A 55758-nucleotide genomic window follows, 5' to 3' on the forward strand; every position below is an offset into this window, starting at 1 on the left:
AACATGTGGGTCGCCGGCCGTTCGATCGGGAACGTCGAGAACGGGATGGCGATCGGCGCCAACTGGATGTCGGCGGCGTCATATCTCGGGATGGCGGCGTTGATCGCGCTGTCGGGCTTCTACGGCCTCGCGTTCGTCGTCGGCTGGACGACGGGCTACTTCATCCTGCTCATCTTCATGGCCGCCCAGCTCCGCCGGTTCGGCAAGTACACCGCACCGGACTTCGTCGGCGACCGATTCAACTCCGACGGCGCGCGGGCCATCGCGGCGATCACGACGTTCCTGATCGGGTTCGTCTACGCCATCGGTCAAGCCCGCGGCATGGGTCTGGTCGGCCTGTACATCTTCGGCGACATCGGCCTCCCCGGCCTCTCGGGGTACCAGTCGATGGTCGTGTTGATGATGGCGATCACAGTCGGGTACTTGACGATTTCGGGGATGCTGGGCGCGACCAAGAACATGGCCGTCCAGTACGTCATCCTCATCGTCGCGTTCCTCGCCGGCCTGTTCGTCACGGGCTTCACGCAGGGGTACTCGACGCTGCTGCCCCAACTCGAGTACGGGATGCTGATCAGCGAACTCGGGAACGAGTTCAGCGAGCCGTTCGTCAACGAGCCGTACTACCTCTGGATCGCGACGTGTTTCTCGCTGGTCGTCGGGACCTGCGGGCTGCCACACGTCCTCGTGCGATTCTACACGGTCGAGAGCGAGCGCACTGCCCGCTGGTCGACGGTGTGGGGGCTGTTCTTCATCTGCCTGCTGTACTGGAGCGCCCCGGCGTTCGCGGCGTTCGGTACCGACCTCTACGGCGAACAGGTTGGTGCCGTGTACGCCACTGAGGGCGGCATGACCAGCGCGGCCGGTGACGTGATCGTCGTGTTGGCGGCCCAGCTCGCCAACCTTCCGCAGTGGTTCGTCGGCCTCATCGCGGCCGGCGGAATCGCCGCGGCGATTGCGACGACCGCCGGACTCTTCATCGCCGGCTCTTCGGCGATTTCCCACGACATCTATACGAACATTATCAACCCCGAGGCCACCCAGCGCCAGCAAGTGCTGGTCGGTCGCCTGAGCATCATCGCGCTCGGCGTCATCACGACGCTGGCCGCGCTCGACCCCGCGGCGCCGATCGCCGCGCTGGTGTCGTACGCGTTCTCGCTGGCCGGCGCCGTGCTGTTCCCGATGTTCTTCCTCGGCATGTGGTGGGAGAACACGAACCGTGCCGGCGCGCTCGCCGGGATGACGACCGGCCTGACGATCTGGACGATTCCGATGATCAACGAGGTGCTGCCGAACTACCTCGGCGGCGTCGAGGGGCCGTTCTCGGCGGCGCTCGCCCAGTGGGTGCCCGCGATCGGCTCCGCGCTGATCGCCGTTCCGATCGTGTTCGTCGTCACCATCGCCGTCTCGATGGCGACCGAAGAGCCCGACATGGAGACAAAGCGCGTCGTCCGGCAGTGTCACAGCCCCGAACCGATGAGCCAGCACCGAACCGCCGAAGACGTCGTGGCTACCGACGGCGGTGACGCGCCCGCGGACGACTAAGACCAATGTACGAGAAAATCCTCATTCCGACCGACGGCAGCGACACGGCCGAGGTAGCGCTCGATCACGCCCTCGATCTGGCCGAGACCTACGACGCCGAACTCCACTCGCTGTACGTGGTGGATACGGACTCGATGAGCCTGAGTCTCGGCCCCGAACAGCTCGATCGGATCGAGCAGGGCAACTGGGGCGAGATGGACGAGGTCCGCGAGCGCGCCGAGTCGGCCACCGGCATCGTCGCCGACCGCGGCCACGATCGCGGGATCGAGGTCGTCGAACACGTCGCCTCGGGCAAGCCCCACTCGGTGATCGAGGAGTACGCCGAGAGCAACGACATCGACCTCGTCGTGATGGGATCCCACGGCCGCTCGGGCGTCCGGCGGGCGCTGCTCGGGAGCGTCACCGAGCGGACGCTCCGCTCGACTGACGTGCCCGTGATGGTCGTCGAGGCGCGACAGAACGAGTAGCTCGACGAGCCGGAGTGATTTTTTGGTTATTCGGCGGTGGCCAATCGGTTGTGCGGAGCGTCAGTGAAGATGGTATATATCATAAGCTGCTAAGTGGATAAATATGAGCGCCTCTACTTCGGATGGGGATTCAGGACCACGTCCGATTGATGTCCTGTTGCCGATGATATTCTGTGCGATCTTCGGAGCGTTGCTTTTTGGGGTGCTTGGGGCTTCAGTCGGTGCTGTGTTCGGTGTCGCCCTCGGTGCAATCGTCGGGAGCAGGGAGTCAGCTACAACTGATGAGAGTACGTAATAAATTCACACACTCATACAACGGCAATGTTTCTCGGAAAGTTCCCGGGTCGTCGCAGTCTGGAACACCCTCCGTCAGACCGCATACGACAGAAGAAACTGAATAATACGTGTGAGAAAGATATATTCCGTCTCCGTGCGTAGCCGTCGGTATGCAAGATCCGGATTCCGAACTGACGGCCGACCCTGACGAGCGCGCCGATCGGCCGGATTTCGACGCACTGACGCCGCCCGACGAAGTCGTCCACGGGGACCGGACGCGTGATGATTTCTTTGACGCCGTGCTCGGACTCGACAGCCCTGCGACGGCCGACGAGGTCGCTGACCTCGCAGGGCGGGGTGTCGACGCCGCGAGAGAGTACCTAGAGTGGTTCGAGCGAATGGGCATCGTGACGAAAGTCACCGAGTCCCCGTCGACGTACGAGCGAAACCAAGCCTATCTGAACTGGCGACGCGCACAGACGCTCCAGAACGATTATTCGACTAACGAACTCGTCGAGTTTTTAGACACAGAAACGACGCGAGCCCAAGCGCTGGCCGAGCAGTTCGATGCCAAAACGCCGGACGCGGTGGCGCTCTCGAAACGGGCTGCTGACTCCGGACGATCCGTCGAAGACGTGTGGGAGGAGGTCACTGCGTGGCGAACCGCCCGCCGGCGCGTCTCTCTGCTTGAGCGGGCACTGCGAACCGATTCGGGTGATGCCGCCGATCGACGCACGATCGTATGAACCGGCGGGAGGACGGCGGCTCGCCTGACGATGGCAGCGGTGCACCGGTGGATTTCGACCGGCTCGACCGCATCGAGGAGCGACTGGCTACTGACGAGCGTTTCGACCGGATCGAGCGGGAGCCCGAGTTTGCACCCGACCGGTTAGTTTGCATCTGGGATTCACGGTTCTATCCCAACTCCGTGTCGACAGCACGCGTCGAGATTGTGTGGTTCGAGAACGGCGACTTCTCGATACAGTACCACGAGGAGCACATCCAGAGCGAATTCGATCATCGATGGGACCGACACCCATCCGATCACAACGCGCGTGATCACATCCATCCCGGACCAGACGCACCGACGCCGGGCAACGATGCGAGCCACCCTGCTGACTGGCGTGATGTGCTTTCAAACGTGCTCGCTGAAATCGAACGCAGACAGCGCGCCTTTTGGAGCGATTAGCCCGCATGGGGCATCGCCCACGCAGTGAACGACACTCACCACCGGCCGTCACAACAACTCCTCGACCTCCGCAATCGACTCCAGCACGTGGTCCGGCGTGATCTCGGCGTCGTCGATGTCCTCTCGATCGGTGACGCCGGTCAGCACCAGCGCGGTCGTCATGCCAGCGCGCTCGCCGAGTGCGATGTCGGTGTCGAGGCGGTCGCCGACGACCAGCACCGACTCCGGCGGGACGCCGAGTCGTTCCAGCGCGGCGTCGATCGCCGTGTCTGCCGGTTTCCCGAGCACGCGATCGGGCTGGCGTCCGGTCGCCGCTTCGATCGCGCCGACGATCGCACCCGAGCCGGGGACGAGGTGGTCCTCGACGGGGATCGTCACGTCCGGATCGGTGCTGAGAAACGCCGCGGAGTCGTCTTCGAGCGCCCACAGCGCTTCGGTGAGCCGGTCGTAGTGGAACTCGCGGTCGATCGATGCCACGACGGCGTCGGCGTCGTCTGGACCGGCCCCCAGAGCGAGGTCACGTTCGACCAGCAGGTCTTCGAGGCCGGGCTCACCGACAACTAACAGATCGTCTCCGGCGTGGTGTTCGTCGAGATACTCGGCGGTGACGGTTGCCGCGGTCAGAAATCGTGATGGGTCGATCTCGATGCCGTGGTCGGCCAGCCGATCGGCGTAGTGGTCCCGGCGCTTGGTCGGATTGTTCGAGAACAACAGCAGATCGAGACCGGCGTCCCGAAGCACGTCGACGGCGTCGGCAGCGCCCGGTATCGACTGGTCGCCCAACACGATCGTTCCGTCTACGTCCAGTATCGCACCGCGGTACGCACTCATTATCCGTCCTCTCGGCTGCGGTCCGATAACAGTATGGGTGCGGGGGCTGGGTTCCTGTCGGCGCCGCGCCCGCGCCGTTCTTGCGGATCTATTGCTGCAAAGATCCCGGCTCGCTTCGATCACCGTCTCGTACGTGCCGGCTGGTCTATCATCGATCCGTCCCTGCGGCCAATTTTTCTGCGACCGAAACCGTCGTTTCGACGCCGCTCTCTCGGCTTCTCGACGCCGCTGGTTGGACTGCCACCGCGATATAGTCCGTTCGTAGATGACAAGGCTTATTCTCCGTATGGGACTGGTCCTTGGTGATGAGTACGGACACGGAACAGGTCGGCGTCGGATCCACGGAGTCCGTCGTCGATCTCGCCCAGCGTTGGTATCACGTCCCCGCGCTGGCTGTGATGATGCTGTACATGCTGTGGGTGCGGTTCCAGTCGTACGGCGCTGTCGTCCGGGACAGCGCGGTGTACTTCATTGGAAACGACGCCTACTACCACTACCGCGAGACGATGTTCGCGGTCAAAAACTGGCTCTCGACGATGCCGTTCGATCCGTGGACGCAGTTCCCCTTCGGCACGTCGACGGGTCAGTTCGGGACGCTGTTCGACCAGTTGATCGCCGCCGGCATTCTCGTCCTCGGACTGGGATCGCCCAGCGACCGACAGGCCGCGATCGCCTTTGCGGTCGCTCCCGCCGTGATCGGCACCCTCTGTGCGGTGCCGGTCTACTACCTCGGCAAGCGCCTGAGCGACCGCCTCGGCGGGCTCTTTGCCGTCCTCGTGCTGGCGCTGCTGCCCGGGCAGTTCCTGTTGCGCTCGGTCGTCGGCTTCACCGACCACCACGTCGGTGAGGTGCTGTTCCAGACGATCGCAGTGCTGGCGATGATGGTCGCCGTGACCGTCGCCGAGCGCGAAAAGCCCGTCTTCGAGCAGTTCCGCGACGGCGACTGGGGCGGCCTGCGCGAGACGATCAAGTGGAGCGCGCTCGCCGGCCTCGCGCTGGCGCTGTACCTCTGGACGTGGCCGCCCGGCGTCGTGCTGGTCGGCGTCTTCGGCGCCTTCTTCGCCGTGGCGCTGTCGATCGACGTGGTCCACGGTCGCAGCCCCGAACACGTCGCCATCGTCGGCGCGCTCAGTCTCACTATCGGCGCCGTGTTGCTCCTCCCGATGGTCGAGGCGTTCACCTTCGGCTCCCCGACGACGATGTCGCTGCTCCACGTCTCGCTGGCGCTCGCGGTCGCGCTCGGCTGCGTGTTCCTCGCGTGGCTCGCACGCCAGTGGGACCAACAGGGCCGCGATCCCCAGAGCTACCCGCTCACCGTCGGCGCGATCGGCGTCGCCGCCATCGTCGTCGGCAGTTTCGTCGTTCCCGGCGTCGTCGATACGGTCTGGCAACAGATGGAACGCGCACTGTTGCTCGGCCAGTCCGACGCGACGCTGACGATTCAGGAGGCACAGACGACGCTGTCGCAGCCCGGCGGCGCGATGGCCTTCATGTTCCGGAACTACGGATTCACCTACGTCGTCGCCATCATCGGCTTCGGCTGGATGACGCTCGGTTCGCTGTCGATGCCCGACCGCTACCGCTCCGAGCATCTGCTCGTTGCGGTCTGGGCCGTGTTCGTGACGCTGATGGCGCTCTCGCAGGTTCGATTCCACTACTACCTCGCGGCGGTCGTGGCGGTGCTCAACGCCGTCGCGCTGCGGGGCGTATTCAGTCTGCTCGGCATCCCCTCGTTCGACCGCGCCAAGGAGGTCGAAACGTATCAGGTGCTTGCGATCGCGGCGGCGATCGTCCTGATCGTGTTCCCGATCGCGGTGTCGTTCGGCGCTGGTGGCGCGACGGCTTACCAGCAGGCCAACGCCCGCCAGCCCGGGAGCGTGACGACGTGGGACGACAGCCTCGACTGGATGAGCGAGAACACGCCCGAACCCGGTACCTACGGCGGTGCGGACTCCGAGTTCGCCTACTACGGAAGCTACTCCGAGACGAACGACTACCAGTACCCCGACGGTGCCTACGGCGTCATGTCGTGGTGGGACTACGGCCACTGGATCACCGTCGAGGGCGAACGACCCGCGGTCGCCAACCCGTTCCAGCAGGGCGCCCGCACCGCGAGCGCGTTCTTCCAAGCCCAGTCCGAAGAGCGTGCGAACCTGCTGCTAGATGCCCTCCCCGCCGCACAGGAGACTGACGAGCGGATCGGCGAGATGTCGACGGCCGAACTCCGCGAACTCGTCAACTCGACGAGCGAGCAACAGCAGAGCGAAGACACTCGGTACGTGATGATCGACGACCAGATGGCCGGCGAGAAGTTCTGGGCAATTACCCAATGGACATCGCCGCCGGATGTTGACGGTATGATGCGCCCCGGTACTGGACAGTACGACAATTCGATGATCAGTGAGTTGTACTTCCAAGATGCTAACGGACTAAGCAACTATCGACTTGTTCATGAGAATGAACGCTTCTCCGTAGTCGGGAATATCCCCACGCGGGGCGGAGGCCAAACGTGGGCTACGAGTGGACCATTCGCTCAAGGCTGGAATGCGACAGGTCAGACTCGACTAAGTCTCTTGCAATCCGGTCTAAATGCTGATGTTGAGTCAACGGTCAAGACCTACGAGCGCGTCGACGGTGCGACGCTGACGGGCGAGGCCGCGCCGAACCAGACCGTGATCGCGGCGGTCGAGTTGGAGACCAACGCCAACCGGCCGTTCCTCTACACGCAGTCGGTCCAGACGGGCGAGGACGGCACGTTCTCGATCACCGTGCCCTACGCGACGAACGACGAACTGGGCCCCGCTGACGGCTACACCGACAGCGCGGTCAACGCGACGACGAGCTACTCCATCGTCGCCGGCGACAACGTCTCCCGTTCCGACTACCAGCGCGACGGCTGGAACCAGAACGCGAGCATCTCGCTCGAAGGAACGACGAACGTCTCCGAGTCGGCCGTTGTCGACGGCGAGTCGGTGCAGGTCGACCTCGGCGAGTACGACGGCGGCAACGCCAGCGACGGCGGGAACCAGACCGACGGCTCCGGCTCCGACGCGGACGGCACCGACGGCTCCGGTTCCGACGGCGGTAACACGACCGCTGACCTCGAACCGGTCGCCCGTCCGGCCCTGAGCGCGTAACGACGCCGTAGCCGATCTCTTTTCGGTCGCGGTAGTCCGACGACAGGAACGGTTTTCCGTTCGCTCGCTCAACACACGAGTACATGCGACGCTGGCTCTCGATCTACCTCAAGGGCATTTTCATGGGTTCTGCAGACATCGTCCCCGGCGTTTCCGGCGGGACGATCGCGCTGATCACCGGCATCTACGAGCGACTCATCGCCGCAATCACGAACGCGGACCCGCGGCTACTCCGCCACGCGCTGCGGCCGCACGACGCCGAGTCGCGGGCCGCTCTCGCCGACGGGCTCCGCGAGATGGACATCGGCTTCCTGCTCGCGCTCGGCGCCGGCATCGCCACGGCAATCGTGGGGGCCTCCCAGATCGTCGGTGCGGTCGCCGAGTCCTACCCGGGGCTCACCGCTGCTTTCTTCGTCGGTTTGATCGGCGCCTCAGCCGTCGTACTGGCCCGGCAGGTGTCGGTCGACGACGCCGAGACGGCGCTGATCGTCGCCGTCGGCATCACGCTCGCGGGGAGCATGGCGTTTCTCGGCGGGAGTTCGGCGCCCCACGCGCTCCCGCTCGTGTTTCTGGCCGGGATGGTCGCGGTGAGCGCGACGATCCTCCCGGGGGTTTCTGGCGCCTTCTTCCTGCTGGTGCTCGGCCAGTATTACTTCATGCTCGACGCGCTGACCGCCTTTCTGGACGCGCTCGTCGGGCTGGCGTCCGGCGGCGGCGTCGCGGCGCTGCTCGATTCCGGCGTCGTCGTCGTGACCTTCTGCTCGGGCGCGCTCGTCGGCGTGCTCTCGATCGCCCACGCGGTCAAGTGGGCGCTCGACCACCACCGGCAGCGGACGCTCGCTTTTCTCGTGGCGCTGATGATCGGCGGCGTGCTCGTTCCCGGTCGCGACGTTGCGAGCCACGTCACCGAAGCGGGCGGCGGCGCCGCGACCGCCAGCGCCGCGCTGGCGGCGCTCGCAGTCGCCGGCGTCGGGGCGGCCGCGGTGCTGGCGATCGATCACTACACCGACGATCTGGACTACGCCGAGGACGACGACGCGGGCCGCCGCGCTCGCGACGGCGAGGACAACGACTCCCAAGACGATCGCCAGCCGCGGTTTGACGCCGCTTCGGAGGAGTGAGGACAGCCGCGATCTGACGCCGCGCTGACCGCTACAGCCGCGATCGCTGTTCGAGCCGCTCGAACACCAGCGTCGGGAACTGCGGCACGACTCGGGTCGGCGTCCGACCGTTTCCGCAGTCGCCTTCGATCGCTTTGCGGGACAGCAGCCCGACTTCGGCGAGTTCGTAGAGATATCGCTGGACGGTGCTCGGCGAGAGATCGGTCCGTTCTCCGACCGCCTCCGCGGCGTCGCTGATCGGACGCTCGTGTCCGTCGACCCGAAGCAGTTCGGACAGCACGGTCCGCCGGTTTTCCGGCAGCGCGAGCACTTGGCCGATCTGTGCGCAGTTGTCGGGGACAGCGTCGATGCCCACATCCACGTCGCGCTCGCGGATCCGGTCGGCGCCGTCCCGGTCGGCGCTGATCGCGGCGCCAAACAGCGCGGCGAGCGCGTCGTGGGCGTCGCCATCGGCCCAGTCGGCGATCCGGCGGGCGTCGTCGTGAGCCAGCGCGCCGTTGGTGAGTCCGTACGAGCCGCGTTCGGTGAGCAGATCGACCAATGCGTGCGACCGGTAGGCCGGCACCTCGACGGTCCGGCCGTCCCAGTCGTCTCGCGGTTCCTCGCCGACGATCACCAGCGCCGTGCCCGCCGCCACCGGTTCCAGCAGCGACCGCACGTCGGCGACGCCGTCGTCGGTCTCCGAGAGATGATCGACGGCGACGACGATGGCGCTCGAATGCTCTGCGACCACGTCGGCCAAGCGCTCGCGGAGCTCGTCGGTGCCGACGCCACGGCGCGGCACCGGATTGTGGGAGACGGTGTCAAGGATGGCGTGATAGTACTGGAACTCGCTGTCGGCGCGGCGCGCGTCGACGTAGGCAAACTGCGCCGTGGCATCGCCGCTTCCCCGGGTCGACGTCCAGATCGAGTTGTCGCTCCGGCCCAAACTCTCGTTGAGTTGGGCGAACAGCGCCGTCAGGATCGCCGATTTCCCGCTGCCCCGCGGGCCACAGACGGCGAGGTCGTCGGGGCATTCGCCGTCGAACACCGGGTCGAGCGCATCGAGTATCTGCTCCATGACCGATCCCCGGCCGACCGGTTCCGGGAGGTGGACGGCGGGGTTGAGTGCGCTCTCGTCGACGACGAGGCCGCCGCTCGTCGTCGTCTCCAGTCGTCGCGCGATGCGCTCGCTGAGTTCCATCTGGAGGGAGTTGGGATTAGGGGCGTGATGTGTCTTCCGAGACGAGCGCGGCGTCGAGCACCTCCAGCGGGTGTTTGATCTCGTAGCCCGTCCCGTGGCCCATCTGCATCGCACACGTGGGACACTCCGTCATTCCCACGTCGCCCTCGGCCGATTCCATGTGATCGAACATCTCCTCGCCGATCTGCATCGAGAGATCGTACTTCTCGACTTTCCAGCCGTAGGTGCCCGAGATGCCCGAGCAGGAGTCGCCAACGTCCTCGGCGTCGACGCCGTCGATACGGTCGATCATCTCGATGGCCTGCCCGTCGAGCCCCTGGTTGCGGGCGTGACACGGCGCGTGGTAGGCCAGATCGGGGAAGTCGACTTCCGTGCCCTCCAGTTCGCTCGCCAGATCCTCGTGGATCCGGAGGTACTCCAAGGCCTCGTAGGTGTGTTCGGCAACGTCGTCGATCCCGTGGATGTCGAACAGTTCGGGGTACTCCTGACGCAGCGACAACGAGCAGGAGGTACAGGAGGCGATCACGTCCGCGCCCTCGCCGATCGCAGCGACGAGGTTCTCGACGTTGGTCTCGGCGTGGCGCCGCGCGTCGTCTAACATCCCGTTGGCGAACATCGGCGTCCCCGAGCAGCCCTGCTCGGGCACCATGACCTCGTAGCCGAACTCCTCGAAGACCTCCACCATCGCCTTGCCGACCTCGGGGGTGTTGTAGTTCGAGTAACAGCCGTGGAAGTAGGCCACGCGCTTGTCGGGGTTGTGGACCTGCGCGCCGCCGCGCTCGGTCCACCACTCGCGGAACGTCTGCTCGGCGAACTCGGGGAACTCGCGTTCGGACGTGACGCCCAAGACCTTCTCGCCGGCCCACTGGGTGACGCTCAGGCCGGTGACGAAGTTGGCCAGCCGAGGAACCTTGCTCGCCAGTCCGGCGAAGAAGTTGTAGTTCGAGAGGATGCGGTTGCGGACGTACTCCTGTGAGAGCTTGTCCATCTGATTCTCGACGTACTCCCCTCTGGCGGTGTTGTGCATCTGGCTCAGGGGAACGTCGGAGGGACAGGCGCTGTCACAGCGCATGCAGTTCGAGCATTTATCGATCGAGTCGTCGATGTCTTGGTCCTCTTTGCGCTTGAGGCGCCACTGTTCGGGCCCTTGGAACTTCGGCCCGGGGAAGTCGTCGTCGACCTCGGCGACCGGGCAGTTCGTATCGCAGGTCGAGCACTTGTAACAGTCGTCGGAACCGGGACGGAGGTCCATCTCCTCGGTCTCGGGGAACACCTGCACCGGCTCGAACTCGTCGTCGCCGGTCGTCGAGTCGGTCGTCACGTCGAAATCGTCGGAAGTTTCTGCATCACTCATTGGAAATCACCTCGGTGGGCCGACCGCCTGCAACTCGGACGCGACGGCGTCGACCCGCGGTCGTCTGTCTCACGCGCGATCACCCGCTTCGGAACCGGCGGCGTAGCCCGTCGCCAGCGAGATGCCCGAGCCGGATTTCTCGGCAGCGAAGTCGTAGCCGCCGACGACCGCGCCGGCGGCCCGGAGGTTCTCGTAAGCCGGTTCGTCGTCGGCGTCGAGCGGCCGGGTCTCGCGGTCGATCGGGACGCCAAAACGCGCGAAGGGGTGGTCGTCGAACGCGCCCTCCTCGAACCAGTCGTAGCGGTCCTCGGGCTGGGGGACCGGCAAGTCGAAAATCGGCTCGTAGACGCGCTCGCGGTCCGACTGGATGCCTTTCCCCACGAGCCCGCCGGTGGCGAGCACGTACTGCTCGGCGCGGTAGGGGACCCGGCTGGCGGTGTGCTCGGCGATCACGCGATCGACGCGGTCGCCGTCGGCCTCGAAGTCGACGACGGGGTTGCCGGTCGTCACGCGCACGCCGGCGTCTTCTAAGGCCTCGAACAGCATATCCGAGAGGCGCATCCCGGGGAGACTTGGCGGCCCCATCGGCACCTCGAACACCTCGGCGCCGAGCAGGTCCGACAGCGCCTCCCGCACCTCGGCGGGGTGGTCGTCGCCGAGGATCGCGGGGAAGCCGACGCGCTCGTGACCGCTGAGACGCTCCTCGACGCGCTCGGCGAGGGCCTGCCGGACCGGCCGCGACCGGCCGTCGACCTCGACGGCGTCGTTCCGATCGAGCAGGTGTGCGTACCGGGTCAGCTTGGCGTCGTCGCGCAGATCACCGGGGAACTCGATCGTCGCGCCCCGCACGTCGAAGGGGACGCCGGCGGCGCGGAGATGATCCGCGGCGACCAGCGCGTCGAACCCCGGCACCGATTTGAAGCCGACGAAGAAGGCGTCGCGGTCGTCGCTGGCAACCCCTGCGGCCGCGCTAGCGGGATACCGCGCGGTCGGCTTGACCGCGCCGCCGTGGGTCGGCACCAGCGCGTTGCGGTCGGTGTGGCCGCCGACGTAGGCGTCGCCGACGACATCGTCGAACAGGTCCAGCCCCGCTCGGACCGCGCCGGCGCCGACGCGCTCGTAGGGGTGGCCCTCCGGGACTTCCTCGATGGCCTCGAAGGGATCGACGATCGGCTCTGTTCGGCTCGCATCGTCGTCGGCGTCGGCCGGGTGGTAACCGAGCACGTCGATCAGCCCGCTGGCCTGCCGGAGCGTGCTCTGTTTGTGCGCGATCAGGCGCACGTCAGCGCCCGTCTCGCGGGCCGCGAGTGCGGACGCGACGGCGGCGACGCCGCCGCCGATCACCAGCACGTCGTTTTCAATTGCCATGCTCCCCTCCGTCGACTGGCCGACCGGACCCATCCGTCGCGCGCGACATGCTGTCGCCGGTCCCCTCGCCGCTCGACGCCGCGGCGTCCGGACGCCCGGCGTCGAACGCCGAGAAGTCGACCGACGTTCCCGTGCGCGCGGGATCGGCGTCGGCGTTGATCGTCGTCGCGTGGAGGGCGTAGTTGAGCATCGCTTGGGAGAGCTGTTCGCCCCACAGCGCGTGGCGCTCGCCCTTCCAGCGCTCTTGGAACAGTTCGTCGTAGGCGTCCCGCACCGACTGTTCGTCGTAGCGCGGCGAGAGTTCCTGTGCCATGCCGAGCGAGCAGAAGCCGCCCTGACAGTTGCCCATCGACGCGCGGGTGCGGATCCGGACGGCGTTGAGGTCGGTTCCCGACTGGTCGATCGCGTCCTGAATTTCCGCGCGGGTGACGCCTTCGCACTCGCAGATCACCGGGTTGGGCTCGCCGATGTCGAGCACTTCTTCGGCGCGACTGCCCAGCCGCTGGGTGCTCCGGCGGGCGACCGGCGAGCGCAGCCCGAACCGGTCCATAGCGTCTTCGAGTGCCATGGGATCCTCGCTGCCCGGCAGTGGCTCGTCGGCGGTGCGACAGCGCGCGCGGACGCCGAGCTTCTCGCAGACGTGATCGGAGATCTGTTCGGCCATCATCCGGTAGGTGGTGAACTTCCCGCCGACGATGGAGGACATCCCCGGCAGGTCGTCGCGCTCGTCGTGGTCCAGCAGGAAGAAATCGCGCGTGATGTCGGTCGGGTCCTCGGTGCCGGTGCCCGGCGGCTCGTACAGCGGCCGGACGCCCCAGAACGAGCGCACGGTGCGGGCCTCCGAGAGGATCGGCACCAGTTCGGTGAGCGTGTCGATCATCATGTCGACTTCCCACTGCTCTTCGGGGTAGTCCTCGGGATCTTCGACCTCCTCGTCGGTCGTTCCGAGGATCGCCGTCGTCTCGTGGGGCACCACGATGTCGGCGTCGCCCTTCGGTCGGCACCGGTTGATCACCGTGTCGACCTGCCGGGCGTTCATCACGACCATCACGCCCTTCGAGGGTCGGACCTCGACGTCGACGCCGGCCATCTCCCCCAGTTGGCCGGCCCACGCGCCCGTCGCGTTGACGACGTAATCGGCGTGGAACTCCTCGGTCGTCCCCGGCGTGGCGTGCTCGCGCTTGCCCGGCCCGCTCTCGTGGCGGACCTCGACGCCCGAAACCTCCCCGTCATCGACGAGCACGTCGATCACCTCGGCGTGGGTTTCGATGCGCGCGCCGTGGTTCTCGGCGCTGACCGCGTTGGCGACACAGAGGCGGAACGGGTCGATCGCGCCGTCGGGCACGTGTATCGCGCGCTTGATGTCTTTGGCGAGGTAGGGCTCGACTTCTCGGGCCTCCTCGGGTGAAAGCACCTCCGCGGGAATGTCACACTCCCGACATCCCTCCAGTTTCTCCCGGAAATACTCGTCGCTATCCTCGGGCCGCTGGACGAACAGCCCGCCGGTCATCTCGACGCAGTGGCTCGCTATGTCGCGTAAGACTCTGTTTTCCTCGATACATTCCTTGGCGCTGGCTTGGTCCGAGACGGCGTATCGCCCCCCGCTGTGGAGCAGGCCGTGCATGCGCCCCGTCGTCCCGTGCGTGAGGTTCCCTTTCTCGACGAGGACGACATCGACTCCGCGCATCGCCAAGTCGCGGGCGATGCCAGTGCCGGTCGACCCACCGCCGATGACGAGGACCTCGGTACTGGTTGGCATTCGTCTTATGTATGGTATAGCCCGTCCCACTTCACTTTACCGCTATTCCGAGTTATCTGGTAAAGATCAGACGATCGAACGAAATCTGTTCCTCAAAAAAGAATCGCCCGGTATATTTCGACTACTACCACCGTAAGGAACCCGTTATTGGAAACATTTATAATGAATGTGGCTTATGTTTACTGCTAACGCGCTACTGGCGGTAAACAGTGGCGTGCGACCGGACCACACCGCTCCGGCAGAACCCATCCAACCATGGCAACCAACACCTACGTCGGCGCCGTCGATCAAGGCACGACCGGCACGCGATTCATGGTGTTCGACCACGGCGGGCAGGTCGTGGCGAACGCCTACGAGAAGCACGAACAGATCTATCCCGAACCCGGCTGGGTCGAGCACGACCCGCGGGAAATCTGGGAGAACACCAAGGACGTCATCACGCAGGCGCTAGATCAGGCTGACATCGAGGCCGACCAGCTCGCCGCGATCGGCGTCACCAACCAGCGCGAGACGACGCTGCTGTGGGACGCCGACACCGGGCGACCGGTCCACAACGCCATCGTCTGGCAGGACCGCCGGACGACCGATCGGATCGAACAGCTCCAAGACGAGGGCAAGGCCGACGACGTGCAGGCCAAGACGGGGCTGGAACCCGACGCGTACTTCTCGGCGACGAAGGCGGAGTGGCTGCTCGACAACGCCGATCCGATCAAGACCGAGCGAGCCAGACCTGCGGACGTCCGGGAGCGCGCCGAGGAGGGCGAGATCCTCTTTGGAACGATCGACACGTGGGTGATCTACAATCTGACGGGCAATCACATCACCGACGTGACGAACGCGTCCCGGACGATGCTCTTTGACATCCACGACATGGAGTGGGACGACGAGCTCTTAGAGGAGTTCGACGTGCCGCGAGAGATGCTGCCCGAAGTGCGCCCGTCCAGCGACGAGGACCTGTACGGCCACACCGATGACGACGGGTTCCTCGGCGCCGAAGTTCCCGTTGCGGGCGCGCTGGGCGACCAGCAGGCCGCGCTGTTCGGCCAGACCTGCTTCGACGCCGGCGACGCGAAGAACACCTACGGGACCGGGTCGTTCTTCCTGATGAACACCGGGAACGAGGCCGTCGAGAGCGAACACGGCCTGCTGACGACGGTCGGTTTCCAGCGATCGGGCGAGCCCGTCCAGTACGCGCTGGAGGGTGCGATCTTCATCACCGGCGCCGCGATCGAGTGGCTCGAAGACATGGACCTCATCGAGGACGCCGCCGAGACTGCCGAACTCGCGCGCAGCGTCGACTCGACCGACGGCGTCTACTTCGTCCCGGCGTTTACCGGGCTGGGCGCACCCCATTGGGACCAGCGCGCACGCGGAACGATCCTCGGGATGACTCGCGGAACCCGCAAGGAACACGTCGTCCGGGCGACCTTAGAGTCGATCGCCTACCAGACCCGCGACGTGGCCGAGGCGATGGAGGCCGACAGCGGCATCGACATGCAGTCGCTGCGGGTCGACGGCGGAGCGGTCAAGAACAACTTCCTCTGTCAGCTCCAGTCCGACATCATCGACACGGACATCGCGCGCCCGCAGGTCGACGAGACCACGGCGCTAGGATCGGCCTACGCCGCCGGGCTCGCCGTGGGCTACTGGGAGACCGCCGACGAACTCCGCGACAACTGGCAGGTCGACCGCGAGTTCGAGCCAGAGGCCGCCGGCGAGTACGAGGACAAGTACGACCGCTGGTCGGAGGCCGTCGAGCGCTCACTCGACTGGGCGCGCGACGGAGGTGACTGAGCATGACGCTGGAACTGGCCGTCATGCAGGTGCCCGTGATCGGCCTCGGCTGGGAGCACTTCCTCGTGCTCGTGCTCGCGGCCGCGGCCGGCGGCGCGTTCGGTGCCGCCATCGGCGCGCTGCCTTCGTTCGTCTTCACGGGCTTCGTCGTCCTACTTGGCGAAGGGCTAGCGGCGCTGGCCGGCGCGGGCTCGGAGTTCACCGAACTCGGCGGTGCAGACTTGGCATCCGGCGTCACCGGCACCATCGGTTTCGGTCCGGTGACGGGACCCCACGTCGCCTTCGCCGGCGGCGTCGCGGCGACATCGTACGCCGGAATGCGCTACGGCGAGATGGAGCCCGCCGACTGGGATTACCACTTCGGGAAGAACATCCTCTACGCGTTCGGTACCAAGCCGGACATCCTCGGTGTGGGTGCCATCTTCGGCGTTCTCGGCATGCTGATCGTCCGGACGTTCAACGGTCTCGGACTACCGTTCGACACCATCGCCTTCGCCGTGTTCGCTACTGCGCTGCTCGCGCGGCCGGTGTTCGGCTACCCGTTGATCGGCAGTCCGGCCGGGAGCGGCTACCTCGACATGACGCCGTTCGAGCGCGAAGAAGAACGGGGTGACGGCAGCGGTCGACTCTCGGTCGAGCCGTGGCTCCCCCAGCAGTACACGTGGAGCGGCGTCACGACGATCGGCCTCGTCGGCGGCGCGCTGGGCGGCTGGACGTGGATCATGACGGGCAGTATCTTCATGGCCTACGGCATCTCGGCGGCCAGCCTGCTGTTCCTGAACCTCGGCGTCGAGAACTTCCCAGTCACCCACCACATCACGCTCGGCGGATCGACGTTCGCCGTCGTCGCGGCGGGCGCGACCGGCAGTGAACTGGCTGTGATGATCGCCGCAATCTTCGGCGGCGTCGTCGGCTCGCTGCTGGCCGAAGTCACACAGCGGATCGCCTACGCCCACTCGGGCACTCACGTCGACCCGCCCGCGATGTCGATCTTCCTCTACACGCTTGCGATCGGCGTACTCTACCTGATCGGCGTACTGCCCAACTCGGGCTACCTCGGGCTGTGAGCACGGGACGCCGACCGCTCCGCTGACGCTTTTCCTCTGTTCGTGCGGTTCGCCCGGTGCCGTTTTCTCCGGTCACTGCGCGCCGTCGTCCGACAGCTCCGCGAGCAACTCCTCGGCGTGGCCCTCGGGATCGACGCCCTCGTAGACCGCCGCAATCTGGCCCGACTCGTCGACGACGTACGTGTTGCGGAACACGCCGTCGAACGTGTTTCCGAACATGTTCTTCTCGCCGTAGGAGTCGTAGGCGTCTGCGACCTCGCCGGACTCGTCGGACAGCAGCGTGATCGGCAGGTCGTGTTTTTCGGCGAAACCGGCCAGATCCTCGACCGGATCGTCGCTGATCCCGACGACTGCAACGTCTCGGTCCTCGAATTCCTCGTAGGCGTCCCGGAAGCTACAGGCCTCGGTGGTACAGCCCGGCGTGTCCGCGCGGGGGTAGAAGTAGACGACGACACGCTGTCCCGCGAACTCCGAAAGAGACCTCGGTTCGCCGTGCTGGTCTGGCAGTTCGAACTCCGGGGCGTCCGCACCGATTTCGAGCATACCCTCCCCGAGAGCACCGAGAGCAAAACCGGTTTTGCTTGTCGAGATCGAGACGCTGCGGGCGCCGCACTCGACGCCGTAGAGCACTCTCACGTCACCGAACCGTGAACGAACCTTCCATCCCGAGCGTCTGGTGGGGCGCACAGAAGAACTCGTAGTCGCCCGTCGCCTCGAACGTGTGGCTGTGCTCGTTTCCTTCTGCGTAGGTGTCCGACGCCGATCCAGGGGTGCCGTCCCAAGTCGATTCGTCCGGCTTCGATCGGACTCGAACGTTGTGCCCGCTGGCCCGCCACACCCAGCGCACCGTGTCGCCGCGCTCTATCTCGAACGTCGAGGGCTCGAACCGGAAGCCGTCGGGGGCGACCTCGACAACGAGATCGGGCTCGGACGGCGAGTCGTCGCTGCTCCCATCGGACGCTCCGCCCGTCTCACCGGGTTCGTCGCCAGCCTCGTCACCTCCCCCATCGGTCTCGTTCCCGCCGGTCGACGCCGACGGGTCGTCGGTGTCGCCAGCGCCGCCGTCGGAAGTGGGTGCAGCGGACTTGTTCGCAGGCTCGCCGCCCGGTTCCCACGGGTTCGAGAGACAGCCCGCAAGACTCCCTGCAAGCCCCGTCGCTGCGAGCCGAAGTGCTGTACGTCGGTCGGTCGTGTCGCCGTCGGTCTGGTCGGTCATGGATTTCGGGCAGTCGTCGAAGCGGCGTCATCGGTCGGAGTGGCATCGTCAGTTGCAGCCATAGCCGGCGGAGCCGTGTAGGCGTCCACGAGCAGCGGACCGGCGTGCACGACGCCGGTCAGCAGAAAGATGATGCCGCCAGTCGCCGCCGGAAACACCACCGCGGCGGCCAGCACCAGTAGACTCGACGCGCTACCGGCCGCGTACGCCAGCCGGTTTCGGCCGCGGGCGAGGATCGCCGTGAGCGCGAACCCGAGGGCGAACGCCACCATCCAAGGGTGCCACAGCGCGTAGCGCGCGACCGACCGCGGCGCGACGCCGAGCACCACCGAGAGGTTGACGGCGATTGCGGCGCCGACGAGTCCGGACCAGACCCACAGCGGGGGACTGTACCGCACCGCCCGCGACGCGACGGTCAGGCCCACGGCTGCCATCAGCAGCGTCGCCCCGAGCCAGCCCAGCACGATCGCGGTCGTCCCCGCGACGCCGACCGCGCCGAGGACGACGCCGGGGTTCCACGCGACGTACTGCGTCGCCGCCCAGCCGATCGCGCCCAGCAGCGCCCCGAGAACGAGAAACGGGCTCGTATCGACGCCGTCGTGGAGGTCGGCGGCGCTCATCGATCGCCCTCCGTGTCGCTCGAAGCCGAAGCGTCGTCTTCGGCGACGTGCTGGCCGAACACGCCGTCGTGCTTGACGACCGAAACGTCGCCCTGCACGGTCGTCCGGCAAGACAGTCGCAGATCGTCCTCGCCCGAGTGGGGCGGCAGTTCGAGACGCCGGCGCTCGCGTTCGGAGGGCTCGTCAACGTCGCCACAGACCTCGACTGCGCAGGTCCCACACAGTCCGTTCCCGCCGCAGTTGGCCACTTGCGAAACGTCGTTGTACGGCGACCGTCCCTCGACCCGGAGCAACACGTCCCGAAGCGTGGCTCCCTCCTCACACGTGATCGCCCGGCCGTCGAACTCGACCGTCGGCCGGCGCTGAAACGCCGGGCTCTCGCCGACGTACACCATGTCTACCGCGGCGATCAACCAACAGTCCTCGTGCTCGCCCGTCGACTGGCGTTCGAGCACGATCTCGTAGGTTCGGTCCTCTCCGTCGGTCGAGCGGGCGAGCACCTTCTGGACAGCCCGATCGCCGTCGGTGTCGATCGGCCCGCGTTCGACGGTGTCGGCGGCGACCAGCGGGCGGTAGATCGGGTTCGTCATCGCGGCGGCCACGCCCTCGAAGTCGCCGTGGCGGCGTCGAAACGCCGGCGCGGCGAACGCAAACAGCGTCCGCAGCACTCGATCCTGTGCTCCCTGTTCGTCCGACGCGTCGGCCGAGTCGGTGCTCCCGATCGTGCTGGTTTGGGCCTCGACAACCTGCTCGGGCGTCAGCTCCGGGGCTGGCCCTTGTGGGTCATCGTCTGACCCCCCGGCGGCCGCATCGTCCCGAAGTTCGACCCCGTCCTCGGTCATCAGGCGGCACCTCGTCGTCGCGTCGCATCAGTCGCTTGTCCGACCGTGAACGCGTCGAGGCGCTCGTCGAGATCGTCGGCGGCCGCCGACAACCGTTCGATGCGCCTGTTCACCGCGTCGATGGCCGACCGCTGTTCGTGAGTGCGCTCTGCGACCTCGCCCGCCTCCTCGGCGGTTGCTTCGCCGATCTGGCGTACCTGTTCGACCGCGTGAGCGACCTCTTGGGCGCGGTCGGCTTGCCGGTCGGTCGCGTCGTCGATCTCTTCGACGCCGACTCTCGTGTCCTCGACGGCCGTCTCGACGTCTTCCAGCGCGTCGAACGCGGTCTCGATCGTCTCGGCACCCCGCTCGACAGCAGTCTCAGTCTCGCGGATGCCAGCCAGCGCCGCCTCGGTCTGTGCCTCCAGCGACTCGACGAGTCCGTCGATCTCGTCGGCCGCATCGCCGGTGTCGTCCGCGAGCTTCTTGATCCGGCTGCTGATGATGTGGGCGGCATCGCCGCCAGAGGAGCGTGCGGACTCGATCTGGGCGTTGATGGCGATCTTGTTCGAACGCTTTGCCATCTCGGCGATCCTGTCGGTCGTCTCGCTGATGTCGTCCATCATCTCGTGGAGCGCGGCCACGTCTGCGACCGACCGATCGGTCTGCTCGCGGATCGCGTCGAGTTCGCCCAGCGCCTCCTCGGCGGCGGCGCCGCCCTCACGGGTCGTCCGAGCGGCGCGCTCGGACCGCTTCGCAACGGCGTCGGCTTCGCCGGCGATCTCCTCGATGCTGGCCGACAGGTCGCCGGTCGCCGCCGCCGTCCGGTCGACCCGCCGATGCTGTTCGGAGACTCCGTCGCTGATCGATTCGGTCGAGGCGACGATATCGGCCGCGGCGGTCCGGGCGCTCTGGACGCTATCGGCGGTCGCGGTCGCGGCCTCCGAGACGGTCCGGCTGAACGACCGCACCTCGCCGACGAGCCGCTCGGTTCTGTCCATCATCGAGTTGAAGTTAAGCGCCATCGCGTCGAACTGGGGGATGTCGGTGTCTTCGTCCATGCGCCGCGTGAGATCCCCGCGCTCGCAGGCCGCGAGCGTCCGCGACTGGGACGTTGCGACCGATGCCAGATCTCGGTTGAGCGACTCGACCGCGTCGACTTGTGCGTCCAGTTCGTTCCGGAGTTCGGCGACGTTCCACGAGAGTCGGCCGATCTCGTCGTCTCGGTCGATCTCGAACTCGCCGTCGAAGCGACCGCGCTCGACGACCGCCTGCGTCCGACTGTCCAGCGTTCGGAGCCCGCCGACGATCGACTGACGGACCGCAGCGAGCGCGAACGCTTCGGTCGTGACGAACACGCCCAACAGCAACACGGCCCCGCCGAAAACGGCGTCCGCTTGTGCCGTCGTCGCCGCCAGCCGCGTCGTCACCCACCAGACTGCGCCGGTGAGCAGCAGTAACACTAGCCCGGCGAGTGCGAGGCCGACTGCGAGCAACTGTCCGGTGATACTTGTCCGCGGATCGACTTGCCGTCTGACTTCAGGAGCCAGATCTCTGGCGAGCGCGCGTGAAAAGGCAACTGGCATACGATCGCTGCGTACCTCGCACTAAAGAGGATATTTCAGATTCTCTCCCAAATTCGACGGAACTTCCGCTACATTCCGGGTTCTTGGGATCCCGATCGATCTTGCCTCTGCGCTACGCTGACGTTTGGATGCGCCGCTGTGCGATCGATGCGATTCCCGAAAAAGTCCTCAGTCGAGCCGTTCAGCGGCGTCGCGCTGGACCAGCGGCTCGACGTTCGTCTCCGGCAGCGTAACCACGTCCTCGGTGGTCAGCTCGTACTCCCTGTCGTCGACGCCGAGAATCTCGCCCACGTCCTGCGTGATGCGGACCGTCGCGCGGTCGGCGTCCGGTTCGTCGTCGAACGTCGGGGCGTCCGGCCCTCCATCGCCTGTTGACGCCGCCGAAGCATCGCCGTCTGCCGGCTCATTCACCCCACCGTCGCTCGACGCCGCGTCGGGGCCGTCGTCGCTCGGGGGCTCGGCTGGCGGTTCGCCGGGATTCGAGGCGTCCGATGTCGATGCGCCGGGTGCTGCGGCGTCTGTCGTGGATCCGTCAGCGGACGCGGGCGACGCGTCGGACGCCGTCGGCGTGTTGTCGCCGTCGGGGCCGGATCCCATCAGGTCGGCCGCGTTGACCGACGACGCCTCGCCCGTCGGCCGGTCACTCGGCGGTTCGGGGTCGGCTGGTTGCTCGGCTGCGTCGGGCGACGCGTCGGCGTCGTTCCGGTCTCCCGAAGCGCCGTCGTCGTCGCCTCGCTCCGGCGGGACGGCGTCCTCGTCTCCCCCGTCGACCTCGCCGGCCAGCACGTCGAGGACGTGGGCCTTGTTCGTCTCGATCCGGTCGACCAGATCCTCGAACAGATCCTGTTCCTCGGCGGTCAGGCCCTCGTCGTCGGCGGGCATTCCGGCCGCGGCGATACTGGCGCGCTTGACGAGTTTGCCCATCCGGCGCTCGTAGATCGCTTCGACGACTTCCTCGGCCGTCTCGATTTCGTCGGTGAGCCGGCCGACTTCCGGCGAGGAGAAGGGGTCGTCGGCGCGCTCGGCGGCCCGGTCGCGCTCGTCCTTTAGCTGCTCGACGTAGTCTCCGACATCCGAATAAAACGACTCCCGGAGGTGCTGGAGGCTGTCTTTCTGGCGCTCCTTGCTCTGGACGGATCGAAGGTCGTCGAGATTCATTCTTTCTCCTTTTCGGCGTGGCCGCGGGCCATCAGATAGACGCCCACGTGTTCAGGTACTGTCTGTGCACCCGGCTCGATTGTAAAGCTATCGCCACCCAGACTGATCGTCGCGCTGTCCTGTGTCCCGCCCGGCATCTCCTCGGTGCCGGTTACGTCGACGCGGATCTGCTGGCCGACGAACTGCTCGGTGACGGCGTCGTCGAGCGGCCGGAATCCGGCTAACTCGTCGCGGTCGATCCGCAGCACGCGCAGGCCGGTGCCGCCGTGGAGGCTACCGGGCAAGCGGATCAATCGGTTGGTGTCGGTCGTGACCGGCTCGTCGATCGGCGCGCTCTCGGCGTCGAGCACGTCCTCGGCGAGGATGCGCGCGAGTTGGAAGACGGCGGGATGCACGTCCACGTTGCCCGCCTCGATCTGCTGGCGGTTGTTCCGCGCCGCGGTCAGCGCGCCACGGGCTTTCCCCTCGCCGATGCCGTCGAACTCCTGCAGTCGTTCGAGCGCGTCCTCCTCGGGGAGGTCGAGCAACTCGTCGACGAACGTGGTGAGCCGGCGGTGGACGCGTCGACTCCAGCCGCCGTCGGTGACCAGCGAGCGCTTGTGCGCTGGGCTCGACCGGCCGGCGGTGCCGCCGACGGCTTCCTGTTCGATCAGGTGCTCGAACTCCACGTCGATGCCTCGGACGTAGTCGACGATCTCGCGGCGCTGTTCGCGGTCCAGTTCGCGGACGCCGTCGTCGCGGACGTGGACGTGATAGCCACGGCCGCCCGAGAACACCACCGTCAGATCCTCGAAGCCGAAGTCGGTTTCGAGGATGTCGAGCAGGCGGAGCAAGGCGTCCTTACAGGTCGCCAGCATCTCCTCGTAGCTGTCCTCGCTCGGCGTCACGCCGGGCAGGTGGTCGGCGTCGAGGTCGAACACGAGATCGGAACTGCGCCACCCCTTCGAGCCCATCGTGTCCGAACTCGGATCGTCGTACCGGCCGGCCGAGAAGTAGACGTGACGCGGGCGTTTGCGCGCCAGAAACTCGTCGAGCGCACCCAGATCGAGCAGCGATTTGTGCCGGACCATCGTCGTGCCGGACCCGGCGGTCCACGGGATAAAGCCCCACTCTCGGAGGTTTGCGTCCGGCGGCGGCGCTATCGAGGTCCGTCTGTAGTAGTCGCGGAACCTGCCCCGCAGGTACGCTCGGGTGCGCTCCTCCATCGGATCACTTCGTAGGCATCGGGGGGTCGTTAAGGTAACGCTACAATCCGCACACTGGATCGTGGCTCCGGTATGGCTGACCATACCGCTCGGCAGCTTCTGCAATCGCCCGGTACCAACTGTCATGGCCGTTTGGACGCCGACGGCGGGGTCGATTCGACGCCGTCGAGTAACAAGACGTTACCGCCGACGCGTTTCGATCGGCAGCCACCGGCCCGAAGCGCCGTCGAGCAGCCGCTTTCCCACCGCGTCGTTTGGCCCTGTATAACTAACGCTGGACGGTTCATGTGCCCGGACATGGGTCAGGGGACGGAGAACGATCGCGGGGCTACCCGCCGGCAGTGGCTGGGCCTACTCGCCGCCGGCGGGATCACCGCGCTGGGGACGGCGCTGATCATCACCGGCGTGCAGGTATCGCCGACCACGGGCGACGACAACGAGAGCGAGGGCGACAACGAGACGACGCCGGCGCCGTCGGCGCTGTCGGTCGCGTGGGACGGCACCTACGGCACCGGGCCGAGCGCGTTCACCGCGGCGGCCAGCCAGCGACGGCTTCCCGAGGCGCCGTCTGCTGGGGGCAATGCATCCGCCGGTGGCAACGCCTCGGCAACGAACGCTTCCGCGACCAACGCGAGCGCACAAAACGGGACGCAATCGGATGCGCCCGATGTTGGCGGCCCCGTCGCAGTCGGCGGCGTCCGGACGACGGAGCAGGGGATGGGACAGGGGTGGTTGCTCGGTGTCGAAGGGCCCGAGTCGACGACGTTCGAGGCGGGGTTTGCGCCCGGCCGGGCCGGCGACGCGTTCGACGCCGTCGAGAGCGTGATTCCCGCGGGCGACGGCTGGGCGGTCGTCGGCTGGACGCACGACCCGGCCAGCGACGGTGCCGACGCCGCCGACAGCAAGTACCCTTGGATCGTCAGAGTCGGCCCCGACGGCGACCAGCGCTGGCAGGAGACCTACCCTCGTCCGAACGTCGACTCCAATCGCGACGTGTTCCACGACGGCGTCCGGACGCCCGACGGCGGCTTTCTGCTGACCGGCGTCACGCTCGGAGAGACGTTCGACGACACCCGGCGCGGCGACGGCTGGCTGGCGCGCGTCGACGCACAGGGGCAACTACGTTGGCAGCAGACCTACGCCTCCGGCGGCGCCAACAACGCCGATTGGTCCGACGACGAGCGATACGACGCGTTCACGACGATCCGCGCCATCGAGGGGGGCTACCTGCTCGCCGGCGCGTCGACGCCGCAGGGCACCTCCGACACCAACCCCGCTGACGGTTGGGTCGTTGCAGTCGACAGTTCGGGCGCCCGGCAGTGGTCGTCGACCTACGAGTTCGCCAGCGAGGACGCCGACGCGACCGATCTGTCCATCGCCGACGTGCGCCCGGCCGGCGACGGCTACCTCGCGGTCGGCACCGCCGGGAGCTACGAGTACATCCGATCGATCCGCGAGAACCAACTCGCCGGCGACGGCTGGATCGCCAGGCTGGACGCCGAGGGCGGCGTCAGGTGGAAGCGTACGCTCACCGACGCCGCGCTCCGGACGGCCACGCCGGCCGGCGACGCGGGACGAATCGTGGCAGGGAGCCGCGCCAGCCAGCCGTGGGTGGGCCTGCTCGGCGCCGACGGCGAACTCATCGAGGAACTGACGCTCCAGACCGTCGACGGCGTCGTCTCGTCGGCGGCGACCCGCGACGACGGCGCCGTCGTGCTGGCCGGCCGGCGCGACGACGGCGAGACGCCAGTGGCGTTTATTACGCAACTCGCGCCGCCCTCGAACGGCTCGACCGGTGGCGACGGGTCGGGCGGTTCCGGAAACGACGGCGGGAACTGAACCACGCTTTTGACGACGCCGCGTGGCGTCCGCCGCAGGCCGCCCACGGACCAACTTTAAGATAGTTCACTGTGTATCGTCGGTTGCGCATGAGTACCACGCCACGCGGGGAGGTCGAGCGCTCGTGACGAACAGTCGGTTCACCATCGACGGATCGACGGCCGTCGTCACGGGAGCGTCCAGCGGTATCGGGAAGGCGATCGCCGAGCGGTTCGCCGCCGACGGCGCCGACGTAGTCGTCTGCTCGCGCGAGCAGGACAACGTCGATCCGGTCGCCGAGGCGATCAACGAGCGCGACGGCGGCGAGGCCGTCGCCGTCGAGTGCGACGTGACCGACCGGGACGCCGTCGACGCGCTCGTCGAGACGACCGTCGAGCGCTTCGGCGGGCTGGACGTGCTCGTCAACAACGCCGGCGCCTCCTTCATGGCGAACTTCGAGGACATCAGCCCCAACGGCTGGCAGAAGATCGTCGACATCAACCTTACGGGGACGTACCACTGTACCCAAGCCGCCGAAGACGAGCTCAAGGACGGCGGCGGCGTCGTGATCAACCTCTCCAGCGAGGCCGGCCAAGACGGCGCCCCCTTCATGAGCCACTACGCCGCCGCGAAGGCGGCCGTGATCAACCTCACGACGACGCTTGGCCACGAGTGGGCCGCCGACGGCGTCCGCGTCAACTGCATCGCGCCGGGCTACGTCGCAACTCCCGGCGTCGCATCGCAGATGGGCGTCACCGCCGAGGAGATCGACCGCGCCGAGGTCGACCGCACGATCGGTCTGAGCGAGGAGATCGCAGACATCGCGCAGTTCCTCGCCAGCCCCGCGTCGTCGTATATCGTCGGCGAAACGATCCGCGCGGCCGGCGCGCCCGACATCATGAAGACGCCGAACTCATGACGGGAGCAAACTCGACCGCCGACCGAGAGCTTCACCTGCCCGTGGCCGCACAGGACGGCGTCGACGCCCTCGCCGGGATGACGAGTCGCGCCGAGGAGCGAGGCTACGAGCGCGCGTGGCTCCCCGAGACGTGGGGCCGGGACGCCGCCTCGACGCTCGGCGTCGTCGCCGAGCGCACCGAGACGATCGAACTCGGCACCAGCATCGCTAACGTCTACTCGCGCTCGCCAGCGCTACTTGGCCAGACCGCGGCGACGCTCCAAGAGATCACCGACGGGCGATTCCGCCTCGGAATCGGACCGAGCGGCCCCGCCGTGATCGAGGGCTGGCACGGCGCCGACTTCGAGCGCCCGCTCCGGCGCACGCGCGAGACGGTCGATATCATCCGCAAGGTCGTCGGCGGCGAGCCCGTCGAGTACGACGGCGACATCTTCACGCTCTCGGGCTTTCGGCTTCGCTTCGAGCCGCCCGAGACGCCGCCGCCGATCGACGTGGCCGGACTCGGTCCCAAATCGGTCGAACTCGCCGGGCGATTCGCAGACGGCTGGCACGCGACGACGTTCACCGCCGAGGGGCTCGAAGAACGACTCGACGACTTGCGTCGAGGCGCCGAACTCGGCGACCGCGACCCGGACGACGTGCGCGTGACGCTTTCCCTGCCGGCCTGCGCGCTCGACGATGGCGAAGAGGCCCGTCGGATCACCGCCCAGCATCTGGCCTTCTACGTCGGCGGCATGGGCACGTACTACCGGGATTCGCTTGCCAGACAGGGCCACGAGGAGTTGGCGACCGACATCGCGTCGGCGTGGGCCAGCGGCGACCGCGACCGCGCGGTCGATCTCGTCGCCGAGAACGTGCTCGACGACATGGCGGCCGCCGGGACGCCCGAGCAGGCCCGGGAGCGAGTGGCCGCCTTCGAGTCGATCGACGGGCTCGACGCCGTCGCGCTGGCGTTCCCGCGGGCGGCCGACCGCGACCAGATCGACGCCACGATCGACGCGCTTGCCCCCGAGGCGTAGTCCGGTTCCCGTCCTTAGGCTGTCCGTCCGTTTCTGACAGAATACTAATTAATACAACTCCCTATCTGTTGTCGCCGGTTGGAGTTGGTTTATCCTTCTGGAGGCGAACCATACATCCATGCTAGTTGTCGAGGCGACCGAGTACGGCGACGCAGAGGCGCTCGAAGCGGTCGAGCGCGAGATTCCCGACCCCGGGCCCGAACAGGTCCGAATCGAGATCGAGGCCGCCGGAATCAACTTCGCTGATATCATGCAGCGCCGGGGCAAGTACCTCGGCGGTCCGGAACCCCCCTACGTCCCCGGCATGGAAGCCGCGGGCCGGATCGACGCCACGGGCGATCGGGTCAACTTAAACGAGGGCGACCGCGTCGTCGCCATGGTCGACACCGGCGCCTACGGCGAGTACGTGCTGGCCAACCCCCAATCGCTGTTCCCGATCCCCGACGGGATGGGCTTCGATGAGGCCGCGGGCTTTCCCGTCCAGTTCCTGACTGCCCACGGCTGTCTGTTCGGTTGGGGTGGCCTCGAAGAGGGCGAACGCGTGCTGATTCAGGCCGCGAGCGGCGGCGTCGGCACGGCAGCGGTCCAGCTAGCCTCGGCCGCCGGCGCCGAGGTGTTCGGCACCGCGAGCACCCAAGCAAAACTCGACCGAGCGGCCGACTTGGGCTGTGACCACCCGATCAACTACGTCGAGGAGGACTTCGTCGAGGAGATCGACGAACTGACCGACGGTGAGGGCGTTGACCTAGTACTCGACGGCGTCGGCGGCGACGTGTTCCACGACAGCCTCGACGCGTTGGCGCCGTTCGGCCGCGTCGTCACCTACGGCGCCGCCAGCGGCGACACGGCGTCTGTCGACACCGGCCGACTGCTGTTCGAGAACAAGACCGTGATCGGCTACCACCTCGGCCGCGCGATGCGCCACGACCCGGGCCGGGTGCTCGAAGCCGTCCCCGAACTCACCCAACAGCTCACCGACGGCGATCTGGAAGTGATCGTCGGCGAGTCGTTCGCGCTCGAAGACGCCGCCGAAGCCCACCAGTACATCGAGGATCGCAAGAGCAGCGGGAAAGTCGTCTTACATCCCTGAGCGGCGTCGCGTCGCTCGGAATCTGTCTCTCCTCTCTCACCCGTCGAGACGCCACAGCGGCATCGCCGCGATAGCTTCTCGCGAAGCGGCGGTCCGACGCCCTCAGACCGGCTCGATCTCCTCGCGCCGCCCGTCGAGCACGTCGAAGCGCTCGCCACGATCTCGTTCGAGCCGATAGAGCAGGCGCCCGGCCCAGCGCAGTTTCTCGGCTTTCATCGGATCGACCGCGGGATCGTCGAAGTCCCAGCCGAGAAACGTCAGCCGGGCGGCCCCGAGTTCGTCCGCGAGAAACGCCGCCCGGTCGCCGTCGGTGAAGCCGCCGAAGTTCCGGACGTGGTCGACGGATTCGGCCTGGGTCGTCGGCAGCAGGTAGTCGCCGTCGAACTGCGGGACGTACTCACGTAGTGCGTCGGTGTTGTCGCCGTGGGCGTGGACCGTCACGGGCGTGCCTGCGCGCGAGAGTTCGACCGCCGTCTCGGGCGCGCCGTCGAGATCTGTCACCATCAGATCGATCTCGACGCCGCGCTCGCCGAGCACTCGGGCGGCCGTCGACGCGGCGACGACGGCGTCGGCCTCGCGCGCGACCTCGACTTCGGCGTCGAGCGACGGCCCGGCGCCCGCGATGGCGACCGTCGCGCCGTCGATATCGGCCAGCAGGTCCAGATCGAACGGTCCGGAAAGCTCCGCGAGCACGTCTCTGGCCTGCTCGTCGGCGCCGCTGTCGAACCCGAACGCCTGCAGAATCGACTCGTAGATCGGACACCAGTCGCTCTCGTTCACTGTCTCATAAAGACGGAGGCTGTCGAACGATCGCGTCGCTCGACGCTCAGCCGTCTGCACAAGCCGCTGATGTGGGCCGGAATGGCACCTCCAAGTACCCCTACCCGAGGTCCCTTCCGGCTTCCATCCGTTCGTTTTCGTGCCTCTGGCATAAGCTTTCTCTTACTGTAGTAGTGTTTCGAGGAGAGATGAGAGATCGTTTTCAGCTGTTTCAGACTCTCTTAGCGATTTGTTGCCCGATTCATCGCCGACCGACGCCGCCACGCGAGCGAGCGCGGCGGGCGATCCCGAGAGCAGTGTCGCCCGCTCGCCCGGCACCGCCAGCGCGCCGGCCTCGCTCGCCGCGTCGACGAGCCGATCCCGTCCGGTGGGATCGAGCCCCTCTACCTCGAACGTACGGGCGGCGACGCCGTCGGAAAGCTCCGCTTCGCCGCCGATTCGGTCGAGATGGCGCCGTGCTTCGTCCGCCGTCCGAACGTCGAGCTCTGCGACCGTCACGTCGCCGGCCGACGCCGACGCCAGTTCGGGAGCGAACCGGTCGCCGATCAGCGCGGCGTCTCGGGTCTCGCGCACGTCGTGGGTTCGGATCACGTGGGCGCCGCGCTCGACGGCCATCGCCGTCGCCGCGAGGCTGACCGGCAGGCGCTCGTCGGTGTCTCGTCCTGCGACCTCGCCGAGGAAGTTCTTCCGGTTGATCGAGACGAGCATCGGCTGGCCGAACCCGCGGAACTCCCGGAGGCGCTCGAACGTCTCGCGGTCGTGGTCGAGCGTCTTGTGCTCGCTCCAGCCGCCGAAGGCCGGGTCGACGATCGTCTTGTCCGTCAGGCCGTTCTGCCCGAGCGCCTCGTAGAGCCGGTCGACGTAGTCGGCGCGCTCGGCCCACTCGGAGGACTTGCGCTCGGCCCAATCGACATCCGAGATCGCGCCCGGCCGCGAGAGGTCCGGCGGGCTCGCCATCTTGGCGACGGCGACATCGTACTCCCGACATATCTCGGGCATCGCCGGGTCGGCGAACCCGCAGATGTCGTTTACCATGTCGAAGCCGGCGTCTAACGCGGCTTCGGCGACCTCTGCGTACCGCGTTTCGATCGAGAAGACGGCGTCGCCGCTGACGCTCTCGATCGTCTCGACGGCGACGTGGAGCCTGTCGAGTTCCTCCTCGGCGCTGAGCACGTCGTAGCGCTTGTTCGCGGATTCGAGCCCCACGTCGACGATGTCGGCGCCCTCGTCGATCAGTTCCTCGTCGACGTAGGCTGCGGCCTCGCCGGGGTCGTCGTAGACGCTCGGGTCGTACGGCGACTCCTCGCTGACGTTTAACACGCCCATGATCCGCGGCGGGTGATCGTCCCCGATGCCCAGTCCGGCGGCGTCGACGGTTTGCATACTCTCAGTCTGGGCCCCGACGCCCATAGTCGGTCCGATACGGGAACTCGACGGGGTCGACTGCCAGCCAAGCAATCGCTCGATTACATCTGGAGTAGCCGGCCTGATCACCGAACAACGATCGAAGCAACTGGGTAGCAGTTTCGATCACGTATCCGACCGTTCCCGCTTGTGTCGGCCGTTACGCCGCGTTTACTTATTCCCCGGGGCGGTGCAGAGCAGCGTATGATCGAACGCACTGCTCCCGACCGACGGCGCCGCGGCGTCACGCCGGCGCGCCGATGAGCGTACTGCGAACCGCCGGGTACTCGATCCGGCGCTTTCGCCCCGCGGACCGCGAGTCGGCGCCGAAACTGTTCGAGCGCCTGTCCGGTGGCGACGCCGCGCGCTTCGAGTGGAAGTTCGAGCAGAATCCGACCGTCGATCACGTGCCGGTGTACGTCGCCGAGCGCCGTGATCAGATCGTCGGCGCGGCGTCGCTGTGGCCGCTGCGTCTGCGCCTCGGCGACGTGACCCGACTCGCGCTCCAGCCCTGCGACGCCGTCGTCCGTCGAGACTATCGCGGGCGGGGGCTGGAAGACCTGCTGTTCGCCGAAGCAATCGAGGACTACCGCGGCGACGGGGCAGTCTGTATCGACTTTCGGCCGACCCCGATCGACGACGCCGACGACTGGACCGCGATCGACCAGCTCTCGACGTACTACCGGATTCACGATCCCGGCCGGCTGTTCGGCGTCGGCGGCCCGCTCGCGGCCGCCGGCCGCCTCGCCGTGCGGAGCTATCACGCCGCGTGCGATCGGATCGCGCCCTCGACCGCGCCGCTCTCGGTCGACCGCTACGAGACCATCCCGCCCGAGACGTTTGCGTCCCTCTACCGGCGCAGCGTCCCCGCGGCCATCCACGCGCTCCGCGACGAGGCGTTCTACCGCTGGCGCTACCGCAACCCCGACTGGGAGTACGAGGCGTATCTCGCGCGCCGGGACGGCGAGCCGGTCGCGGGCGCCGTCGTGGCGTCCCGGCGGACCGGCAACAGCTCGGTCGTCCGAATCGTCGACCGGGTGCCGCTCGTGCTCGCCGACGGCGACGCCGAGGCGGCGCTGCTCGATGCCGTCGTCACGGCGCACGCGGACGCCGGCGCCGTCGCGGTCCATCAGGACACGTTCACCCACCGAACGCTCTCGCGCTTTGGTTTCCAGCGCGACGACGCCGTCCCGCTGGCCAGCGCGGGCCGGGCGACGACCGTCGCGGTTCGGTCGTCTCGACCGAGCGACGCGACCTCGATCGGGGACTACGATCTGACCGACGCCGACGACTGGCTGGTCGGGTTCGCCGAGCGCCATCCCTACTGAGCGATCCCGGCCGGCCAGCGACACAGGCAGTCTCCACCTTGTCGACCCGCAGACGCGCTCTTTTTACTCGTGGGGCGGATAGACGGCGACATGGGAAAGATCAGCATCGGGCTCCGCGGCTGGCGGTTCGACGAGGAGGAAGTCTTCACCGAGGAGGGCGAACTCCGCCCGCTCGAAGAGCTATCCGAGGACACCAGAAAGCGGTTAGTCCGACTGCAGGACATCGCGGACTCGATCTGTGACGGCTGCTGGCTGATCCACGGCGACGAGAACCCCGGCGAGTGCAACCCCGCTGAAGCGGTCTACGGCGAACCAGTTTCGGAGGTCATCCTCTGTGCGGAACACGAGCAGGACCTGATCTACTGGTTCCGTGAGGAGGGCGGGGACCGCTATATCGGCGACGAGGAGTTCCGCGACGCCTTCCACGAGTGGTTCCTCGACGGCGGCCGCGCACCGGAGGACTACGAGGGCATCGAGCACGTCGAAACCGATCCGGACGACCTGCCCGAACCGCCCGAGATCGACGACGAAGCGCGCAAGGAACGCTGGGAGACGACCGACCGCAAGGAGATGCGCGACGAGGAACTCGACCTCTCCCAAGAGTACCCCGGCGGCGATGACTGACGGGACAGCCGACGGCGGAACGGCGTCGGAGCGAACCCCGCCAGCGGTCGCCGTCGTCGATGCCCAGACGCCGGGCAACGTCGGCACCATCGCGCGAGCGATGAAGAACTTCGGCTTCGAGGACCTGAAACTGGTCGATCCGCCGGAACTGGACCGGGACAGCGAGGCCTACGGCTTCGCCGGACAGGCCCGCGAGGACATCCTGCCGAACGCAGACACCGTCTCGCTGGAACACCTCGCCGAGAACTACCACACCGTCGCGCTGACCGCGACGACCAACGAGGACGCCCGAAAGCACGTCCGATTCCCGTTCTCGACGCCGGCCGAACTGTCCGATCGGCTCGCCACCGTCGACGCCCCGACCTGTCTGGTGTTCGGCCGGGAGGACGTGGGGCTGACCAACGACGAGCTTGCGATGCTCGACGAGATCTGTTCGATCCCCGCCAGCGACGAGTACCCCGTCCTCAATCTCGGGCAGGCCGCGACGATCACGCTGTACGAGCTTCGGAACCTCGCACTCGAAGAGACACAGCTTCCCGATGTGGAGACCGAACGCGCCGACGAGCCGGTCGTCGAGCGCCTTCACGACCAGTTCGGCGACCTCCTCGGTGCGATCGACCACCCCGAGGAAAAGCGGCCCAAGACACGGCGGCTGTTCCGCCGACTCGTCGGGCGAGCACATCCCACCGACCGCGAGGCGCGCACGCTGCTCGGCATCTTCCGACGCGCGAGCGCGCATCTTGATTTCTACGCCGACGACGCCGACGCGACCGATGCTGCTGACGACGACGCGGACGCCGCGGCGTCGGACGCCGAGGACTAATCGTCACAGGGCTGGACGCGTTCGTCGCCGGCCGACTGACCGCCGTCAGTTCGGGCTGCGGTGTGGCTGCTGTCGCCGAACGTCCCACCGTCGCCTGAGGTGAGTACCGACCCGGCCAGCGCGCGGATCGACTCTCGTTTGATGAGGCCGAAGCCGGCTGCGATCGTCAGGAGCCCGAGCACCGTCGTCGCGTCGACGACGGAGCCGAGCAACAGCCAACTGACGCCGATCGCAACGACGGGCTCGGCGTAGCCGACGAGGTTGACCTGTATCGCGCCGCTCCGGTCGAGCAGCTCGAAGTACAGCAGGAAGGCGACGACGCCCGAGACGATCGTCAGGTAGCCGTACGACAGGACGGCTGTCGCCGTCAGTTCGATCGCAGCCACGGACTCGCCGCTGACGAGCGCCCACCCCAACAGGACGCCGGCGCCGATAAGCATCGACCACGCCTGCAGGGTCTCGATCGGTAGCCCGGCGTCGATCGGACGGACGAGCACGCTCCCGAGCGCGAAGGCGGCCGCAGACGCGAACACCAGCCCGACGCCGACGGTCACCTCCGAAGTCAGCGCCGATTGCGAGGGCTGGACGACCAGCCCGACGCCGACCAGTCCGAGCACGAAGCCGACGATGCTGACGGCGCTCAGGCGCTCGCTCGGAAGGATCGTCCCCGCGAAGGCGACGGTGAGGATCGGTGACGTGCTGACGACGGTCGCCGCGACGGCACCCGAGACGTACTGCTCGCCGAGGTACAGCAGGCCGTGGTAGAGCGCGATGACGAAGACGCCCGCGACCAGCACTGCCAGCCACTCGTCCCGGCCGGTCGGTCGGAACCGATCGGTGACGACCGCGGCGTAGCCGAGCACGATCGCGCCCGCAAGCGCGTATCGCAACCCCGCGAACAGCAGCGGTGGAACGTGTTCTAACCCGATCTCGATAGCCACGAACGAGCCGCCCCAAGAGAGAGCGAGCAACGAAAACAGCACTGCATTGCGGAATGCAGTAGGCACAGATTCGAACGTTCTCATACTGCGTTCGAAATCACTGGCAGAACTTATAGTCTACTACAAACTCGCGGCATATTGGGAATGAAACTCCACTCGTGTGGATTGTATCCGATTTCGGCCTTATATTATACCGATCAGTTGTAGCTATCTCCAATTATATAGGACGAAGAACATTAGTGGCGGTAGCACGAACGACCGTTCATGGACGAACGCGACGTGCGACTCTTGAAAGCGATCGCCGAGCTCGGAACGGGAAGCCCTGAGCGGCTCCACGAGGAGACCGGCATCCCCGTCTCGACGATCCACTACCGGCTCTCGAACCTCCGGGAAGAGGGTGTCATCGAGAACGACCGCTACGAGATCGACCTCGACGAACTCGGGCTCGGCGTCACGGTGCTGATCGAGGTCCACGCCGACTACGATGGACCCTACGAGAGCTTCGCGGACCGCCTCGTCGACGTCGAGGGCGTGACCAACGTCTACTTCACGATGGGTGAGACGGACTTCATCGTCGTCGCACGACTGAGCAGCAGCCAGACGGTCGAGCGACTGATCGCCGATTTCGAGCAGATAGAGGGCGTCGACCGGACGGATTCGACGTTCGTCATCTCGGCGATCGAGGAACGAGACGCCCTGCAGAGTTACAGTCTCGACACGCTGCTCGACGAACTGGTCGAGTGATGTGATCACCCGTTCAGATCTCGTCGCGCGACAGTCCGAGAACTAGTCGTCGCGGGACTGGATGCGGTCGTCGTCGACCCACTCCCAGCCTACGCCAGCGGTCTCGCGACGATCGGTTGTCTCACGGCCGAACTCGGCCCCGTCTGCGGCGTCGCCGTCGTCTACCGAATCCGGTTCGCCGTTCGATGCCGATTCCGCGTCCAGTTCGTCGCGCAGTATCTCTGCGGCGGTCAGATGTCGGCCGCGGCGTCGATCCCCCAGAATCTCACGTGGCGTGAGATGTCGTTTGCTCCCCATGACGAGCGAAGCCTCGCGCCAGACTGCCCTTAGTATACGCTCGCTAGAGGAAGTAATCAAGTAGTTGTCGACTACGTTTCGGATAGTTCGGTTCGGTATACGACACCTAAACTGACACACGGGCGCCGACGCTGGCGGCGCCGTCTGTGACGCCGACGCTCAGGCGCGCTTTTGGATCTCCTCGCGGAGCAGTTCGCTCACGAGGTCGCCGTCGGCCTTCCCGCGCAGCGCGCCCATGCACTCGCCCATCAGCCCGGAGAAGGCGCCCATGCCTTCCTCGGCGACTTGGTCGTCGTTGCGTTCGACGACTTCGACGACGGCTTCTCGGACCTCGCTCTCGTCGACGCCGCCAAGATCCTCCGCTTCGACCGCTTCCTCGGCGGTGAGATCGGGAGTTTCGGCCAGCGCCGTCAGCAGATCCTCCATGCCCTCGTTGGGGACCTCGCCGTCGTCGACGAGGACGATCGCACCGCGCAGGTGCGCGTCGGTGAGGTTCTCGACGGGCACGTCGTCGCGCCGGAGCGCGGTCAGCGTCGATTCGAGCGTCTGGGCGGCCAGCGTCGCGTCGATTCCCTGTCCGACGAGATCCTCGAACAGCACCATCCGACGGCCGTAGGCGACCTGCTCGGCGAGGCCGGCGCCGAGGTCGTACTCCTCTTGATAGCGCTCGACCTTCTCGGTCAGGAGCTCGGGCTCCTCGACGGCCTCGATGTCGGGGTCGACCGGCGGCACGTCCGTCTCGGGGTACATCCGCGCGGCGCCGGGCAGCGGCCGGAGGTACTCGGAGGTGCCGTCCTCGTTGGCGCCGCGGGTCTCCTCGGGGACGCCCTCTAACGCCGTCTCGGCGCGCTCGGCGGCGGCCTCGATCGCGTTCTCCGCGACCTCGGCGTCGGCAGCGACGATGGCGACCGCATCTTCGTCGCCCGCGCCGACGGCGTCGCGCAGCGCCGCGACTTCCTCCTCGGTGACGCCGTAGGCCGGTAGCTCGTCGGTGTGGAAGATGCCGCCGGCGCCGTGTCGCTTGGCGTGATCGGAGAACTCGGTGCCCAGCCGGCGGTCGGGCTGGATCTCGGTGCCGACGAGGCCGTCGAAGCCGTACAGCGGGACGGCGGTGACCTTACCTCCTGAATCGAGCGCGCCCCGGATGACGCCGCTGTCGGTGTCGGCGAACACGTCGGTCACGTCCTGTACGTCGCCGACGCTCGCATCGCGGGCCTCCAATTCATCTTTGATCTCCAGCAGCTCGACCTGCCGCTGGGCCTCGTTGCGGACGATGTCGTCGATGTCGTCCAGACTTTGGACGCCCTTCAGCTCGACGCGGGCGCCCTCGGCGATCGAGATATTCACGTCCTGCCGAATCGTGCCGAGGCCGCGCTTTACCTGCCCGGTCGAGCGCAACAGCATGCCGATGCGCTCGGCGGCGTCGCGGGCCTGCTGGGGCGTCCGGATGTCGGGCTTGGTGCCGATCTCGACCAGCGGGATGCCGAGCCGGTCGAGGCTGAAGCGCACGCCGTCGTCGGTTTCTTCGACGCGCTGGGCGCTTTCCTCTTCGAGCATCAGGTCCTCGATGCCGACCGGCCCCTCTTCCGTACTGATCTCGCCGTCGGCGGCGAGCTTGGTGGTACGCTGGAACCCCGACGTGTTCGACCCGTCGACGACGATCTTGCGCATCACGTGGGCCTGATCGATCGGCGTCATATCGAGCAGTTGGGCGATCTCTAAGGAGACTTCCAGTGCCTCCTCGTCGAGCCGATGGGGCGGCTCGTCGTCCTCCTCGACGAGGCAGGTCGTGTCGTACGCGAGGTACTCGAACTCGCGGTCGACCTGACTCTCCTCTAAGGCGGCGTCGTCGATCTCGCCCAGCTCGGATTTCGTGGGGTGGAGGTAGCGCGTGAATCGGCGCTCGGCCTCTTCGGGCTCGCGCAACTCGGTCGGACAGCCACAGAACAGCTTGGCCTCGGTGTCGAGCTGCTGGTGGATCTCCAGCCCGGCCACGAGTCCCAGCTCCTCGTAGTCGTAGTCAGTCATTGTCGCACTCTCTGGCGGCGAGCGATAAAAAACCGTCCAAAGCGCCGGCGCGCTCGCGGTGCACCTGTCGGTGTCGCCGGTCGGAACGCCCGTCCCGGTCGACCGCTCTGCTACTGCTGCTCGGCGAGACGTGCGTCAGCTACCCGATAGAGGTCCTCTTTGATCCCCTCGCCGTCGCAGTCGTCGTTCGGGCAGCGATAGTGCCAGCCGTCCCGCGTCGCGGCGGCCTCGCTGAATCGCTCGCCGCACTCGCCACAGAGCAGTTCGTCCTCGCCGCAGGTGTCCCGGTGGAGCTCGAGTTCGAGCTCGGTCGAGAAGCTCCGATTACAGAGACGACAGGTGTGCATATATGAGTCTTCGCGCTCCCGGGTCAAAACTACACTGGATCGTTTTTCGGGGTGAGACGGGGTAACGCATCCGAATTCGCGGAGCGGATTCGATCGACGGCGACGGCGGGCCGACGAAAGAACAGGCTACCGGCGACGTTCGATCTCCGGTCCGTTTCCCGCAGAACTGCCGGCGACCGCTCGACGCGGGGTGGTTGGCGTCGACGCCGTGCTCGCTGCTCAGTCCTGCCCGAGGATTCCCCGATGGGTCATCGTCTCGGGGTCGAGCACCTCGTCGGCTTCCTCCTCGTCGAGGTAGCCTTCGTCGACGACGACCTCGCGGACGGTCTTGTCCTCGGCGAGTGCTTTCTTGGCGACCTTGCTTGCCTTGTCGTAGCCGATCGCGGGGTTGAGCGCCGTCGCCAGCGCCATGCTCTGTTCGACCTGCTCCTCGCAGATGTCCTCGTTTGCCTCCAGCGGCGCGACGAACTTCTCGCCGAACGTCTCGCTGGCGTTCGCGAGCATATCGGCCGACTGCAGGAAGTTGTACGCCAGCACCGGTTTGTAGAGATTGAGGTCGATCTGGCCCTCGGCGGCGCCCGCCGAGACCGCGGCGTCGTTGCCGACGACCTGCTTGTGGACCTGATTGACCGCCTCGGCGACGACGGGGTTGATCTTGCCGGGCATGATCGAGGAGCCGGGCTGGTTCTCGGGCTGTTCGATCTCTCCGAGTCCGTTGCGCGGGCCCGACGCGAGCAGGCGTAGGTCATTAGCGATCTTATTGAGCGAGCCGGCGACGACCCGGAGCGCGCCGTGGGCCTCGCTCATGGCGTCGTGGGCGGCTTGGGCCTCGAAGTGATCGTCGGCCTCGCGGAATTCGAGACCGGTCTCCTCGCTGATGTACTCGGCGGCGCGCTCGGGGAACTCCTCGTGTGTGTTCAGCCCTGTACCGACCGCGGTGCCGCCGAGCGCGAGTTCGGCGAGGTGGTCGGTGACCGATTCGACGCGCTCGACGCCCTTCTCGACTTGCGTGCGATAGCCGCCGAACTCCTGACCGAGCCGGACCGGCGTGGCGTCCTGCAGGTGCGTGCGGCCGGTCTTGACGACGCCGTCGAACTCGTCTTCTTTCTCGCCGAGCGCGTCGGCGAGCGTCTCCAGAGCGGGCAACAGATCCTTCTTGACGGCTTCGAGCGCGGCGACATGCATCGCGGTCGGGATCACGTCGTTGCTCGACTGGCCGAAGTTGACGTGGTCGTTGGGATGGACCTCGCGGGTTCCGATCTCGCCGCCGTAGATCTCGGTCGCCCGGTTGCCGATCACCTCGTTGGCGTTCATGTTCGTGGAGGTGCCGCTGCCGGTCTGGAACACGTCGACCGGGAACTGGTCGTCGTGCTCGCCGGCGACGACTTCGTCGGCCGCCGCGACGATGGCGTCGGCCTTGTCCTCGGGGATCAGTTCGAGGTCGCGGTTGGCCTGCGCGGCGGACTTCTTGACGACGCCTAGCGCGCGGACGAACCGCCGGCCGAACGTCAACCCGCTGATCGGGAAGTTCTCGACGGCCCGCTGGGTCTGTGCCCCCCAGTAGGCGTCGGCCGGAACCTGCATCTCGCCGAGGCTGTCGCGCTCCGTACGGTAGTCCTCCGTCATACCTTGAGAGACGGAGGCAATGCGAGTAAAAGCCACCGGAACGCGACCATCACGTGTCTCGACGGGCGGACGCATCTCAAATGTATCGCGTGTGTGCCTACCAGCCGCCCGTGGCGAGTAGCCGCGTATTACTTCACATATATAAATGCAGGGGGTCGGCCTGATTACTGTGAAATGTGCCTGAAAACACGTGGGAACAATTTGTTCCACCGCTTCAGTGATCCCCGACGTAGATGGCACCTGAGGGCTAAATATGTTGAAATATTACTTCATGGATTTCTGATTATGGCCCGATTTACTCACCTCCGTAGAAAAATATTAGCAATATTTAAGTAAGGCGCTACTCACCATACACGTGAGTCTCTAACAGAGACAATAATCATGAGCGAAAAACACTCCAACTCGACGCTTACGCGTCGTCGGATGCTGCAAGCGACAGGTGCTGCGGGCGCGCTCGGGTTCGCCGGATGCCTGAGCAATGTCACTGATGGCGGCGACGGTGGCAGCAACACCATGGAACTGCTTCACGGCTGGACCGGCGGTGACGGGAAAGCCGCGATCAATGCGCTGACCGACGGGTTCGACGAAGCCTACCCCGATGTCGAAACGGATTATAAGCCGATCGGCGGCGGTGGGAACACGAACCTCAACACGGTCGTCGCAAACCGTCTGAGCCAGAACAACCCGCCGAGTACGTTCGCGGGCTGGCCCGGCAAGAACTTCCAGAAGTACGAGGGCGTCCTCGGCGACCTCACGAGCGTCTGGGAGGACGAAGGCTTCATGGACTCCCACATTCAGGAGGCCGTCGATGCCTGCCAGACCGACGACGGCAATTTCGCGGCAGTGCCGATCGGATCGCACCGGCTGAACTGCCTGTTCTACAGTACCGATGTCGTCGAGGCGGCGGGCGTCGACCCGAACTCGATGTCGTCACTGTCCGATCTGATCAGCGCGATGGATCAGGTCGCTGCGAACACCGAGGCAGTCCCGATGGCCCAAGCGATGACCGCGCCGTGGACGACGCTACAGCTGTTCGGCGTCGTCCTGCTCGGTCAGGAAGGATACGATTCCTACATGACGTTCGTCAACGGCGAGGGTGGCGGCGACGCCGTTCGGAGCGCGCTGGAAACGACGGGGACGATCCTCTCGAACTACATTCCGTCGGACGCCGCATCGAGCAACCTCACCCAGTCCAACGAGCTGATCATGAACGACGAAGCGGCGTTCATCCATCAGGGTAACTGGGCAGCCGGTGCCTACCGGACCAACGACCTCACGTACAACGAGGACTGGGGCTTCGTTCCGTTCCCGGGTACCGAGGGCATGTACACGCTGCACATTGACTCGTTCCTCTACCCGACCAACAACAGCGGCGAGAATCCCTCGCCGGAAGCGACGAAGAAGTGGATGAGCTACGCTGGCAGCCTCGAGGGACAGCAGCTGTTCGACCCGCTCAAGGGTTGTATCCCGACGCGGACCGACGCCAACCCGGAGGACTTCGGTCCGTACCTCGCCGAGACGATCGAGGACTTCCAGAACGCCGAGGAGCGTCCGCCGACGCTCGCACACGGGCTGGCCGTCAGCCCGACGGCGATGAGCCAGATGAAAGAAGTCATCACCAACGAGTTCACCGGCCCGTACAACGTCGACGCCGCGGCGACGGGCCTTCTGGAAGCCGCCCAGCAGTAACGAAGGGACGCTTTCCATGGATCATTTATTCGAACGCATACGACGGTTACGGACTGGTAAACAGGACGACGAGCCGGAGGTACGTACCGACGGCGGCGTCGCCACGGACACGTCCAGCAGCGGCCTTCGCGACCGGTTGAACACCGACTTCTTCCAGTCGATGCCGTTCTGGCTGCCGCCGTTCGCTCTGGTCGGCGTGTTCGTCTACGGCGCGATCGGGTGGAACTTCCTGATCTCGCTGACGGACTACGAGAACTTCGGCCGGGTCGATTACTCGTCGTTGGACTTCGAGATGTACGTGCGGGCGTTCAACGACTCCTCGTTCATCCAAGCGACCCAGAACACGGTCGTGTTGCTGCTTGGTTTCATCGGCGTCTGCATGACTGTCGGATTGCTCCTGGCGATCCTCGTCGACCGGAACATCCGGTTCGAGAACACGTTCCGGACGATCTACCTGCTGCCGATGAGCCTGTCGTTCGTCGTGACGGCGCAGTTCTGGCTCTGGATGTACAACTTCAACAACGGCGTGGTAAACACCGCCCTCGGCCTGTTCGGCCTCGGACCGTTCCAGTGGTTCGGGAACCCGGATCTGGTGTTGCCGGCGGTGATCTTCGCGCTCGTGTGGCAGTTCAGCGGGTACGCCATGGTCGTGTTTCTGGCGTCGCTGCGCGCGATTCCCAGAGAACACTACGAGGCGGCGCGTGTCGACGGCGCCAGCACGGTCAAGATGTACTGGCGCGTCATCATCCCGCAGCTGAAAAACGCTGTCGTCAGTGCGCTGGTCGTGCTGATGGTGTTCGGGCTCAAAGCCTTCGACTTCCTGTACGCCATCTCCGGCGGATATCAGCCCCCGAACGGGTCTGACATCCTTCCGACGCTGATGGTTCGGATGGCGTTCCAGCGAACGCAGTGGGCCTATGGCTCTGCCATCGCGATCCTGCTGTTCCTGCTGGCGTTGGGCATCATCACACCGTACCTCTACTACCAGTACAAGCAGGGAACGATATGACTACAGAAACGACAACTGCGGCCGACGAGACGGAGCAGACGCTGTTCGACCAGATCAGCTTCTACCGCGTGGCGCTGTACGCGGTGCTGATCGGGATGATCGGGTTCTTCTTGGCCCCGATCGAGGCGGGGCTGGTCACCTCATTCAAGACGATCGACGCGGTCACGCGAACCGCTTCCTACGCCCCGCCGGGGCCGGAGGGGTTCACGCTCCAGAAGTGGCAGACTGCCTTCGACACGCTGCTTCGCGGACTGATCAACAGCTTCATCTTCGCAGCGCCGGCGACGATCATCTCGGCGCTGCTGGGTAGCATGGCAGCATACGGCCTGACCCAGATCGACTGGCGCGGTCAGATCCCGATTCTGGCCCTGTTCATCGCAGGCATCTTCATCCCCTATCAGGCGGTGCTGGTGCCGCTGTCGAAGATCTGGAGCACCTACATCCCGCTGTCGGATCTGCTGTGGCCGCTCTGGGCGATCACGGGCGTCTCGAGTTCATACGGCGATCTGATGGCGCTTTCGTTCTCCCACATCGCCTACGGCATCCCGATCTGTATGCTGCTGTTCAGATCGTACTACAAGTCGATGTCGGACGACATCGTCGAGGCGGCGCGCCTTGACGGTGCGAGCGTCCGGAAGATCTACCAGCGGATCGTCTTGCCCCTGTCGAAGCCGATGTTCGCGGTCGTCCTGATCTACCAGTTCACGCAGATCTGGAACGACCTGCTGTTTGCGCTAATCTTGCTGACCACGTCGAGCAATCCGGCGGCGCCGGTCACGCTGATTCTGGCTGGCCTCGGCGAGGCCCAACAGGGGACCGACTTCGCGCTCCGAATGGCGGGCGCGCTGCTGACTGCGCTCCCGACGCTGATCATCTACATCCTGTTCGGCGAAGAGTTCGCCAAGGGGGTAGCGACGTAACAATGACAACGACAACTATCGAACGGAGGTACAACGATGGCTGATCTCACCCTCGACAACGTAACGAAAGTGTTCACCGACGACGACGGCTCGGACATCGTCGCGGTCGACAACGTGTCGATCGACATCGACGACGGCGAGTTCCTCGTGCTGGTCGGCCCCTCGGGCTGTGGCAAATCGACGACCCTGCGGATGGTCGCGGGGCTCGAAACGATCACGAGCGGCGACATCCAACTCGGCGACACGAGCCTGACCGGCAAGGACCCACAGGACCGGGACATTGCGATGGTGTTCCAGTCCTACGCGCTGTACCCGCACATGACCGTCCGGACGAACATGAGCTTCGGGCTCCAAGAGTCGACCGACCTCCCCGACGACGAGATCGACACCCGCGTCGAGGAGACCGCCGAGATGATGGGCATCGGCGACCTGCTCGATCGCAAGCCCGGCGAGCTGTCCGGCGGCCAGCAACAGCGCGTCGCGCTCGGCCGAGCGATCGTCCGGGACCCCGAAGTGTTCCTGATGGACGAGCCACTCAGCAATCTCGACGCCAAGCTCCGGTCGAGCATGCGCACGGAACTCCAGCGCCTGCAGGAGGATCTGGGCGTGACGACGATCTACGTCACCCACGACCAGACCGAAGCGATGACGATGGCCGACAAGATCGCCATCCTCAACGACGGCAAGCTCCAGCAGGTCGGCACGCCGCTGGAGTGTTACCACGAGCCGGCGAACCTGTTCGTCGCCGGGTTCATCGGCGAGCCGTCGATGAACTTCTTCGATGTCGAACGGGTCGGCGAGAAACTCGTCCACGACAACTTCGAGTACGAACTCTCCGACGAGACTGCCAATGCCGTCGCCGAGGCGAACGAGCTTGTGCTCGGGATCCGTCCCGAAGACATCGAGCTTCGGACGGAGGTAGAGGGCGTCCACGACTTCGAGACGACCGTCGACGTGATCGAACCGATGGGCGACGAGAACAACGTCTACCTGACGTTCGACGGCGCGAGCGACGACGAGACGTTCGTCGCCAACATCAGCGGGATGCAACACGTCGAGTCCGGGCAGCCGATCGTCGCGCACATTCCCGAAGTGGCGATCCACGTCTTCGAACGCAGGTCGGGTAACGCGCTACGCAATCGCACGCTCGACAACGTCGAAGAGCTCCACGTCCAGCTGTAGCGGCTGCGGTCAGTTCGGTCCTTTTTTGAGCCGCGTTCGCCGCTCAGGTCCAGCGGTCGAGTCCGGTCTGAGCGACGGCGTCCTCGATCCGCTCGAAGCCGCGACCGACCTCGTCGGCGTCGACGCCCCACTCCTCACAGACGTACCGGCGCGCGGCGCCGATGTCGGGTTCGGGCTCGGCGTCGAACGCGTAGTCGTCGTCGACCGGCGGGTCGAGAAACAGCGAGCGCAGCCGATCGGCGTGCTCGACGTGAGCGTCTTTGGCCTCCAGCGCGCCCCAGAGGTCGCCGTGGTCTTTGACCAGCGAGACGGCCGTTTTCGGTCCGACGCCGTCGACGCCGGGGTTGAAGTCAGTCCCACAGAGGATGCCGACATCGACGAGCTGCTCCCACGTCAGATCGTGGTTCGCCAGCGTCGCCTCGAAGTCCATCCGTTCGGGGTCGCCGGAGCTGGTGAGTTGGCGGAGCGTCACCGGTGCGCCAAAGAGCAGGGCGTCGTAGTCCTCCGTGCCGACGTAGTCGACGGCGCCGTCACGAGCCATGTGTGCCGCCTGCGCTTCCCCCTCGGCCGGCGCCTCGACGATCGGCACGTCGAGCAGTTCGAGCAGTTCGCGCGAGGTCTCGTGGATCGTCTCGGTCAGTCGCTGGGTCTGGGAGTCCAGCCGCGCGATTGCGACCTCGTCGCCGCGCTCTCTCGCGTCCTCTAACTTCTCCTCCCGGCGTTCGCGGGCTTCGCGGCGCGACTCGATCTCGTCGCTTTTGAGGTCCGTGGGGGTGCCGTCGAACACGAACACCGGCGAGAGGTCGTGCTCGAAGAACTTCGGGAGCCCCTGTACGATCCCGATCAGGTTCGCCACCTCGACTCCGTCGTCGGTGGTGTAGGCATCGTCGGCGGTGAACTTCACCGTCGTCGTCAGATATCGGTACAGCCAGTTGTGCGCGTCGACGGCGACGGTCCGCCCGTCTAACTCGTCGAACGCCACCGTTTCGAGCGCGGCGAGATCACGGAGCGCTGCGTTACCCATTGGCCCGTGCTACGGGCCACGTGGCTTTCAAGATGGCTGTTCGACGCCGACGCCGCCGCTGGGCCGCGCTCAGCTGTCGTCGAGGTCGATAGTATCGGGCGGCGCGGCGTCGAGCCGCGCGGCCAAAAAGTCGCGCTCGGCGTCGGCCAGCCCGTCGCGCTCGCGGTATTCTGCGAGGCCGTCCTGATACTGGCCGACAGAATCCTCGGCGGCGTGACGCGCCAGCGCGGCCGGTCGGGGATGTTCCATGACGAGTTCGGCGATTCCGGTCTGCTCGCCGGTGTACCCGAAGCCGGCCTTCCACGCGGCCTCGTAGGCGAATGGGTTGTTCACGGCGATGCGAACGCGCTCGTAGCCGCGGTCGATGGCCCGCTCGACCGTTCGCCCGAGTAGCTGGGGGCCGAGCCCGTCGCCGCGCCGATCCGCGCGGACGCTGACGTAGCGAAGCCACAGCGTCGAGGGATCGGTCCGGTCCTCGTTGAACGCGACGGCCGCGAGGACGGCATCGGAGTCGTCGTCGCGGCGGTCGTCGGTCAGTTTTGGGGCATCGTCTTCCTCGCTCGTCGACGCCGACGGGCCGTCGCGCGCGGCCGCCGCGGCGTCGGTCAGCAACACCGCCTTACCGGTGCTGGACATGACGAACTTGCCGGCGTAGCTAAAGCGCTCGTGGTCGAGCGATAGCGTCGGTCCGTCGGCGGGCCAACCCAGCACCTCGAACTCCATACTGCAGGCGACGGTCCCGGGACTGGTAAGTGCCGCGAAGCCGGACGAAAACCCTTTTCGGTCCGGCGACTGAATCGGATGACATGGCTGACGACGAACCCGCGAACGACGAAGCCACGGGCGAGGAAGAGGGCGAAGAGAAGTCCTTCCGAGAGCGCGTCGAGGAGATCCGAGAGAAGCGCGCCGAGGAAGCCGAAGAGGGAGAAGGGCGTCCCGAGGGCGGCATGGAAGAGATGATGGGCGGTGGCGGCGGCCCCGGCGGTATGGGCGGCGGCAACCCGTTCGCACAGATGATGAGCGGCATGATGGGCGGCGGCGGCCCCGGCGGTCCGGGCGGCGCCGGCCCCGGCGGTCCGGGCGGTCGCGGCGGCCGCGAGGAGAGCGCCGGCAACGAGGAACTGACCCGCGAAGTCCGACAGCTCCGCGACGAGGTCCGTGACGCCACGCGACAGCTTCAGCGCATCGCCGACGCGCTCGAAGACGACTAAGCGCAACTCAGACGCGCCCGAGCGAGTTCGACTCCGCTTTTTGTGAACCAACGGCTCCGCGAGCGTCGTCTACGTATCGAACACGAAGAACAACCGACAGCGACCGGTTGGTCAGGCTTCGTCGAAGTGCTGGACGAGCACTTCGGCGACGGACTGGAAATTTTCCCCGGGAGCGATCATGTCCCGCTCCTGATTGTACACGACGACATCATCCGACGCCAGTCGGGGCACGTCGGAGTGGTACAGCATCATGTAGATATCCCGAACGTCTTCGGGATCAAGTTCGGTGATCTCGACATCGGCTTCGGCGACGGCCACCTCCTCCGCGGCATCGGGCAGGCTGATGCGGCCGTGCTGGCGGACGAGCCACAGCAGGCGCCTGCGCCGCTGGCTTGAGAGGTGTCCGAAGGCGCAACTCTTCGAGACCGCCGACCGACGGTTGCCGGTCCGCTCCTCGGTTTCGCCTCCGGGGTGGTCGTCGTTCATTGAGATATGATTCTTCGCTCAGAGGCATACGTATTGTGGTTCGTCCGCCCAGCACCGGCGAGTTGCTGACACACGAACGGGCCGTTAGCGACCGTTGTGCGGGACGTGCTCTGGCTCTCGGCGGCCGCGTTTCGGGGCAATGTTGTCAGTATACAAAGCAAAAAATACTTGTTCCGCACCTCCAGTTACGTCACTGGGGCAATACAGGACGTCCTCTCTCCTTGTCCGACTTGCCCCGGAATCCCCCACTCCCCCCACTTTCCGATGACTCTCGCAGACGAGCGCATTGACCGATTACACGAGTTGGCCAGAGCCGCGACCAAAGAGTGCAACGACGACCGGGCACGGTACTACGTCCGACTGGCAAAGCGGGTCGCAGAGCGGCAGCGACGGCCGTTTCCCACCGCGTTCGAGCGGTCGGTCTGTGGCGCCTGCGATGCATACCTTCGTCCGGGCAAAAACGCCCGGACGCGACTGCAGGACGGACACGTAGTCGTCACCTGCGACTGCGGGAACCAGTCGCGCTATCCGTACTGACACCCGCTGATCCGGGCTACCCGCCCTCGACCGAACGGCCGAAATCGGGGGTCTGAATACCCAAGAGTGAAAGTGGCTCGCTACATACGAGTGTCCACAATGTCTAACGAGTCGTTACAACAGAAAGCGCACGACCTAGACGTGACCGTCTGGGTCGGTAAGAGCGGCATCGAGTCGGTCGTCGACGAACTCGGCGACCAGCTCGACGACCGTGAGTTGGTGAAAGTCAAGTTCCTCCGGGCGGCCCGCGGCGGCACGTCGACGGAGGAACTGGCCGCAGACCTCGCTGATCGCGTCGGCGCCGATCTGCTCCGAACGCGCGGGCATACGGCGGTGCTGCACTGATGGGCGTCATCGCCGTCGCGCTCGAAAACGTCGGTATCGATGGCGTCGTCGGACAGACGATCGAATCTGCGGCGCTGTTTCTGATTGCTTTTGCCGTCGTGTACGTCCTCGGCAAGACCCTCATCATGCCGCTTGCCGGACGGACGTTCGATCGGCGGGGTCTCGACGACCACGCGAAGAAGCCGCTGTTGCGACTGGTCTGGGCTCTCGTGCTGTTCGCCGCTGTCGGCGTCGCCTTTGCGGCCGGCGGCTTCGGCAACATCCTCACGTCACTGGCGACGATCGCCGCCGCCGGTGCGCTGGCAATCGGGCTCGCCATGCAGAACATCATCAGCAACTTCGTCTCCGGCGTGTTCATCTACGCCGACAAGCCGTTCCGCATCGGCGACTGGATCGAGTGGAACGGCAACTCCGGCGTCGTCGAGGACATCAGCCTCCGGGTGACCCGCGTCCGGACGTTCGACAACGAACTGCTGACGGTGCCGAATTCGGACTTGACGAGCAACGTCGTCAAAAACCCTGTCGCCAAGGAGCAGCTCCGACTCAAGTTCGTCTTCGGAATCGGCTACGAGGACGACATCGAACAGGCCACCGACATCATCGTCGAGGAGGCCGAAGACCACCCCGACATCCTCGACGAGCCCGGGCCATCGGTCAGACTCACCGAGTTGGCTGACTCGTACGTTGGCCTGCAGTCGCGCATCTGGATCGACAACCCGAGCCGCGCCGACTACGTCAAGACCCGCGGCGAGTACATCACCAACGTCAAAGCGCGCTTCGACGAGGTCGGCATCGATATCCCCTACCCGCAGCGCGAACTCAGTGGCGGCGTCGAGATGGCCGAGCACGCAGAAATTCCCCAGTCGGCCGAGTAACTCGACGCGGTTCCCGTTTTGCGGTCTTTCTCGATATCGTCAGCAGTTACGCTGTTGAGCTTCGGCGTCTCCGACCGATAGCTGTCGCTCGTCGGCTGAGAATACGGTATGAATGGCGGACGCCAAGGGTTGCCCGGCGTTCCCGGCCGGGGAAACCCGGTTGCCTCCTCCGCCCCGCGACCCATCGAGCGACCATCGTCCGGCGGTCCGCTGCTCGCTTCCGCGCCTGACGGGGTGGCGCCGACGAACCGCGACGGGACGCCCCTGCGGGCGATCGCCGCGGACCGTGGCCCCCGATGGACGAGGTTTCCACGTCGGCTCCCGGGGCCCGGACGGGTCTGTCCGGACGCTCCCAGGTTTCGGCCCCCGCTAAAGACCATAGTGCGGGTTTCGAGCAGGGCCTAACTGCCCGGCCTAGTCCACCTCTACGTATCCGCCCGTATCTTAAGGACCTTTCGACTCGACGCCCGCACAATCGGGTCGCCCTCTCGTGATCGTGGCGTCTCCGACGGGAGCTGACGCAGTCGCCTGCACAGCGGCGTCGTGATGCTGCTTTAGTCGTGGCGCCGCTTCTAGAAGAGTTCGAGCGCACGGACGTACCAGACCGAACTGACGAGCGCGCCGATCGCGGTGACGACGAGCAGCCAGCGGTGGTAGGCAAGCCACGATGCGGTCCCGATCTGCTGGACGAGCTGTTCGGGGACCGAGACAGCCCACACCAGCGCGATCATCGTCGCGGCGATGCCGAAGACGAGCGTCGCGCCAGCCATGGTGACGGGGTCGGATCGTTCCTCACGGCCCGCAGCGAACGCGACGGTCGAGAGTAGCCCCAGTACTGCGAGCGCCCACGGCCCGACCACGCCCTGCGCGTAGTACGTCTGGAGTCCGGAGACCTCGCCGCCCGACAGCGCGAGAAACGGTGCGAACACGAGTACGACCGAGGCGAGACTGGCGACGATCCCGGCGGTCGGCGGCGTCCTGACAGCGGCCATACCCGCAGATGTGGCCCCATTGCGCATAAGGACGGCGTTCGATCACTGCACTGATACCCGATCGGAAAGCCCACAAAGGTCCGGGCCGAACCCGCGCCCATGGGACTCGGCTCCACCGCGAAGAAGGTCCAGAAGCTCGGCGATCTCGCCGAGAAGCTCTACGCGCAGCTCAAAGACGTCCGCGAGCGCGTCATCGCGCTCGAACAGTCCGTCGAGGAGTCAAACAAGCGCGTCTCGGCGCTTGAGACTGATTCGGAGAAACAACTCGTCTTGCTGAAAGCGATCGCCGAGGAGCAGGGCATCGACGCCGAGCAGGTGCTCGCCGACGCCGCCATCGACGAGGCCGAGCAGTCCGACGATACTGCCGGTTCCTCGGACGACGCCGCGGCGTCGTCGAGCGGAGATACCGAATCACAGCAGTCCGCGAGCGCATCCTCGCAGACCCAAAACGACGACTGAGACCGCTCTGCCGACCGCTCGTTCCCGATGGCGACAGTTCGGCTCGTAAGTCGGTGATCGCTATCCCGACCGCTTGCCGTGCTCTACTTTCAGACACCGGTCCTGAACGACCAGTTTCCCCGCCGATCTGGCCCGTTCGGCGGCCTCGTCGTCTTCGATACCGAGTTGCGTCCAGATCACGTCCACGTCGTCCCGGTCGATCGCCTGCTCGACGATGCCAGCAACTTCATCGCTGGGACGGAACACGTCGACCACGTCGACGGATTCTTCGACAGCCGCCAGCGAGTCGTATGACTGCCGCCCGAAGATTTCGTCGGCATAGGGGTTGACCGGGACGACCTCGTAGCCGTGTTCTCTGAGATAGCTCGGAATCTCGTGGGCGTCCTTCCCGGGCGTCGACGAGCAGCCGACGACCGCGACGACATCGGCTGCGAGCGCTGTTTCGATCGCTTCTTCGTCGGTTGACATACCTCATCGAAGGTGCTGCGAGAACAAAACGCTGGTGCGCACCGGCGCCTCAGGCAATCTTGAGCGTCGGGGCGTCGGCCTCGTCCTCGCCGACCTCGATGACGCCGTCGAACAGTTGCTTGAGTGTGTTCATCGTCTGGTCGTCGTGGGCGGTCGAGTCGATGACGTACAAGCCGAGCGCGTCGGCGCTCTGGACACGCCCGGTAAACACGTGCAGGAACCGGAAGACAGTCTGGAGATCGGAGTACATCAGCAGCGTCGATACCGAGTGCAACAGCACGCGATTCTGTGCCAGCCCGCGGCGCTCGTAGAACTCTTGGAGGAACTCCGAGAGTTTGATCCCGATCCCGGTCATGTCAACTGGGGAGGATGCGTACTTCAGCTGCGGGCTGTCTTCGACGTTGCTCACGCCACGCTGTTTGGTCACGCAGTCGACGACGCCGACGGGGAGTCCGTCGATGTCCTCGATTCGTTTTGCGTACTCGTCGAGGATCTTGTCTCCCCCGTCCTTCGTCGTGACGACGATCGAGCCCTGTTCCTGCTCGGTGCCGTGGGCGAGGATATCCAGCGCGAGACGGCGCTTGCCCGCCATCGGCGGCCCGGTGATCAGGAGGTTCGTACCGGGATCGAGTTCGGCGTCCGGAAGGACGTCGGCCAAGTCATACATATTATGCCCTCGTGTGCCGGAAACAACCGGGGGGCCGGCTGTCGTGTCGCGGAGAGTCCTGATGTTAACCTACAGTGACCGGCATATATTACTTTTGATTAGATAGAGGCTCCTCGCCGACATTTCGTGTAGCAATCAGATCGTGGTCCCGCCGACGACGGCGGCGCGCCCCACGACGAACGCCAGCACAGCGACAAACATTCCGTATTTCAGATACGTTTGCCCGATGGTCGGGTTATCGTAGCTCTTAGCAACTGCCAACAGCATCAACGCATCGGCCGGCACGACGACCGCTAGATAGGCCGCCCCGAACGTCTCTAACAGGTATGGGAGAGGACTTGCGACGATAGCAACGACCAGCAGCGCCGTGGCGATGTGCAGCGATCGACGCTCTCCGATGGCGATCGGTAACGTGTTCAGGCCTTCCTCCCGATCGCCTGCGATGTCTTCGACGTCTTTGATGATCTCGCGGGTCAGCGTCGACAGCGCAGCCAGCGCGAACAACACCGCCGAGGGACCGATGTTCCCGACCGCGGCGCCGCCGAACAGAAACGCGCTCCCGCCGAGATACGCGACGACTGCGTTTCCGACGCCGGGCAGTCCCTTGAACAGCTTCGTGTATGCGATCAGCGCAAGGAGATTGATCGCCGCGATCGCCAGTGCGAGCCGTGGGAGCAACAGCGCAAGCACGATCGCGCCCACGAACAGCGCACCGCTGTACCAGAGTGCCCCGGTGGGGGTCACTGCACCGCGCGGAATCGGTCGATCGGGCTGGTTGATTCGGTCGATCTCTCGATCGAAGTAGTCGTTGATCGCGTTGCCCGCTCCCGTCGCCAGCACTGTCGCCATAATTGCCGCCCCGGCGTCGACCGACTGCTCGGCGACGCCGCCGGCCACGAACGCGCCGACGAACGTCAACACTCCCGCCGCGATGGCGTTTCCCGGCCGCGCCAGCTCGGCGTAGCCCCGTATCCGGGCTCCGACATTCATACGCCCTACTGTCCTACCGCCCCCGAATAAATCGCCCGGTCCCCGTACAGGGAAATCAGTGGGTTTAAATTCGTCTCGGCCGGACTGGTGGATGTCGGGCGCTTAGCTCAGTTTGGACAGAGTACTTGGCTTCGGACCAAGCTGTCGCGGGTTCAAATCCTGCAGCGCCCATTCGTTTTCCGAACGGATCACATTCGCAAGACGGCGGTACATCGTTTATAAACGAGCCGCCGATCGCGCATTTGATTTCGTTCGATTATCGAACGGGGGTCCCTGCTGTCCTGCGATTCGCCAGGATTTACTGGACAGTCCAGGGACATAAACCTCGGTTCTGACCGTTTTCATAGGACACAATTCAATGCAGGTCTGGAATAAACATCACAAAGATGTCTATTCTCCAAGATAGTGATAATGCCGCCAGAAGGGACAGAGCGGATCGTTTCAGATAACGTTAGCAGCTCTTGTCTTTAGGAAAATCCGACCACTGTCGGTGATTTCGACCGTTTTGCTTCTCCCATTCTTTCTGGTCCGCACGAAGCCCGCGGATTCTAGGCTATTGATATGGCGTGCGATTGTACTCTTCGACTTATCAAGCTCATCTGCTATTTCACTTATTGATAAAACTGTATCCAAGTCGTGGAGGTCGGCGAGAAGGGTCGCTTCAGCGTCCGAAACTTCCCCGCGGAGATTCAAGCGTGGTAACCGTCGGACACTGCTATCTATATCGCCTACTTGGAGCACTGTGTCGATATTTTCACCACTAGTGAATGTCGCGACTGTTAGTGGCAACAGTAATTCCCGCGCACCACCACCCAAAATAACGATGGTTTCACCTTCCGATGCTTGGATGAGATCAGCACAGTATAACGTTGTCTCGACAAAATCTGTGTACGGTAGATGCTCTGTTTCTAAGTCTAGGTCCGGGACTACTTGCGTCAGGACATTTTGAACTTCCTGAAAAGCATCCTCTCCTCGATCGGAACTGCTTGCGGGTTGCAGTAATACGACTTGATCTCCTGTCTCTATACCTTCACTCAAAACTGGTCTGACTACGCGTCGACTATCGAATCCCAATGGAGCGAGGTATGTGCGCATATCGATAGCATCTGCTCGAAGCATCGTTACTGTTCCGGAATAGTGCAACAGTGCGCACTATATTCGAACAGGAGCGACGAGAAGGGTCCAGAAATCACTGGCACATCCGATGTCTTGGTTTAGTTCGCGATCTACCGTATCGCATTATCGCAACTCACGTCTAACTGTTTCATCGCCGATAATTATATGATGATTCGACAGAGAGTGTGAAGTGTTCGCTCATCTCGCCGACGGGGCGAGTAGAGGCATCTATGGAATTATAACCTTCCCGACAGTTTTATGTGGGTTCCGCTCTGACTGCTATGCGTTCGCACCCTACGTTCACGGTCTGAGAAGGCCGAGAACGACGTAGCGATAGCTACGGTCAATGGGTGCGTTCAGACGGCGTCCATCCCACACCGACGCCGAAACCAACTCCCAAGCGATCACCAGAACGATGCACGATCCACCCGACTCAGAGACGCCAGCATTAGCGGACTTCATCGGAACACGAGATTCGTTTCTCGTGATTCGGGATCCGCAACTAGCAAAGACTGGTTCCCAAGCACGTGCGCAACTCAGATCGTTGCCGTTCCTCGCCAAATTCGGCCTCGATAGAGTCTCGCATCCCGAAATATACGACAACGGGTTGCGACTCGTCGAGTACGAACTGTTTCCGAACGAGAATCTCCGAGAGAATGGGGTGGATGGTGTCGAGTTTCCACTAGTTCACTACGTCAGCCAAGAGATGCTGACGGGAGAACTACGGGACGAAGACAGTACGTTCGACGATCAAGACGTTATTCGGCGGCTGCTGCGGAAGCGCCCGGAAGGTCTGCCATATGTGCTCGTCACTGATACGAGTACACCGAAGATGCCCCGTCATACGAAGAAACCGGGGAAGTCGTTCATCGACGAGTTCGAGTGCACGGTCACCGATTACAAAGGACTGCTGAAGCGGTACATACAGTACAACCTCGACTCGGATCTACCGCTATCAACAACGCAGAATCTGTTCTTCCATCAGATTTCTGCGCATCACAAACAGGAGGGTCTCGAGGCAGGCTCGATTCCGGTACTCTTCGATTACACGCAGATTCCGGCTGACAGTCCCGCCTGGGCACCCCTCTACTACCTCATTCGAGAGGACGTAGACCGTGTACTGGAAGATTACTCCGAGCGCATCAGAGAGGCGCTCCGTTCGTGGACTGAGCGCGGGCCCACGCAGAAAGTCGCGAACAGCATGCTCGACATGCTCGAACGTGTAGAATTCGAGGAAGATCGATTAGACAGTTATCGTTATCGCCACCAGGAGGACATATGAGCACAACATACACACCGGCGACCAACAAGCCGGACAAACTACTCACCGGGTTCATCTCGGTGCGAGCACCGGAGCTAAAACACATCTACGGCTCACTTCAGGGGACCACCAGTGTCTCGGAAGTCACGAGCAAATTCGGTCGACCAGCCACCGGCGGTGAGGTGAAAACCGATCACGTCGAAGGGTCACTTCGTTTCCTGAATGCGGTCGATCTCGTCGAGAGTCCGACCGGAGACATCAAAGATACGGTCGAACCCATTAACGAGCGGCACTTCGAGGGCCTCCCTTTCGAAGCACAGTTGCTATACCACTGCAATCAGCAGGACGGTCGTCAGTCCCACTTTGGGGATGTTCACCGTGCCCTGTTGAGTGAGGGGAGCCGAACGGTGAACGCTGGCCGAGACAACCTTCGAACCATCCTGAAGCGCGAGACTGACTACGATTTCAGTTGGACCGACGAGAAGATCGACATGTGGGTGACGTTGTGCGAGCAACTGGGTCTCGTGTCGGAGACCGAGGACGGTCTCGTGCTGAGCCCCTGTCGGGCAATGATGTACGACGCGCTCGTACTCGCCCCAACTAGTTCGGGAGAGGACGCAGGCTACGACGGAGAGACAGTTGAAAACGGTGAATTCCGACGCGCACTCAACTGGATCAACGACAACTTGTTCACCGTCTACAAGGCACGAACTGGAACGCCGCGGCTTCACCCTGCAATCGCTGACGTCCTCCGTAACATGGAGGAAGATGGGGTCTTGTCCCTGTCTGCACCCGGCGACGCGCAGAACCAGGTAGAAGTGCCACCAGCAGACCTCGACGATGACGTCCGCGGAAACAGACGAAGCGTGACGCACGTTTCGATTCATTCTCGACCGGACGAAACGGCGTATCAGTACCCTCTCGACCAACTTCTCACTCACCAATGAGCCAACAAATCAAAGATTCACCGGCCAGCGGAGAGATGCCCCAATACTGGGACGACGAGGAAGTCGACCACTTCATCACGTCGGAAGCCCATACGAAG

General features: G+C 65.3%; 55 protein-coding genes, 1 tRNA gene and 1 other RNA gene (2 of these 57 cut by a window edge). 29 read left to right on the top strand and 28 right to left on the bottom strand.

Annotated elements, in window-relative coordinates; all coding sequences use genetic code 11:
- The 4 genes from CRO01_RS01180 to CRO01_RS01195 form a co-directional block, all read left to right on the top strand.
- Window positions 1-1542: the 3' portion of a VC_2705 family sodium/solute symporter gene (locus CRO01_RS01180; RefSeq protein ID WP_097007297.1), read on the top strand. The gene continues 147 nt to the left of window position 1, outside the view; 1542 of the gene's 1689 nt are visible here — the last part of the coding sequence; the start codon falls outside the window, past its left edge; the stop codon is at window positions 1540-1542.
- 5 nt (window positions 1543-1547) lie between these two features.
- Window positions 1548-2009: a universal stress protein gene (locus CRO01_RS01185; RefSeq protein WP_097007298.1), complete on the top strand. Its 462-nt coding sequence runs from the start codon at window positions 1548-1550 to the stop codon at window positions 2007-2009.
- Between the two features lie 446 nt (window positions 2010-2455).
- Window positions 2456-3031: a DUF7342 family protein gene (locus tag CRO01_RS01190; protein WP_097007299.1), complete on the top strand. Its 576-nt coding sequence runs from the start codon at window positions 2456-2458 to the stop codon at window positions 3029-3031.
- On the top strand, window positions 3028-3474 hold the full coding sequence (locus CRO01_RS01195) for a hypothetical protein (RefSeq protein ID WP_097007300.1): 447 nt from the start codon (window positions 3028-3030) through the stop codon (window positions 3472-3474). Before CRO01_RS01190 ends, CRO01_RS01195 begins: the two co-directional genes overlap by 4 nt.
- 48 nt (window positions 3475-3522) lie before the next feature.
- On the opposite strand, the gene CRO01_RS01200 is transcribed toward CRO01_RS01195, so the two are convergent.
- Window positions 3523-4305 (bottom strand): HAD-IIA family hydrolase, encoded by a 783-nt coding sequence (locus tag CRO01_RS01200; protein WP_097007301.1) that lies wholly within the window; start codon window positions 4303-4305, stop codon window positions 3523-3525.
- A gap of 305 nt (window positions 4306-4610) precedes the next feature.
- On the opposite strand from CRO01_RS01200, the gene CRO01_RS01205 reads away from it, so the two are divergent.
- Window positions 4611-7442 (top strand): oligosaccharyl transferase, archaeosortase A system-associated, encoded by a 2832-nt coding sequence (locus CRO01_RS01205; RefSeq protein ID WP_097007302.1) that lies wholly within the window; start codon window positions 4611-4613, stop codon window positions 7440-7442.
- An 83-nt stretch (window positions 7443-7525) separates the two neighbouring features.
- Window positions 7526-8563 carry a DUF368 domain-containing protein gene (locus CRO01_RS01210; protein ID WP_097007303.1) on the top strand — a complete coding sequence of 346 codons (1038 nt, stop codon included), beginning with the start codon at window positions 7526-7528 and terminating at the stop codon, window positions 8561-8563.
- A gap of 31 nt (window positions 8564-8594) precedes the next feature.
- Here CRO01_RS01210 and CRO01_RS01215 read toward each other — a convergent pair whose 3' ends face one another.
- From CRO01_RS01215 to glpA, 4 genes are all read right to left on the bottom strand, one after another.
- The gene (locus CRO01_RS01215) at window positions 8595-9746 is read right to left on the bottom strand and encodes a Cdc6/Cdc18 family protein (protein WP_097007304.1); all 1152 of its coding nucleotides are present in this window, start codon (window positions 9744-9746) and stop codon (window positions 8595-8597) included.
- A gap of 16 nt (window positions 9747-9762) precedes the next feature.
- Window positions 9763-11100, bottom strand: a complete 1338-nt coding sequence (locus CRO01_RS01220; RefSeq protein WP_097007305.1) for an anaerobic glycerol-3-phosphate dehydrogenase subunit C — start codon at window positions 11098-11100, stop codon at window positions 9763-9765.
- Window positions 11101-11169: 69 nt separating this feature from the next.
- Window positions 11170-12468 (bottom strand): glycerol-3-phosphate dehydrogenase subunit GlpB, encoded by a 1299-nt coding sequence (gene glpB / locus CRO01_RS01225; protein WP_097008292.1) that lies wholly within the window; start codon window positions 12466-12468, stop codon window positions 11170-11172.
- The gene (gene glpA, locus CRO01_RS01230) at window positions 12458-14227 is read right to left on the bottom strand and encodes an anaerobic glycerol-3-phosphate dehydrogenase subunit GlpA (RefSeq protein ID WP_097007306.1); all 1770 of its coding nucleotides are present in this window, start codon (window positions 14225-14227) and stop codon (window positions 12458-12460) included. Before glpA ends, glpB begins: the two co-directional genes overlap by 11 nt.
- Window positions 14228-14482: 255 nt before the next feature.
- On the opposite strand from glpA, the gene glpK reads away from it, so the two are divergent.
- Window positions 14483-16021, top strand: a complete 1539-nt coding sequence (glpK, locus tag CRO01_RS01235) for a glycerol kinase GlpK (RefSeq protein ID WP_097007307.1) — start codon at window positions 14483-14485, stop codon at window positions 16019-16021.
- A 2-nt stretch (window positions 16022-16023) separates the two neighbouring features.
- Complete coding sequence (locus CRO01_RS01240) at window positions 16024-17088, top strand: hypothetical protein (RefSeq protein ID WP_179747363.1); 1065 nt, start codon at window positions 16024-16026, stop codon at window positions 17086-17088.
- Window positions 17089-17160: 72 nt separating this feature from the next.
- Here the strand turns inward: CRO01_RS01240 and bcp are convergent, their stop codons facing one another.
- The 7 genes from bcp to priS form a co-directional block, all read right to left on the bottom strand.
- Entirely contained in the window at window positions 17161-17631 is a 471-nt protein-coding gene (gene bcp / locus CRO01_RS01245) for a thioredoxin-dependent thiol peroxidase (RefSeq protein ID WP_097007308.1), read from the bottom strand.
- A gap of 94 nt (window positions 17632-17725) precedes the next feature.
- A complete protein-coding gene (locus CRO01_RS01250) occupies window positions 17726-18304 on the bottom strand; it encodes a plastocyanin/azurin family copper-binding protein (RefSeq protein WP_097007309.1) in 579 nt (192 codons plus the stop codon).
- Window positions 18301-18924, bottom strand: coding sequence for a hypothetical protein (locus CRO01_RS01255; RefSeq protein ID WP_097007310.1), 624 nt, complete (start codon window positions 18922-18924; stop codon window positions 18301-18303). The genes CRO01_RS01250 and CRO01_RS01255 overlap by 4 nt, the downstream gene beginning before the upstream one ends.
- Window positions 18921-19766 carry a 2Fe-2S iron-sulfur cluster-binding protein gene (locus tag CRO01_RS16855; protein ID WP_245838480.1) on the bottom strand — a complete coding sequence of 282 codons (846 nt, stop codon included), beginning with the start codon at window positions 19764-19766 and terminating at the stop codon, window positions 18921-18923. Before CRO01_RS16855 ends, CRO01_RS01255 begins: the two co-directional genes overlap by 4 nt.
- A complete protein-coding gene (locus CRO01_RS01265; RefSeq protein ID WP_097007311.1) occupies window positions 19766-21331 on the bottom strand; it encodes a methyl-accepting chemotaxis protein in 1566 nt (521 codons plus the stop codon). Before CRO01_RS01265 ends, CRO01_RS16855 begins: the two co-directional genes overlap by 1 nt.
- A 168-nt stretch (window positions 21332-21499) precedes the next feature.
- Window positions 21500-22489, bottom strand: a complete 990-nt coding sequence (locus CRO01_RS01270) for a DNA replication complex subunit Gins51 (protein ID WP_097007312.1) — start codon at window positions 22487-22489, stop codon at window positions 21500-21502.
- Window positions 22486-23694, bottom strand: coding sequence for a DNA primase small subunit PriS (gene priS / locus CRO01_RS01275; RefSeq protein ID WP_097007313.1), 1209 nt, complete (start codon window positions 23692-23694; stop codon window positions 22486-22488). Before priS ends, CRO01_RS01270 begins: the two co-directional genes overlap by 4 nt.
- A gap of 297 nt (window positions 23695-23991) precedes the next feature.
- Between priS and CRO01_RS01280 the strand changes: the two genes are divergently transcribed.
- From CRO01_RS01280 to CRO01_RS01295, 4 genes are all read left to right on the top strand, one after another.
- Window positions 23992-25533, top strand: coding sequence for a hypothetical protein (locus CRO01_RS01280; RefSeq protein ID WP_097007314.1), 1542 nt, complete (start codon window positions 23992-23994; stop codon window positions 25531-25533).
- Between the two features lie 124 nt (window positions 25534-25657).
- The gene (locus CRO01_RS01285; protein WP_097007315.1) at window positions 25658-26431 is read left to right on the top strand and encodes an SDR family NAD(P)-dependent oxidoreductase; all 774 of its coding nucleotides are present in this window, start codon (window positions 25658-25660) and stop codon (window positions 26429-26431) included.
- Window positions 26428-27450 (top strand): TIGR04024 family LLM class F420-dependent oxidoreductase, encoded by a 1023-nt coding sequence (locus CRO01_RS01290; protein WP_097007316.1) that lies wholly within the window; start codon window positions 26428-26430, stop codon window positions 27448-27450. The genes CRO01_RS01285 and CRO01_RS01290 overlap by 4 nt, the downstream gene beginning before the upstream one ends.
- 118 nt (window positions 27451-27568) lie before the next feature.
- Window positions 27569-28540: a quinone oxidoreductase family protein gene (locus tag CRO01_RS01295; RefSeq protein WP_097007317.1), complete on the top strand. Its 972-nt coding sequence runs from the start codon at window positions 27569-27571 to the stop codon at window positions 28538-28540.
- 102 nt (window positions 28541-28642) lie between these two features.
- Here the strand turns inward: CRO01_RS01295 and CRO01_RS01300 are convergent, their stop codons facing one another.
- Window positions 28643-29320, bottom strand: a complete 678-nt coding sequence (locus tag CRO01_RS01300; RefSeq protein WP_097007318.1) for a 6-hydroxymethylpterin diphosphokinase MptE-like protein — start codon at window positions 29318-29320, stop codon at window positions 28643-28645.
- 162 nt (window positions 29321-29482) lie between these two features.
- Window positions 29483-30703, bottom strand: coding sequence for a dihydropteroate synthase (folP, locus tag CRO01_RS01305; protein WP_097007319.1), 1221 nt, complete (start codon window positions 30701-30703; stop codon window positions 29483-29485).
- Between the two features lie 281 nt (window positions 30704-30984).
- Here folP and CRO01_RS01310 point away from each other — a divergent pair, with 281 nt between their 5' ends.
- The 3 genes from CRO01_RS01310 to CRO01_RS01320 all read left to right on the top strand — a co-directional run bounded on the left by CRO01_RS01310 (window position 30985) and on the right by CRO01_RS01320 (window position 33499).
- Complete coding sequence (locus tag CRO01_RS01310) at window positions 30985-32052, top strand: GNAT family N-acetyltransferase (protein ID WP_097007320.1); 1068 nt, start codon at window positions 30985-30987, stop codon at window positions 32050-32052.
- Window positions 32053-32142: 90 nt separating this feature from the next.
- Window positions 32143-32676: a hypothetical protein gene (locus CRO01_RS01315; protein ID WP_097007321.1), complete on the top strand. Its 534-nt coding sequence runs from the start codon at window positions 32143-32145 to the stop codon at window positions 32674-32676.
- Window positions 32669-33499, top strand: a complete 831-nt coding sequence (locus CRO01_RS01320) for an RNA methyltransferase (protein WP_097007322.1) — start codon at window positions 32669-32671, stop codon at window positions 33497-33499. Before CRO01_RS01315 ends, CRO01_RS01320 begins: the two co-directional genes overlap by 8 nt.
- On the opposite strand, the gene CRO01_RS01325 is transcribed toward CRO01_RS01320, so the two are convergent.
- Complete coding sequence (locus tag CRO01_RS01325) at window positions 33496-34524, bottom strand: DMT family transporter (protein WP_179747364.1); 1029 nt, start codon at window positions 34522-34524, stop codon at window positions 33496-33498. The two genes, CRO01_RS01320 and CRO01_RS01325, sit on opposite strands and share 4 nt — an antisense overlap.
- A gap of 180 nt (window positions 34525-34704) precedes the next feature.
- Between CRO01_RS01325 and CRO01_RS01330 the strand changes: the two genes are divergently transcribed.
- Window positions 34705-35184 carry an Lrp/AsnC family transcriptional regulator gene (locus tag CRO01_RS01330; protein WP_097007324.1) on the top strand — a complete coding sequence of 160 codons (480 nt, stop codon included), beginning with the start codon at window positions 34705-34707 and terminating at the stop codon, window positions 35182-35184.
- A gap of 42 nt (window positions 35185-35226) precedes the next feature.
- Here CRO01_RS01330 and CRO01_RS01335 read toward each other — a convergent pair whose 3' ends face one another.
- From CRO01_RS01335 to CRO01_RS01350, 4 genes are all read right to left on the bottom strand, one after another.
- Window positions 35227-35481, bottom strand: a complete 255-nt coding sequence (locus tag CRO01_RS01335) for a hypothetical protein (protein ID WP_097007325.1) — start codon at window positions 35479-35481, stop codon at window positions 35227-35229.
- Window positions 35482-35640: 159 nt separating this feature from the next.
- On the bottom strand, window positions 35641-37509 hold the full coding sequence (gene gatE / locus CRO01_RS01340; RefSeq protein ID WP_097007326.1) for a Glu-tRNA(Gln) amidotransferase subunit GatE: 1869 nt from the start codon (window positions 37507-37509) through the stop codon (window positions 35641-35643).
- A 110-nt stretch (window positions 37510-37619) separates the two neighbouring features.
- Window positions 37620-37856: an HVO_2901 family zinc finger protein gene (locus CRO01_RS01345; protein ID WP_097007327.1), complete on the bottom strand. Its 237-nt coding sequence runs from the start codon at window positions 37854-37856 to the stop codon at window positions 37620-37622.
- 219 nt (window positions 37857-38075) lie between these two features.
- Entirely contained in the window at window positions 38076-39482 is a 1407-nt protein-coding gene (locus CRO01_RS01350) for a class II fumarate hydratase (RefSeq protein ID WP_097007328.1), read from the bottom strand.
- Window positions 39483-39863: 381 nt separating this feature from the next.
- Here CRO01_RS01350 and CRO01_RS01355 point away from each other — a divergent pair, with 381 nt between their 5' ends.
- From CRO01_RS01355 to CRO01_RS01370, 4 genes are read left to right on the top strand one after another with little or no spacing between them, the layout of a single operon-like run.
- Entirely contained in the window at window positions 39864-41171 is a 1308-nt protein-coding gene (locus CRO01_RS01355) for an ABC transporter substrate-binding protein (RefSeq protein ID WP_097007329.1), read from the top strand.
- A gap of 16 nt (window positions 41172-41187) precedes the next feature.
- Window positions 41188-42180, top strand: coding sequence for a carbohydrate ABC transporter permease (locus tag CRO01_RS01360; protein WP_097007330.1), 993 nt, complete (start codon window positions 41188-41190; stop codon window positions 42178-42180).
- Window positions 42177-43100, top strand: coding sequence for a carbohydrate ABC transporter permease (locus tag CRO01_RS01365; protein ID WP_097007331.1), 924 nt, complete (start codon window positions 42177-42179; stop codon window positions 43098-43100). Before CRO01_RS01360 ends, CRO01_RS01365 begins: the two co-directional genes overlap by 4 nt.
- Before the next feature lie 36 nt (window positions 43101-43136).
- Entirely contained in the window at window positions 43137-44282 is a 1146-nt protein-coding gene (locus tag CRO01_RS01370; RefSeq protein ID WP_097007332.1) for an ABC transporter ATP-binding protein, read from the top strand.
- 43 nt (window positions 44283-44325) lie between these two features.
- On the opposite strand, the gene fen is transcribed toward CRO01_RS01370, so the two are convergent.
- Window positions 44326-45306, bottom strand: coding sequence for a flap endonuclease-1 (gene fen / locus CRO01_RS01375; protein WP_097007333.1), 981 nt, complete (start codon window positions 45304-45306; stop codon window positions 44326-44328).
- A gap of 69 nt (window positions 45307-45375) precedes the next feature.
- The gene (locus CRO01_RS01380) at window positions 45376-46029 is read right to left on the bottom strand and encodes a GNAT family N-acetyltransferase (protein WP_097007334.1); all 654 of its coding nucleotides are present in this window, start codon (window positions 46027-46029) and stop codon (window positions 45376-45378) included.
- Between the two features lie 83 nt (window positions 46030-46112).
- Between CRO01_RS01380 and CRO01_RS01385 the strand changes: the two genes are divergently transcribed.
- Window positions 46113-46517 (top strand): hypothetical protein, encoded by a 405-nt coding sequence (locus CRO01_RS01385; RefSeq protein ID WP_097007335.1) that lies wholly within the window; start codon window positions 46113-46115, stop codon window positions 46515-46517.
- A 111-nt stretch (window positions 46518-46628) separates the two neighbouring features.
- On the opposite strand, the gene CRO01_RS01390 is transcribed toward CRO01_RS01385, so the two are convergent.
- Complete coding sequence (locus CRO01_RS01390; protein ID WP_097007336.1) at window positions 46629-47003, bottom strand: DUF7344 domain-containing protein; 375 nt, start codon at window positions 47001-47003, stop codon at window positions 46629-46631.
- A 264-nt stretch (window positions 47004-47267) separates the two neighbouring features.
- Here CRO01_RS01390 and CRO01_RS01395 point away from each other — a divergent pair, with 264 nt between their 5' ends.
- The 3 genes from CRO01_RS01395 to CRO01_RS01405 all read left to right on the top strand — a co-directional run bounded on the left by CRO01_RS01395 (window position 47268) and on the right by CRO01_RS01405 (window position 48760).
- Complete coding sequence (locus CRO01_RS01395) at window positions 47268-47540, top strand: ribonuclease P protein component 4 (RefSeq protein WP_097007337.1); 273 nt, start codon at window positions 47268-47270, stop codon at window positions 47538-47540.
- Between the two features lie 99 nt (window positions 47541-47639).
- Window positions 47640-47885, top strand: a complete 246-nt coding sequence (locus CRO01_RS01400; protein ID WP_097007338.1) for a YhbY family RNA-binding protein — start codon at window positions 47640-47642, stop codon at window positions 47883-47885.
- The gene (locus CRO01_RS01405; protein WP_097007339.1) at window positions 47885-48760 is read left to right on the top strand and encodes a mechanosensitive ion channel family protein; all 876 of its coding nucleotides are present in this window, start codon (window positions 47885-47887) and stop codon (window positions 48758-48760) included. The genes CRO01_RS01400 and CRO01_RS01405 overlap by 1 nt, the downstream gene beginning before the upstream one ends.
- Before the next feature lie 113 nt (window positions 48761-48873).
- Here CRO01_RS01405 and ffs read toward each other — a convergent pair.
- Both ffs and CRO01_RS01415 read right to left on the bottom strand, forming a co-directional pair.
- Window positions 48874-49185: signal recognition particle sRNA (ffs, locus tag CRO01_RS01410), an RNA gene on the bottom strand.
- A gap of 147 nt (window positions 49186-49332) precedes the next feature.
- Window positions 49333-49752, bottom strand: coding sequence for a DUF7548 family protein (locus CRO01_RS01415; RefSeq protein ID WP_097007340.1), 420 nt, complete (start codon window positions 49750-49752; stop codon window positions 49333-49335).
- 99 nt (window positions 49753-49851) lie between these two features.
- Here CRO01_RS01415 and CRO01_RS01420 point away from each other — a divergent pair, with 99 nt between their 5' ends.
- Window positions 49852-50211 carry a DUF5798 family protein gene (locus CRO01_RS01420; protein ID WP_097007341.1) on the top strand — a complete coding sequence of 120 codons (360 nt, stop codon included), beginning with the start codon at window positions 49852-49854 and terminating at the stop codon, window positions 50209-50211.
- A 60-nt stretch (window positions 50212-50271) separates the two neighbouring features.
- On the opposite strand, the gene CRO01_RS01425 is transcribed toward CRO01_RS01420, so the two are convergent.
- The 3 genes from CRO01_RS01425 to CRO01_RS01435 all read right to left on the bottom strand — a co-directional run bounded on the left by CRO01_RS01425 (window position 50272) and on the right by CRO01_RS01435 (window position 52336).
- A complete protein-coding gene (locus tag CRO01_RS01425) occupies window positions 50272-50679 on the bottom strand; it encodes a CoA-binding protein (protein WP_097007342.1) in 408 nt (135 codons plus the stop codon).
- Window positions 50680-50728: 49 nt separating this feature from the next.
- Window positions 50729-51346, bottom strand: coding sequence for an RAD55 family ATPase (locus tag CRO01_RS01430; RefSeq protein WP_097007343.1), 618 nt, complete (start codon window positions 51344-51346; stop codon window positions 50729-50731).
- A 135-nt stretch (window positions 51347-51481) separates the two neighbouring features.
- The gene (locus tag CRO01_RS01435) at window positions 51482-52336 is read right to left on the bottom strand and encodes a geranylgeranylglycerol-phosphate geranylgeranyltransferase (protein ID WP_097007344.1); all 855 of its coding nucleotides are present in this window, start codon (window positions 52334-52336) and stop codon (window positions 51482-51484) included.
- 96 nt (window positions 52337-52432) lie between these two features.
- Here CRO01_RS01435 and CRO01_RS01440 point away from each other — a divergent pair.
- A tRNA-Arg gene (locus tag CRO01_RS01440) sits at window positions 52433-52507 on the top strand.
- Between the two features lie 270 nt (window positions 52508-52777).
- Here CRO01_RS01440 and csa3 read toward each other — a convergent pair.
- A complete protein-coding gene (gene csa3, locus CRO01_RS01445; RefSeq protein WP_089787283.1) occupies window positions 52778-53431 on the bottom strand; it encodes a CRISPR-associated CARF protein Csa3 in 654 nt (217 codons plus the stop codon).
- Between the two features lie 436 nt (window positions 53432-53867).
- On the opposite strand from csa3, the gene CRO01_RS01450 reads away from it, so the two are divergent.
- The 3 genes in view from CRO01_RS01450 to CRO01_RS01460 are tightly spaced (each overlapping or abutting the next) and all read left to right on the top strand, a layout consistent with a single transcriptional unit that may run on beyond the window.
- Window positions 53868-54734: a hypothetical protein gene (locus CRO01_RS01450; RefSeq protein ID WP_097007345.1), complete on the top strand. Its 867-nt coding sequence runs from the start codon at window positions 53868-53870 to the stop codon at window positions 54732-54734.
- On the top strand, window positions 54731-55660 hold the full coding sequence (locus CRO01_RS01455; RefSeq protein WP_097007346.1) for a hypothetical protein: 930 nt from the start codon (window positions 54731-54733) through the stop codon (window positions 55658-55660). Before CRO01_RS01450 ends, CRO01_RS01455 begins: the two co-directional genes overlap by 4 nt.
- Window positions 55657-55758 carry the 5' portion of a hypothetical protein gene (locus CRO01_RS01460; RefSeq protein WP_097007347.1) on the top strand. 2976 nt of this gene lie beyond the right edge of the window, so only the first 102 of its 3078 coding nucleotides appear in the window; it begins with the start codon at window positions 55657-55659; its stop codon lies off the right edge, out of view. Before CRO01_RS01455 ends, CRO01_RS01460 begins: the two co-directional genes overlap by 4 nt.

Origin of the sequence: Natronoarchaeum philippinense (genome assembly GCF_900215575.1) — an archaeon.
GTDB classification, from domain to species: Archaea; Halobacteriota; Halobacteria; order Halobacteriales; family Natronoarchaeaceae; genus Natronoarchaeum; species Natronoarchaeum philippinense.

Bases quoted from the DNA above. Each gene is read 5' to 3' on its own strand.
- CRO01_RS01185 (WP_097007298.1), top strand. From the start codon at position 1,548: ATGTACGAGAAAATCCTCATTCCGACCGACGGCAGCGACACGGCCGAG.
- CRO01_RS01190 (WP_097007299.1), top strand. From the start codon at position 2,456: ATGCAAGATCCGGATTCCGAACTGACGGCCGACCCTGACGAGCGCGCC.
- CRO01_RS01195 (WP_097007300.1), top strand. From the start codon at position 3,028: ATGAACCGGCGGGAGGACGGCGGCTCGCCTGACGATGGCAGCGGTGCA.
- CRO01_RS01200 (WP_097007301.1), bottom strand. From the start codon at position 4,305: ATGAGTGCGTACCGCGGTGCGATACTGGACGTAGACGGAACGATCGTG.
- CRO01_RS01205 (WP_097007302.1), top strand. From the start codon at position 4,611: ATGAGTACGGACACGGAACAGGTCGGCGTCGGATCCACGGAGTCCGTC.
- CRO01_RS01210 (WP_097007303.1), top strand. From the start codon at position 7,526: ATGCGACGCTGGCTCTCGATCTACCTCAAGGGCATTTTCATGGGTTCT.
- CRO01_RS01215 (WP_097007304.1), bottom strand. From the start codon at position 9,746: ATGGAACTCAGCGAGCGCATCGCGCGACGACTGGAGACGACGACGAGC.
- CRO01_RS01220 (WP_097007305.1), bottom strand. From the start codon at position 11,100: ATGAGTGATGCAGAAACTTCCGACGATTTCGACGTGACGACCGACTCG.
- glpB (WP_097008292.1), bottom strand. From the start codon at position 12,468: ATGGCAATTGAAAACGACGTGCTGGTGATCGGCGGCGGCGTCGCCGCC.
- glpA (WP_097007306.1), bottom strand. From the start codon at position 14,227: ATGCCAACCAGTACCGAGGTCCTCGTCATCGGCGGTGGGTCGACCGGC.
- glpK (WP_097007307.1), top strand. From the start codon at position 14,483: ATGGCAACCAACACCTACGTCGGCGCCGTCGATCAAGGCACGACCGGC.
- CRO01_RS01240 (WP_179747363.1), top strand. From the start codon at position 16,024: ATGACGCTGGAACTGGCCGTCATGCAGGTGCCCGTGATCGGCCTCGGC.
- bcp (WP_097007308.1), bottom strand. From the start codon at position 17,631: ATGCTCGAAATCGGTGCGGACGCCCCGGAGTTCGAACTGCCAGACCAG.
- CRO01_RS01250 (WP_097007309.1), bottom strand. From the start codon at position 18,304: ATGACCGACCAGACCGACGGCGACACGACCGACCGACGTACAGCACTT.
- CRO01_RS01255 (WP_097007310.1), bottom strand. From the start codon at position 18,924: ATGAGCGCCGCCGACCTCCACGACGGCGTCGATACGAGCCCGTTTCTC.
- CRO01_RS16855 (WP_245838480.1), bottom strand. From the start codon at position 19,766: ATGACCGAGGACGGGGTCGAACTTCGGGACGATGCGGCCGCCGGGGGG.
- CRO01_RS01265 (WP_097007311.1), bottom strand. From the start codon at position 21,331: ATGCCAGTTGCCTTTTCACGCGCGCTCGCCAGAGATCTGGCTCCTGAA.
- CRO01_RS01270 (WP_097007312.1), bottom strand. From the start codon at position 22,489: ATGAATCTCGACGACCTTCGATCCGTCCAGAGCAAGGAGCGCCAGAAA.
- priS (WP_097007313.1), bottom strand. From the start codon at position 23,694: ATGGAGGAGCGCACCCGAGCGTACCTGCGGGGCAGGTTCCGCGACTAC.
- CRO01_RS01280 (WP_097007314.1), top strand. From the start codon at position 23,992: ATGGGTCAGGGGACGGAGAACGATCGCGGGGCTACCCGCCGGCAGTGG.
- CRO01_RS01290 (WP_097007316.1), top strand. From the start codon at position 26,428: ATGACGGGAGCAAACTCGACCGCCGACCGAGAGCTTCACCTGCCCGTG.
- CRO01_RS01295 (WP_097007317.1), top strand. From the start codon at position 27,569: ATGCTAGTTGTCGAGGCGACCGAGTACGGCGACGCAGAGGCGCTCGAA.
- folP (WP_097007319.1), bottom strand. From the start codon at position 30,703: ATGCAAACCGTCGACGCCGCCGGACTGGGCATCGGGGACGATCACCCG.
- CRO01_RS01310 (WP_097007320.1), top strand. From the start codon at position 30,985: ATGAGCGTACTGCGAACCGCCGGGTACTCGATCCGGCGCTTTCGCCCC.
- CRO01_RS01315 (WP_097007321.1), top strand. From the start codon at position 32,143: ATGGGAAAGATCAGCATCGGGCTCCGCGGCTGGCGGTTCGACGAGGAG.
- CRO01_RS01320 (WP_097007322.1), top strand. From the start codon at position 32,669: ATGACTGACGGGACAGCCGACGGCGGAACGGCGTCGGAGCGAACCCCG.
- CRO01_RS01325 (WP_179747364.1), bottom strand. From the start codon at position 34,524: ATGAGAACGTTCGAATCTGTGCCTACTGCATTCCGCAATGCAGTGCTG.
- CRO01_RS01330 (WP_097007324.1), top strand. From the start codon at position 34,705: ATGGACGAACGCGACGTGCGACTCTTGAAAGCGATCGCCGAGCTCGGA.
- CRO01_RS01335 (WP_097007325.1), bottom strand. From the start codon at position 35,481: ATGGGGAGCAAACGACATCTCACGCCACGTGAGATTCTGGGGGATCGA.
- gatE (WP_097007326.1), bottom strand. From the start codon at position 37,509: ATGACTGACTACGACTACGAGGAGCTGGGACTCGTGGCCGGGCTGGAG.
- CRO01_RS01345 (WP_097007327.1), bottom strand. From the start codon at position 37,856: ATGCACACCTGTCGTCTCTGTAATCGGAGCTTCTCGACCGAGCTCGAA.
- CRO01_RS01350 (WP_097007328.1), bottom strand. From the start codon at position 39,482: ATGACGGAGGACTACCGTACGGAGCGCGACAGCCTCGGCGAGATGCAG.
- CRO01_RS01355 (WP_097007329.1), top strand. From the start codon at position 39,864: ATGAGCGAAAAACACTCCAACTCGACGCTTACGCGTCGTCGGATGCTG.
- CRO01_RS01360 (WP_097007330.1), top strand. From the start codon at position 41,188: ATGGATCATTTATTCGAACGCATACGACGGTTACGGACTGGTAAACAG.
- CRO01_RS01365 (WP_097007331.1), top strand. From the start codon at position 42,177: ATGACTACAGAAACGACAACTGCGGCCGACGAGACGGAGCAGACGCTG.
- CRO01_RS01370 (WP_097007332.1), top strand. From the start codon at position 43,137: ATGGCTGATCTCACCCTCGACAACGTAACGAAAGTGTTCACCGACGAC.
- fen (WP_097007333.1), bottom strand. From the start codon at position 45,306: ATGGGTAACGCAGCGCTCCGTGATCTCGCCGCGCTCGAAACGGTGGCG.
- CRO01_RS01380 (WP_097007334.1), bottom strand. From the start codon at position 46,029: ATGGAGTTCGAGGTGCTGGGTTGGCCCGCCGACGGACCGACGCTATCG.
- CRO01_RS01385 (WP_097007335.1), top strand. From the start codon at position 46,113: ATGGCTGACGACGAACCCGCGAACGACGAAGCCACGGGCGAGGAAGAG.
- CRO01_RS01390 (WP_097007336.1), bottom strand. From the start codon at position 47,003: ATGAACGACGACCACCCCGGAGGCGAAACCGAGGAGCGGACCGGCAAC.
- CRO01_RS01395 (WP_097007337.1), top strand. From the start codon at position 47,268: ATGACTCTCGCAGACGAGCGCATTGACCGATTACACGAGTTGGCCAGA.
- CRO01_RS01400 (WP_097007338.1), top strand. From the start codon at position 47,640: ATGTCTAACGAGTCGTTACAACAGAAAGCGCACGACCTAGACGTGACC.
- CRO01_RS01405 (WP_097007339.1), top strand. From the start codon at position 47,885: ATGGGCGTCATCGCCGTCGCGCTCGAAAACGTCGGTATCGATGGCGTC.
- CRO01_RS01415 (WP_097007340.1), bottom strand. From the start codon at position 49,752: ATGGCCGCTGTCAGGACGCCGCCGACCGCCGGGATCGTCGCCAGTCTC.
- CRO01_RS01420 (WP_097007341.1), top strand. From the start codon at position 49,852: ATGGGACTCGGCTCCACCGCGAAGAAGGTCCAGAAGCTCGGCGATCTC.
- CRO01_RS01425 (WP_097007342.1), bottom strand. From the start codon at position 50,679: ATGTCAACCGACGAAGAAGCGATCGAAACAGCGCTCGCAGCCGATGTC.
- CRO01_RS01430 (WP_097007343.1), bottom strand. From the start codon at position 51,346: ATGTATGACTTGGCCGACGTCCTTCCGGACGCCGAACTCGATCCCGGT.
- CRO01_RS01435 (WP_097007344.1), bottom strand. From the start codon at position 52,336: ATGAATGTCGGAGCCCGGATACGGGGCTACGCCGAGCTGGCGCGGCCG.
- csa3 (WP_089787283.1), bottom strand. From the start codon at position 53,431: ATGCGCACATACCTCGCTCCATTGGGATTCGATAGTCGACGCGTAGTC.
- CRO01_RS01450 (WP_097007345.1), top strand. From the start codon at position 53,868: ATGCACGATCCACCCGACTCAGAGACGCCAGCATTAGCGGACTTCATC.
- CRO01_RS01455 (WP_097007346.1), top strand. From the start codon at position 54,731: ATGAGCACAACATACACACCGGCGACCAACAAGCCGGACAAACTACTC.